The organism is Kitasatospora sp. NPDC057936 (genome assembly GCF_042887525.1).
In the GTDB taxonomy this organism is placed as follows: domain Bacteria; phylum Actinomycetota; class Actinomycetes; order Streptomycetales; family Streptomycetaceae; genus Kitasatospora.
On record NZ_JBHVPD010000002.1, the window covers coordinates 57108 to 111792 of the forward strand.

The window sequence follows — 54685 nt, forward strand, 5'->3', positions numbered from 1 at the left end:
TCGCGATGCAGGACATCGAGGGCAACGAGTTCTGCATCGACTGAGCGTCCTGCCGGACCGCACACCCCGGAGATCCCCGAGCCCACCGCTCGGGGATCTCCTTCGTTTCGGGGCTGATCAGGCGTCGACGGGCTGCCAGGCCGGACCGTCCCCTCCCGCCTCGACGCGCCCGAACACGACGTCGGCGAAGTGCACGCCGAAGCCGATCGTGTCCGGCTCGGCCAGCTCGGCGACCAGGCGGCGGCGGTTCTCGGCGGTCCGGGCGAGGTCGTGGTCGAAGCCCGAGGACCACTCGGGGTGGTCGATCTGGATCGGCGAGTGCACGGCGTCGCCGAAGGCGATCAGGCGCCGGCCACCGCCGGTGATGACGTACTCGGCGTGCCCGACGGTGTGGCCCGGGGTGATCCGCACCTGCACGCCGGGGAAGACCTCCTCGCCGTCCGAGACCGTCCGGACGTGCGGGGCGAGGGCCGCGGCCTGCTCGGCCGTCAGATCCCCGCGCCCCTCCCACTCCGGCCCGGAGATCAGGTAGTCGGCGCGGGCGAACGCCGGCCGGTCGCCCTCGGGGGTGCAGGCCCAGCCGAGGTGGTCGACGTGGAGGTGGGTGAAGGCCACCGCCTCGATGTCCTCGGGGGCGCGGCCGAGCCGGGCCAGGTTGTCCAGGAGCGCGCCGCCCCGGATCGAGTGGAGCGGGCCCTCCGGGAGCTCCAGCGTCCTCGGGCCGACGCCCGTGTCGATCAGCAGCGCCCGGCCGCCGTGCTCCACGAGCAGCGCGCCGACGCTCCCGACGAGGTTGCCCGTGGGGTCCAGGTACTCGGGGTGCGCCGCCCACACGTCCTCCGTGGTGTCCGGCAGCATCGCGAGCGGCCGGAGCCGCACGTCGCCGTCCGGCACGTACGACACCTTGGTGTCGCCGAGCCGTATCGAGCGGATGTCCGACGGCCGGCTCAGCCGTGCGGTGCCCTGCTTCGTGCTCAAGTCCACTGTGAGTCCTCTCCCCTGATGGCCGTTCATCGGCCCGGCGCCACGCTCTCCGCGGCGACGGAGATCACCATAAGCATCAAGTTCGAATCATTCAAGCTCGAAATATTCTGGCTTGACGGACTTGCTAGGGTGGGGGGCATGACGACGTCCCGGGCCCAGGAACCGCAGGCCATCGCCGAACGACAGCTGTGCGGCATGGTCAACGGACTCGCCCAGCGGATCGGCGAGCACGTGCGCGAGCACGCCGCCGCCCTCGGCCTCACCGAGGCCCAGGCGACGGCGCTGCGCGAGATGACCGGGCCGATGACCATGCGCGAGCTCGCCGAGCGCATGAGCTGCGAGCCGTCCAACGCGACCTTCGTCGTCGACAAGCTCGAAAAGCAGGGCCTGATCGAGCGCCACCCCCACCCCACCGACCGCCGCGCCAAGCACCTGGTGCTCACGTCCGAGGGCACCGCGATGCGCGACCGCCTCCTCGAACTCCTCGCCGTCGGCTCCCCGCTGGCGGCCCTCGGCCCGGAGGAGCAACGCGTCCTCCACGGCCTGCTGAAACAGGCCATCACCCGGTCGTAACGCGCAGGAGGGGCGAGGGAAACGCCCCCGCCCCTCGCCGTGCACTACGGGCGCCGGTCGAAGCCGACCTTCCACTGGACGAGACCCTGATAGAAGGTCGCGATGAGGAAGACGCTCCGGGCGGTCGCGGTCAGCCATGGGTTGTTCCGCATGCCGGCGTACGTGTTCTCGTGCTGGAACCCGCTCCAGCTGCGCTCGGTCCACTGCCCCAGGTAGGCCTGGTGGTAGCCGTTGCCGGAGTTGCCCAGGACGGCGATGACGCCGTCGCCCGTCTCCGTGGTGAACGCGATGCTCGGGGTGCCGAAGATCTGCAGGTTGTCGTCGAGGCGCTGCGGCTGGCCCCAGACGTCGGAGCGGCGATCCCGCGTCATGACGTACGCGCGCCCGTCCAGCCCGCGGTGGACGAGGGCGAACTGGTCCCAGTAGCTGCTGTAGGCAATGGAGTTGGCCGTGTCGCTCAGGACGCCGGGGACCTGCCGGGGAGCGGCCCAGTTCGCTCCGTCGAAGGAGGCGGTGTACTGGTTGTTGTCGGTCGCGCTCCCCCACGACAGGAGCATCTCGCCGTTGCGGACCGGGGTGACGGACGGCGACAGGTTGGGCCTGGTCACCACGTTCCCTTCGGGCGACCACCAGTTGGCGGGCTGGCTCTGCGAGAGGATCCCGCTCTGGGTGAACCGCGGCTGCGTGTAGTAGATCCGCCCGTCGACCCCGGTGTGGAAGACGTAGAAGCCGTTGGCCGTCCACACCACGCGGGGCGCGGCCTGCGTCTGGGTGCCAGGGAAGACCACCGGGGCGCCGCCGTTCCGCGATATCCAGACGCGGTTGTTGTCGTTCCCGCGCCACACCTGGATGAGGGTGTCGGGGCTGCGGGCCTCGGAGATCGTGTCCCCGGACTGCAGGTTCACCTCGTTCTCCGTCTCCTGGTACCACTGGCTGCCCTCGCCGAGGGCGGCCGACGCGGGCGAGGCCAGTCCGACGAGCAGGGCGAGGACGGCGGTGAGGACGGTCATCACCAGACCGCCGCCTCGTTGGATCTTGGACACGGGTGTCTCCGTTCGGGAGGTCGGCCGGGAAGAGAGGCCTTCCCGCGAGGGTTCCGCCCGGGCCCGACGAGATCGCCGGAGCCCCGAACCGCTCACGGAAAGGCTGTCGGTGAGCGAAGGAGCAGGACATCAGTCATCTGACTGTCCGTTCGCCCACGCTCCCGCCCGGCCGACCGACCCGTTGTCCTAAGAATTGGCCGGCGGGTCCTCCAGGTCGCTGATGACGAGGGTGTCCAGCCGCACCGAGTACCAGACGTCCTGCGACGTGCCCCCGCCCCACTTCTCCGTCAACACGATCGTGGCGTGCCCGGCGCCGCTGCCCTCGTAGCGGGTGGACCAGTCGAGAGGCACGTTCTGGGCGCGGAACACCGGGTCGGCGTCGTTCGCCTGCGCCCACGCGTCGAGCCGCCTGTTCAGGTCCGCCGTCAGGTAGTGGGCACGGACCTCGGCGGGCGACTGGTCCTTCGTGTCGAGGACGGCCCGGCGGTACTCCCGGAAGAAGGTGTTCACCCGGGCCTCGGGCGTGGAGGCCGCCGCGTGGGCCGGAACGGCGGGCACCACGACGGCGGCCCCGAGCACGGCGGCGGCGAGGGCGGTACGCAACTTCGACATGATTCCTCCATCAGGACAGGAACGTCTTCACCGGAGGAACGACCGGGTAGGCCCCCTGCTACGACGCCCGGCCGCTCACGAACGCCGGGTACCCCGGCAGCGGCTCGTCGTCCCAGTCGCCCGCGATCTTCCGCAGCAGCAGCCCCGCCGTCTCCGCGAGGGCCGGGAAGTCCGTCAGTCCGCTCGCCATCTCCCAGCGGTGGCGCAGCACTTGCCGCACGGTCGGGGACGGTCGCCGAGGGTGGAGGGGCTTGTTCTCCGCCGTGCGCGGGACCAGCCAGACGGTGGTGTAGACCGTCCAGGCCGCGATGGCCTGCTGCATCCCGGCCTGCCACACGGCGTCCTCGGCGAGTGCGGGATAGGCCGCGACGATCTCGGTGCGGTAGGCCTCCTCGATCGCCTCCGTCTGGCCGGGCGGGAGCCGGAAGACGCACCAGCAGGTGGAGAACGGCATCCGGCAGTAGGCGGCCGTCAGGAAAACCGACTGGTAGCAGGCCGCCTCGAAGTCGATCAGCCGCAGGCCGTCCGGGGTGAGCAGATTGTTGTCGGGGCAGGTGTCGCCCGGGGTGAACGCGGGGTACTCCTCCCCGCCGGCCGTGCCGATCCGCGCCAGCTCCCCGGCGAGTTCGGAGGGCACGGCGATCCCGGTCTCCTCAAGCCGCAGCAGCAGCTTGGTGACGGACTGCCGGATCCACGGCTCCTCCGGCGCCACCGCCGTACTGGACTCCGCCACCAGTCGCTCGAACTCCGCCTGCCGGTGCACCGATGCAGCGCCCAGCCGCCCGAGCCCGCGCGCCCAGGCCAGCAGGCCCTCCTCGGCGGCCTTCGGATCGTCCCCGAGCAGCACGTCCGCCAGCGTCGGCGCCGTGCCGAGGTCCGCCATCACGAACAGCGGCACGATCGGGTCGACGGCGAGCAACTGCGGGCCGCCCAGCCCGAGCGAGAGCGCGGCGGCCTCGCGCGCGAAACAGCGCACCGCCCCGTCCCCGCCCTTGAACGCCTTCACGACGACGCTGCCGCCGACCGCCGTCCGGCACCGCAGCACGGCGCTGCGGCTGCTGCCGCCCAGGTCCACCGGGTCCGTCAGCCCGGTGCCCAACACGTCGCCCGCCCTGCGCAAGATCTGCTCCATCCGGCCATCCTGTCAGCGCACGCAACCGGAATACGGAGAGTGGCGGCTTAGTCGCCCCCTTGCGGGCGGGGACCGGCGCCGTCACCCTTTGGTCGAGCGACGGCCCGAACACCCTTCCCCCGAAAGGGCCCCAGCATGCCCCAGGACACCGCGTTCACCCTCCCCTTCCGGACCTTGACCAGTCCGGACGCCGACGCCGCCCGGCACCGCAGCCTCCTCTGGTGCCGGCGACAGGGGCTCATCGCGGAGCCGGTCGACGAAGTGCGCTTCCTGCGCTGGGACATCGCCGGGCTCATGGCCGCCTGGAACCCCCGGGCGAGCGGTGCGCAGCTGGACCTGACCGTCGACGCGGTCGTGGTGGCGACTTTCCTGGACGACCACGTCGACGGCCCGCTCGCCGACCAGCCGGACCAAGTGGCGGCTGTCTGCTCGGACTTCGCCACCGTCATCGCCACGGGAGGGCGGCCGCCGGCGGGCGCCGGGCCACTGATCCGGGCGTTCGGCGACGTGTGGCAGCGCCTCGCCGACGGCGCCTCGCCCGCCTGGCTAGAGCGCACCGGGCAGCACTGGCAGTGGTACCTCGGCGCCTACGCCCAGGAGGCGCACAACCGCGCCCGCCGCCGCGTCCCGACCCGCGCCGAGTACGCGGAACTGCGCCGCCGGTCGGGCTTCGTGTACGCGATGATCGACCTCAGCCAGAAGGCGTACGGGTTCGAACTCCCGCGCCGACTCTACGCCGACGCCGTGGTGCGCCGGATGCTCGACATCACGGCGGACGTCGTCGACACCCTCAACGACGTGCACTCCGTCGAGAAGGAGGAATCGCGCGGCGACCTCCACAACCTCGTGCTCGTCATCGAGAACGAGCTGGGCAGCGACCGCGCCGACAGCGTCCGCGAGATCCAGGGCATGATCAGCGCCTGGTGCGAGGAGTTCCTCGCCCTGGAGCAGCGCCTGTTGAGCACGGTCGGGCTGCGGGACACCGCCACCGCCCTCCGGATCGCCGACTGCATGCGCACGGCGATGAGCGGCTACCTGGAGTGGAGCCGGACGACCCGCCGCTACTCCCACCTGGTGCCGGCCGGGGAGCCCGCCCTCGTCACCGACCTCGTCACCTCGCCACGGTCCACGCACGGCCACCCACACCTGTGGTGGGGACACACGCCGTCCTGAACGATCAGCCCAGCAGGGCACGGACGGTGGGCTCGGCGAGGTCGACGAGGTCCAGGTCCACCGGTTGCTCCCACGCCCACCTCAGGAGGCCGAGCACCACCCTGTCGTCCAACGGCTGCGGTAGCGCAGTCGCACATCCCACCGGATCCAGGCCCTCCAGCAGGCGCAGCACCAGGACGCCCTCCCCGAACTCGGCCTCCATGGGATGCGGCAGGCTGCCCAGCCACGTCAGCAGCGCGGCTGCCCGGTCGGCGGGATCCGGGTAGTCGGCGGCCAACTGCTCGCGGAACGCGCCCACTTGGGCCTCCGGCAACTGCCCGGCGTCGCGCCCGGGCACCTTCGCCAGCGCCGGCCGCAGCGAGACCGGGGCCTGCCGACGCACCAACTCCCCGGAGCCGTACCGCCCGTGGCCGGCCTGCCGGGTCTGGTGCGCCCCCTCACGGAGCCCCATGGCGTACGACAGCCGCGGAACGAGGTTCAGGAGAAGCCCCGGCGCACCGCGCCCGGCGAGGAACAGCGTCAGGCCGACCGGGTCCGCGACCGTCAGGTTGTCCCGGAACCTGGCCCGCTCCCAGGCGACGTCCGTGCTGTGGATGGTGCCGGACCCCACCGGCTCGCCGTCGGCGTCGTGGAGGCTCAGCGTCAGGCTGCCCAGGCACCGGCAGATGTCCCCGGTGAAGCCGCCCTCCGTCGTGAGCGACCGAAGCTGCGCGAGCTCGTCGGGGTTCTCGACCCACCCCAGCACATCGCGCCCGGCGAGCGGCCCTTCCCCCTCCCCGCCCACGATCACCTGCACGAGCCGGGTCCGCGCCCACGCGTCGTCCAGCCATTCCCGCACCGGATGCCCCATGCCGGACTCTCCCCCGTTCACACCCACCGACGATCGTCGCCCAGGATCCCACGGCCCCGGGGGGCGCCGTGCGCCTGGTCAGCCGATTCGCACCCGTGGATCACGTGAATGACCGCCCCCACGATGGGCATTGATGGTGTGCCGAGCCTGCCAAAGGAGCCGCCCGTGTCCGCGCCGTCGTACCTGCCCGCGATGACCCTCGACCAGTACCTCGGGCACCTCTCCGCCCGGCACCCGCAGTGGCACCGGGCGCTCGATCCGGGGCGGCTCGGGTCCGCCACGGCCATGCGCCGGCTCTTCTCGCCGTCGGACGAGTTCAGCCCCGTCTGCGCCGACTCCCCGCGCGCCCCCGGGAACCCGCTCGTGCACTGGACCGGCGGCCGCCAACTGCTCCGCCTGGCCACCGGCGGCGCGAGCGACGCACTCGTCCTGGACGTGCTCGGCGGCGACGGTCCGCTCGCGCGCGCCGCCGCCGTCCGCCCCGGACAGGTGCCGGACGGGCTGGCCCTGCTGACCGGGGACCTCTCCGGCCCCATGGTGGCCGCCGCCCTCGCCCACGGCCTGCCCGCCGTCCGGCAGTCCGCCGACCGGCTGCTCCTCGCCGACGGCACGGTGGACGCGGTGCTGCTGGCCTACGGCACGCACCACGTCCCGTCCGACGACCGGCCCGCCGTGGTCGCCGAGGCCGTGCGGGTGCTGCGGCCGGGCGGCCGGGTCGTGCTGCACGACTTCGAGCCGCACAGCCCGACGGCCGCGTTCTTCCGGACCGTCGTCGACCCCCACGCCGCCGTCCGCCACGACCACCCGCACTTCACCCGCACCGAGCTGCTCGACCTGTTCGCGCCGCACCCCGTCGCCGTGCGCCTGCTCGACGTCTACGACCCGTTCACCGTCCGAGCGGCCTCCCCGGAGGACGCGAAGGCCGCCATGGTCGACCACCTCGCCGAGACCTACGCCCTGACGGACCACTTCGCCGCGCTCGGCCCCGAGCGGGCCTGGGAGCTCCTGGTCGCCGCCTTCGACCACACCGACCACCTCGCCGGCCTCTGCACGCCCCTCAACGCCCCCGCCCGCCCCCTGGTCGGCCCGGTGCTCGACGGCTACGTCGCCGAGGTCCCGAGGGTGGCGCTCGTCGCGGTGGCCGAGCGCCGCACGAGGTAGGCCCCGGAGGTGGGCCCTGCCCGTCGGGCGGGGCCCTCACGGGAAGATGTGGTACCACTGGGACCGCTCCGGCCCGCTGTTCTCGTGCGCCCAGAACCCTCCGCCCAGCGGCCCCGAGGCACCGGGAGGACCCGGTGTGACCCCGTTCACCACCTGCCCCCGGGACTCGAAGAACCGCCGGAACGCCCCGGCCGGGTCCGCGGCGACCGCCCGGCGCGCCGCGTCGTCGAGTTCGATCGTCACCTCGAAGAGTTCGGCGGTCCCCACCCGCACCCGCTCGGCGCCGGCGCTCACCGCGTCGCCGTCGGCCAGGGGAAAGACCGGGGACCACTTCGACTCGTCCCCTCCGCTGGTGATGTGGATGTACCCCGGGTGGTACGGCAGGCCGGGCTGCGGCTCCGGCGCCGTGATCGCGTTGACCTTGAACCCCTGCGACTCCAGGAACCGCCTGACGGTCCCTGCCGGGTCCTTCTCCAGCTCCCGCCGCACCGCGTCGTCCGCGACGTCGATCGTGACGCGCACGACCTCGAACTCGACGTCCTCCACCTTCCGCAACGTTCCGCGCAGTTCCACTCCGTCGGACATGACGTACCTCCAGGGCGCCTCGTCGACGTCCCCCATCCCCCAGTCTGCGCCGCCCCCCGGTGCCCGCAACGCGGGACGAAGGCACAGCCTCCGCCGCTCGATACGCACAGTCACCATCCGCCGGGCAGCACCCAACACCCGGCCCTGGAAGGGGCAATACCGCCGGGTTCGTGCGGCGGCCGCGCTCGCGCCCGAAGCCGCTGCTCGGACGGGCGCCTGGCGACTCGCCGCATACGCTCGGTCCGTGGACGTTCTCAGCGATGTGATCACGGTGGCGCGGACCGGGCGTCCCCGCTCGGCGTGGGTTCGATGGCATGCGCCGTGGGGGCAGCGGTTCGCGGCCGTGCCCGGGGCGGTGGCGTTCCAGGTGGTGCTGGAGGGGAGTTGCTGGTTCCTGGCGCCGGGCGCCGAGCCCGTCCGACTGGGCGCGGGCGACGTGCTGTTCCTGCCGCACGGCAGCGGGCACGCGCTGGCCGACGACCCGGCGACCCCGCTCACGGCCCCGGTCTGTGGGCCGGACGAGCCCGGCGATGCCTACGTCGCGGACACCGTCGACCGCCTCGGCCTGAGCGGCCCGGCCACCGTCGTCCTGTGCGGGGCGTACGAGCTCGACCCGACCCGCACGCACCCCCTGCTCCTGACCCTCCCGGACTTCCTGCACCTCCCGGCGGATCCGGACCGTCACCCCGAACTCCACGCCGCCGTCACGCTCCTGGCCGCCGAGGTGGCATCGCCGCGCCCGGGCACCGGCGCGATCATCCCGGCGCTCCTCGACACCCTGCTGATGTACGTGCTGCGCAGCCGGCTCGCCGAGCGCCCCGCCGACGGTCCGGCGGCCGGCTGGGCCGCCGCGCTCGCCGACCCCGCCGTTGCCGCCGCCCTCCACACCGTGCACAACGCCCCGGCCGAGCCCTGGACCGTCGGCAAACTCGCCGCCGAAGTCGGCCTCTCCCGGGCCGCGTTCGCCCGCCGCTTCGCCTCGACGGTCGGCCGGCCACCGCTCGGCTACCTGACCTGGTGGCGGATGACCACCGCCGCCCGCCACCTCCGGGCGACGGACGCGCCCCTGCGCGTCGTCGCCGCCCGGGTCGGGTACGGCTCCGAGTTCGCCTTCGCCGCCGCGTTCAAACGGGCCCACGGCATGGCTCCCGGCACGTACCGCTCGTATGCTGCTCACCGTGATCAACTCGCTGACGAACATGGATGATTCCGAGGTCGCCATCGCCGCCGCGCGCGCCGGTGCCGACGTGGTGCGCGCGATGTACGGGCAGGACCTCGCCCGCATCGACAAGGGCGCCGGGGACTTCGCCACCGCGGCCGACGTGGCGGCGGAGCAGGCGATCCTCGACGTCATCCGCGCGGCCCGGCCGGACGACGCGCTGCTCGGCGAGGAGGGCGGGCGGCAGGGGGCCGTCGGCGCCGGGCGCGAGTGGCTGGTGGATCCCCTGTGCGGGACGCTCAACTACGCCGCGGGAACCCTGGTGGTGGCCGTCAACGTCGCGCTCCGCGACGGCGCCGCGGCGGTGGCGGATCCGTTCGGCGGCGAGGTCTTCTTCACCGACGGCACGACCGCCCGGGTGCGCCGCGACGGCACCGACGCGACGCTGACGCCCACCGCCGCCACGCAGTTGGTGGACGTCAACCTCGACCCGCCGTTCCCGGGCGCCCCCGGGTTCCGGGCCGTGGAACTGCTCGCCGACGCGCGGTTCGTCGAACGCTTCCGGCCGCGGGTCGTGTCGACGTCCCTGGCGCTGGCCTGGGTGGCCGCCGGCAAGCGCGCCGCGTACGTCACCGACGGCGGCGACCTGTCCGGGAGCGTCCACTTCGCCGCGGGCATCGCGCTGTGCCGGGCCGCCGGCTGCGTGGTCACCGGCATCGACGGCACCCCGATCGGCACCGGGGCGGGCGGCCGCGGGCTGCTCGTGGCGGCGGACGCCGAGACGCACGGGCTGCTGATGTCGATGATCACCGGTCAGGACTGACGAGGCCGGCACCGCGCCGTCGCTCCCCTCGTGGCGGCGGCGCGGTGCTCGGGGAACGGTCTCAGCGGGAGGTTCGGCACCTGGTGAGGGAGCCCTCGGCGTTGATCGAGCGGATGTTCTTGTACCAGTCCGCCGACGTGTTGCCCCACGTGCCGGGCTGGAGCGTCACGGAGTACCCGCTGCAGTGCGGATCGGTCCAGACCGTCCAGGCGGAGTCGCTGTGGTTCCACCAGGACAGCGCGTTGTAGCCGACCTTGGTGTTCCTGAGGTCGTTGTCGTAGCTCGCCCGCTGGAGGAGCCCGCCCGTGCGGTTCTGCTCCGTGTAGAGGCAGAAGTTGCCCGCCGAGCAGCCGGACTCCGCCGACGCGGGGTGGGCGGTGGCGGTCACGGGCGGGGCGCCCAGCGCGGTGGTGAGGGTGAGGGCGGCCGTGGCCAGCGCCGTGGCCAGGGAACGGTGGTGCGTCATCGCTGTGGTCCTCTCGGTGTACGGCGGGCGCCGGGGCTCCGGCCGCTCCGCCGTCACCAGGAGTGTTCGGCCTCCTGGCCACCGGCTGAACGGGTTGTCCGTTGCCGGCGCCGCCAGGCACCTGGCAACACCCTCCGACCTGGGACGACGCCACCCTCAGTGACAGGCCGCCGGCACCGGCTCCTGCGGCACCAGCCGCTGCCAGCGAGCGGGGTCGGGCCTCGGGGCGAGCCCGCAGACACGGGCCAGGACGCGCCCGGGGTCGAGGTCCCACCGGCGCAGCGTGCCGTCCCGCGAGCCGGTGACGAGCGTGCGGGCGTCCGTGAACACGCCGTCCTGGACAGCCGCCGCGTGACCGCGCAGCTCCGCCTCCAGGGTTCCGCCCGGCACCCGCCACACCCGGGCGGTCCGGTCGCGGGAGCCGCTGACCAGCCGGGTGCCGTCGGGGCTGAACCGGACGTTGACGATCGGGCCGGTGTGTCCGGGCAGGACGGTGACGCGCTGCGGGTCCGCGACCGGCCGCAGGTGCACCTCGCCGTCGCGCCCGGCGGTGGCGAGGAGGGTGCCGTCCGGGCTGGCGGCGACGCCGAAGACGGTGTCGTGGTGGTCGTGCAGGACGGTCGCGCGGCCGGTGCGGGTGTCCCAGAGGCGCACGGTCTCGTCCTGTCCGGCGGAGGCGAGCAGCGTGCCGTCGCCGATGAACGCGAGGCCGAACACCTCGTCGTCGTGGCCGGTCAGCTCGCCCGCCGGCTCCCTGGTGGCGACGTCCCACAGCCGCACGACGCCGTCGTTCCCGGCGGAGGCGAGGCGGCTGCCGTCCACGCTGAAGGCGAGCGCCTTGACGGGCCCGGTGTGGCCGGTGAGCTCGCCGGCCGGGGAGAGGTCTGCGGTGTGCCAGAGGCGGACGACGTGGTCGGCCCCGGCGGTGGCGAGCAGGCTGCCGTCCGGGCTGTGGACGATGCCCCAGACGGCGCCGGTGTGGGCCTGACGGGAGGTGACCTCGGTGTGGCGGGCGACGTCCCACAGGTGGAGCGTCCCGTCGACGGCACCGGCGACGACCTGGGGACCGGTCGGTCCTGACACTCCGTCGAGAGAGAGCACCGCGGCGGCCGGGTGCGCGACGAATACCGGGTCGCCCAGGCGCCACAGGCGGTTCACGGCGTCGTCGCCGACCGTCAGCAGCAGGGTGTCCGACACGAACCGCACGGCGTTCACCGGTCCGCTGTGCCCGGACAGCGTCGCCACCGGCTGCCCGGTCGCGGTGTCCCACACGCGGACGGCGTTGTCGCGGCCCCCGGTGGCGAGGGTGCGGCCGTCCGGGGCGAAGGCGACGGCGAGCACCGCGTCCGTGTGACCGGTCAGGGGCGCGGCGGCGGGCGCCCGGGTGTCGGTGTGCCAGATCCGCACGCCGTCCGGCTGGGCGACCGCGAGCAGCGACGCATCCGGGCTGAAGGCGAGGGCGCGGAGGTCCGGGCCGAGCTGCCAGGGCTCACCCGCGGTGCCCTTGGCCACGTCCCACAGCAGCACCGCACTGTCCGCGCGGGCCACGGCGAGCGTGCGGCCGTCCGGGGAGAACGCGAGGTCGAGCACTCCGCCGTGCCCGGGTTCGCCGATCACGACGGGCGGCCTGGCGGGCGCCGCGTCGTCGTAGAGACGCACCGTCCCGTCGTCGCCGCCCTCGGCGAGGAGTCGGCCCACCGGAGCGTACGCGAGGGCGCGTACCGAGCCACCGTGCGCCGCGTATTGGCGTACCGCAGGGGCGGGCGTGCTCGTGTCGTACACCCGCGTGATCCCGTCCGCGCCGGCGGTCGCAACCAGCGCCGCGTCCTGGGACAGCGTGACGGCGCGCAGCGACGACGGGCCCACGGACAGCGCGAAGCGGGCGCGGGAGGCGGACCCGTCCGGCTGGAGGTCCCACAGCCGCAGGACGCCGTCGTTGCCCGAGGTCGCCGCCGTCCGGCCGTCCGCCGAGACGGCCGCGGCGTTCACGGCGCGTCCGCCCGCGTCGCCGAACTGTCCCACCAGCGACTGCCCCTGTGCGCTCAGCAGGGCACTGCGGCTGCGCGGGGTGTCCGCCGCCCGGAACGCCTCGGCGGCCAGCAGCATCGCGACGTCCGGCTCGGTCGCCGCCACCGCCTGCGCCTGCGCCGCGTACTCGTCCGAGCGCGCCAGCCGGGCCGCCGTCACCGCCCGGCCGCGCTGCCCCCACGCCACCGCCCCGGCGCTCAGCGCGAGCGCCAGGCACCCGGCGAGGGCCGCCGTCAGCCGGCGCAGGCGGCGCGCCCTCGCCAGCGCCGCCCGCTGCGCCGCCTCCTCGGCCTCCTGCGAGCGGGTGAGGAACGCGAGCTCCGGCGGGCTGAGCGCACCCGCGCCGTCGCCCCGGGCCCATTCCCGGGCCAGGGCGAGGCGGGTGCCCTGGTAGAGGGCGGACGGGTCGCGCCCGGCGTCCTGCCACGCCTCGCACGCCTGGCCGAGCTGCCGGTGCACCCGCAGGCCCTCGCGGTCGGCGTCCAGCCACTCGCGCAGGCGGGGCCAGGCGGTGAGCAGGGCCTCGTGGGTGATCTCAACGCCGTCGCCGGTGAGCGTCAGCATGCGGGCCCGGCCGAGCGCCTCGACGGCGGCGCGGGTGTGGTCGCGCCGCTCGGCGGGCTCGTGCCACAGCAGGCGTTCGAGCGGGACGCGACGGCGGGCCTGGCGAACGCCGTCGTCGGCGTGGACGAGTCGGATCATCATCCTGCGGACGGCGGCCCGGCCGTCCTGGGGCTGGCGGAGGTACACCGCCTCCGCCGTCGTGGCGAGCGCCTCACGGACGCCGCCGGTGCGGCGGTAACCGGCCACGGTGAGCACCCGGCCCTCGCGCTGCTGCCAGGTGGCGAGCAGCGCGTGGGCGAGGAGGGGGAGAGTGCCCGCCTCGACGGGATCCGCCCCGAGGTCGGAGAGCAGGAGGTCGACCAGGCCGACTTCCAGCTCCAGCCCCTCCGCCGCAGCCGGCCCCTCGACGGCCCGGACGAGCTCCGCCCGGTTCATCGGGCCGAGCGGCAGGTGCCCGTTCTCCAGCGCGGCGAGCAGCTCCGGATAGGCCAGGCACCGCCCGTACAGGTCCGCGCGCACGCCGATCACGACGGGCACGGTACGCGGCCCCGGCCCGGACCACGCACACAGCGCCGCGACGAACGCCCGCCGCTCGTTCTCGTCCTGACACTCCGTGAACAGTTCCTCGAACTGGTCGACGACGATCAGGGCCTGTCCGCCGTCGTCGGCAACGGCATCAAGCCTGGCCAGCACCTGTCTCGGCCGGGCCGTCGGCGTGCACACCTCGACCCGCCAGCCCGCCGACCCCGGCAGGCACCCGCGCGCCAACGCCGGGACCAGCCCGGCCCGCAGCAGCGAGGACTTGCCCGTCCCCGACGGGGCGACCACCGCCAACGGGCCGCCGCCGTCCATCCGTTCGCCGACGCAGGCGACCAGCCGGGCGCTCGCGCGCTCGCGGCCGAAGAACCACCGGGCCTGGCCGGCCTGGAACGCGGCGAGCCCGGGGTACGGGCAGGCGTCGGCTGCTCCTTCGGAGACCATCGCCGCCAGATCGCCGTCACCCTCGAGCGCGGCGTCGCAGGCACGGGCGACGTCCAGCGACATCGGGCGCTCGCCGGTCTCGATGCGGCTCAGGTAGCCCTTGCTGAAGTGCGCCTGCCTCGCGAGCGCCGACAGGCTCATCCCGCGCTCGCCCCGCATCCGGCGCAGCACCGCACCCGGCGCCTCGTCCCGGTCCTGCTCGTTCGACACGCGCGCTCCCTCGGCCGGCACCAGCACGTGCCCCGATTGTCGGCGGACGATCGACCCGTCCGGACGGCCTGCCGCCCGGCCTCATCCGAAAGTGCGAACGCCGGGCCGGGAGTTCACGAACGACCGGGCGGCCGTCTCGGCGCCTTGGCCGCCTGCAAGGCCGCCCGGGCACGCTCGGCACCCCGCGCATCGACGGCCGCGCCGGCTCTCCCCTCCCCCTCACAAGCCCGGCAACGCCCGGGCCGTGGCACAGGATCACGGCATTCCCAGCACTCCGCATACCGCTTCGGCGCCACCGTGTGAACCGGCGGCATCTTCCGCACCAGCCGATCGCGCAGCACCCCCACCGGCGAGTGCACGGGCGACGGCAACCCGGGCAGCAACGCCTGCGCCAGATCGGCCGGACCGCTCCCCCGCTCCAGCCACTCCTCGACGAGCGGCGCCAGCGCCGCCGCCTCCCGCTCCCCGAGCCGCAGCCGCGGCTCCGGGCGAACCACCTGGAGCAGCGTCCGCGCCGCCGCGCCCGGGCCCGAGTCCGAGTCGCCCGGGAGGGTGGGTTCTTGCTCACGTTCCTTTACTTCAGGAACGACACGGGGACCGCCCACCGGCCGACCGGCCGCCGGACCCTTGGCACCCGGCACCACCTGCGGCGTGTCGTAGACGTGCGCCTCACTGCGCAACGTCCCGTCCGGCAACCGGACCACCTCGACGCGGTAGAACCCGGCGTCCGTCAGCTCTTTGAGGGCCTTCTGCACGGCACAGCGCCCCTGCGGACTGGTGTCGGCCATGCGCCGCCCGTCCTCCCGCCACCCGTCGGGCCGGGAGAGGAGATCGGCGAGCAGACCGCGCGCAGTGTAGCTGAGCCGACGATTCTGCAGTGCGGCGTTGGGAAGTACGGTGAACGAGCGCGTGTGCGCGCTACGATGTACACGCATCGGAGGTCCTGCTCCTGTGCCAGACCCCGGGGTGTTGGTAGCACCGCCGGGGTCAACGTTTTTCTCTTGATGGCACGGAACGTAGCACACGCACGACCGAGAGTTGCAGCCGTTTAACTTTCTTTCCCGGAAGCCAAATTGACGATCAATATCGGCCCTCCGGTGTGCAATTTCGGATCAGCCGACTTCCAGTACGCCTTCGAGAACGAAGATGATTTCGGTGGCCTGGGCTCGCATGGAGCTCCTCGTGCCGCGCCCGGACTCGGACTCCGTCGCCGGATGGAACAGACCGCCCACCGACTCGCCCACGCCGACCTCCGTGACGTTGGTCCCGCCCACGATGGTGCGGGTCTCGTTGACCGTGGTGCTCTGACCGGTGTTCCAAGTGGTGATGTCCGTACTGGTGACGAGGGTCGCCCCGTTGAGGAGCGTGGTGGCGTGGCCGCTGATCGAGACGGTCGCGGAAGTGATGCCCGGATTGATCGGCGAGGCGCAGTTCGTCAGGGTGGCGCTGCCGTTCACGGTGCCGTCTTCGGCGATGTTCAGGGTGAGGTTCCCGCTCTTGCACGCCACGTCGGTGGTACTGGCCTGCGTCGCGTGAGCGGGAGCGGCACCCCCGAGGAAAACGACGCCGGTCGCAAGAGAGACAAGGGAGACAAGGGAAGCAAGGGTGGACGGGAACACCCGCCCCCGCGCGGTGCGGATCATGGACATGAAACAGCTCCTCCGAGCGCAGCACAAGGCGTCCAGGACCGTCCCGGACAGGATCCGTGCGCCCGCGGAACAGTTCCCGCACCACAGGGACATGACATGTCACCTTCGAGTGTTTCACCCGTTCGATCCGCAGCCCGCCGACGGCCAAGGCTGTGCCTTCCCACACCAGGGGTTCTCATGCTCATCGCCCCACTCTGATCAGCATCCACGCGATGACTGGGTTCGCCCGAACCGCCGCCACCACGAGCCGTCCCGCTCCAGCCCGTCCAGGACTTCCAACCGCCGCTCGATGTGCTCAATGAATTCGGCCGGCAGCCTCACGGCGTGGTCGACGACGTAGTGGCCGAGCCCCTCCGGCCAGAGGTAGACGCCGTCGGTGAGATCGCGCGAGCCATTGGCCCGCCCGCACAACCTACAGCGGGAAGTCCCCATCCACTCCCCGGCGACCTGGCCCCGGTCGAGATAGTCCGCGACCCACAGCCGCTCCGACTCGTCCCACCCGGCGTCTACGAAGTCACGGGGATCCGGCAGCGTCCCGTCTCCCCCGGGCATCGCCCAGAACCCGAGCAGCCTCACCCTGCCGCTCGGGTGTCCCCCCAATTCCGCCATGCACCCGAGGATTTCACGCCCTCACCCCCGCGTGGAAAGTCGGCCGGCCCGACTTCCTACGTCTCGGACCTATTGATCATTTCAGAATGAGATCGGAGTGTCGGCTGGCGTCTGACGCCGCGTCTGGGCAGGGTCTGGTGGGTGACTGATGATCTTGTTCCCGACGGCCTCTGGGAACGCATAGCCCCGCTGCTTCCGAAACGACCTCCTCGCCACCACCGCCATCCCGGACGTCTGGCTGCTCGAACTCGCCTGCAGCATCATCTGCTTGCGTCGACTCCGCAAAGGTTTCCTGAAGCGATCAGCCCGGCCGTATCGGACTCGCGAGGAGCCCCAGAACAGAGAACTCGGCGGTCAGGAACTCAGCCTCTGCGGGCGTGACCCGCAGGCCTGGGCCAAGTAGGTCACGCAGCATTCCGGCGGTCTCGGCAACCGTCCCACCGTAGGTCCGGCGGAGGATACGAAGGACATGGACCCGGGCGGGTCGCTCGGCGACAACCCTAACCACAGCACCTCCCGTGGCCTGCAGGACAGCATCCCGAAGCCATGTCGGCCCTATTCCCTCAGAGTCCTCGTCCGGGCACTCGGAGCAAGTCCGGCTGTCACTCCAGTAGAACCGCCCGTCCCGGACGACCTGCTCGGGCACGCTCGCGGAGGGGCGTCCGCAGTACCAGCAACAGCCTGGATCGACCCTACTCATGCCCCGTACCTCTGGGCGTGACGGCGTAAGGCCTTGAGAGAGTTCGGTCCAACGTCACGAGTATCGCGTTAAAACCCGGGTTTACGGTCACCACCACATTCTGACGAAGCAGCCTGGGCAGTCGCTACCCGTTTGCCGAGGCGGCCCCGACCAGCTCTGAAACGATCAGCCAAGCGTCGGGTAGACGTCCTGCCACCGGTAGCGCGGCACGCAGAAGTGCCAGTGGACAAAGCCGGTCACGAAACGGTCGATGTACGGATACTGCTCCGCACTGGCCAGGTCCCGCAGGCGCCGGTGGGTCGCCCTCGCCGCGACGAGGACGTCGCGGAACGCATCAAGATATGGGACGCCGCGCGTCATCGCGTGCCGGTAGATCCTGCTGGCCAGGAAGTCGTCCCCGTCGACCGCTTCCTTGTAGAAGGACAGCAGGTCGTTGAAGTCGTTGAGGAAGCCCACGGTCGGGCTCAGCGCCGCCGCCCAGAAGCGCCGGTCGGCGCCGATCTCCAGGGAGGGGGCGGCGAACTGGAGCGCGGCCGACCAGATCTCGCAGTACCCCGACCGAGCCCGGACGAACTCGGTGTCGATGCCATCCGACGCCTCCGCCGTGAACTCGCCCTCCATCAGGACGCCCGTCATGGCGTTGTAGAAGAAGGTCTTGTAGACGGCGAGGAACGTTGCGTCGCAGAAGCGGCCCAACTCGCCGAACATGTGCCGGACGTACCGTGCGTTGGACGACACCGACACCCGCTCCGGCAGCATCCCGGCCTGCAGAACGGCCTCGAACTCCGCACGGTCGCGCGCGCACACGTCGTCGACGTAGACGGCGAACACCCACACCCGGCTCACCGCCAGCGCGACCTCGTCATCGAGGTCCGGCAGCATCAGGGCGCGCATGAGGGTCACGTCACGGATCACCCCCGCCGGACAGGAGATGTCGAACGCGGCCAACTCCGCGGCCAGGGCCATGGCGATGGCCCGGGCCCCGGCACCATCGTAGGAATGCGTGACGGCACCGAACTCGGTACGAATCTCCTCGACGACCCCCGTGGTGATCACCTCGGCGGCCATGCCCCGGAGCCTCGGGTCCGCGATGGCATCGAGGCCGCGCCGGGGCGTGAACCGGAGCGAGTCGACGCCGGGCGGTGCTGGATTCCTGATCGTGCGACAGTTCGACGACGAGCCCATGCCTCTGCGCCTCCTCGGACCGGCCACGTGGCCTTCATCCACTTAACGGCTGCCCGAGGCGATCGGCACGACGGCTCTCGAAGGCTCCTCCTACTCCTTCACCGGGCCGTCGTCCTCCTCCTCGTCCCCGTAGGGCTCCTCGGGCGGCGGTGCCAGGACGAGCGGCCAGTCCTCTCCTGGTGAGGTGAAGACCGCCGTGCCTTCCCAGACCTGGCCGGCCATCGCCGGATCGACGGTCGTCTCGGCGTGCAGGACCAGGACGTAGTTCGCATCGAAGCTCGACCGGACCGGGAAGTCGGCCGGGTCGACTCCCAGCCGCTCCAGGCCGCCCGGGTGGAGCGCGATGTCGACCGCCAGCCGCTCCCCCGTGTACGAGTGCTCGGCCCAGCCGTCGGTCTGCAGCAGGTAGGACACCTGGTCGCCCTCGTGGCCGAACGCGCTGTAGCTGCTCAGCGCGCGCTCGCCGGGCGTGCCGTCGGAGTCGATGACCAGCACGGCGACCGGCACCTCCGGATCGCCGGGCCCCAGGCCGGAGCGGACGTTCAAACGAGCCATGGGCACCTCCGGGTCGCAACAGGGATCGGACAGGACACCACTACACCTGACCCCACTGACAATTCACCCCACGGGCTCCAGCCGCAGCCGCCGGACCGGCCAGGGCGCCGGTTCGGCCGGGCCGAACCAGAGCCGGACGTCGAGCCCGGTGCGGACGGGCAGGGCGGGGTAGTCGTTCTCGGCGTGCTCGGTGCGGTGCAGCGCGTGGTGCGGGCCCAGGTACCGGGCCGCGTACTCATCGAAGGCCGCCGCGTCCGACGGCTCGCAGACCGTCGCGGCCACCTCGCGGGTGCCCCGCTCCGGGGCGAAGCCCGGGCCGCGCAGCAGCAGGACGTCGTCGCTGTCGACCATGGTGGCGTTGGCCGCGTCGCGGTGCGCCCGCCAGACCGGGCCGGTGTAGAACGCCTCCAGCGCGCGCCGGCGGTGCGCCATGTCGGGGAACGCGCGTACCCAGACGAACCGGTCCGGGTCGTCGAGGTCGCGGAACCGGCCGCCGAGGGTGATGCCGACGGCCTCCTGCCCGGTCACGAACTCGCGCTCGAACAGCTCGATCAGCGTCTCGCGCGTGCCGGGGTGCAGGGTGTACTGGCGGAATTCGACGATGTTCAGGCTCATGCGCCGCAGGCTACGGCCGCTCCACTGACACCTCCTGTCAGCGAACCTCCCATGGCGTTCAGTCCGCCGAGCCGCTGCCGGCCGCCGCGGAGCGGCAGTCGTTGCGCGCGGCGGGCGACAGCTGCGGGCACAACCGGGCCTTGGCAGACTTGTCGTGGTAGTTGACGTTCCAGTAGCTCGTCATGCCGCTGACGCACAGCGGCCGCTGCCACGCCTCCGGGGCCGCCTCGCACTGGTCGCCGACCCACGCCGGGCGGTCGATGTTGTACTTCATCAGCCGGGAGCCGGTCCCCCGGGTGCAGGCCTGCCGGCCGTCCGACGTGGGTGCGGCGAGGCACCAGCGCAGGGCCTCGGCGAAGCTCTCGGGGTGGTCGGCGTAGTCGTGCTTCTGGAGGAAGTAGACCGGCGCGTAGAAATAGCAGGCCCCCTGGAAGACGTCCGGCTGCTCGGGGCAGGGGTACAGCGGGTCGGCGGCCAGCCTGTCCGCGGGGAGCTGGGCGGTGGCGGCCGGGTCGGTCTCGTCCGGCTCGAAGAGCTGCATGAACACGCCCTCCGAGCAGGCCACCACCTGGTACGTCTGCGAGAACTTGCGGCACAGCTGCTCGGCGTCGGGCAGCTTCAGCCGCGACACGAACATCGCGCCGTGCCCGATACCGTGGATGCACGAGGCCGACTCGTCGGGCGCGCAGAGCTTCGTGACGGCCGAGGCGGGGTCGGGGCTCTGGGAGAGCTTCTCCTCGACGATGCCGTGCAGGTAGCCCGAGCCGCAGACGTCGTTGCGGAAGGACGCGGCCTTGGCGAAGTCGTCGACGTACTTCTGCAGGGCCGCGTGCCCGAGGTCGTGGGCGACCGGGTGGCAGATCCGGCTGACGTACGGCTGGCTGTCGGTGATCCTGGCCAGGTCGGCGAGCGCCTGGGCGGGGTCGGAGGCGTTCAACTCCGCCACCAGGTGGTCGCGCAGCTTGCTCTGGGTCCACACGGCGGGCGTGGCGGAGGCCGCACTGGGCTGGGGAGAGCCTGAAGCGGCGACGGGAGTGGGACCCGTGACCGCCGCGACGGGCTGATCGGCGGCAGCAGCCGCAGGCGTCCACTGCGTGTGCAACACCGCCCACACGCCCATCGCGAACAGCAGCAGTGACGTGATCAGCATGAATCGCCGAGCCATCTTCCCCCCGTTCCCAAGCCGTCAATCCTGGGTGCGGCCAACGGTTCTGACCATGCGCTATCGGCCGCAGTCCCGTCTCCCCTACGGACAGCGAAACCTGGCCCGGCGGTTCCCCGCCTGCGACTCGACGCGGAGCGGCGGGCCGAAACGGGCAAGGCAGTGCCAGACCTTCTTGAGGTCCTGCGGGTCATGGCGCCCACTCCGGACGGCATCGCCGACGATCCTCGGATCGAGCCGGCCGTCGACCGCGATCTCGGCCCCCAGGTCGACGTACTCCTGCCCGCGGTAGCCCGGGTGTCGCCGCAACTCCCCGACGGAGAGCCGAAATCCGGGGTGCCACTCGACCCGGCACGGGAGCCTGCGCGCCGCGCGCTCCACCGGCGTGCCGCGATAGCTGGGATCGAGGACCAGCGCCTCGACGTCCCGGTCGAACCGGACCGGCCCGTGGATCTGCGCCTCGATGTGGCCGTCCACGGCATCGAGACCGTCCACCTCGGCCAGCTCGACGAGGGCGCAGCGCGAGGCGACGCCGAAGGCCGACGGGTCCGTGGAGCTGTCCGGATAGCAGAACGTGGCACGGGCGAGGGTGGCGGCGGAGAGCCTGAAGTACGAGGACCCGAACCGCGGCGCGCCGCCTGCCGGATCGCACCGGAAGTCCAGAGCGCCGTAGACGGGGCGCTCCTGCGGCGGCGCATCGTCGTAGGCCCCCGCGAAGATCCGGCTCTCCCAGTGCCACCGGTCCCCACCCGGCCGGGCCGTCAGGCCGCCGTTGCTGGTGCCCGTCACGAACTGCGAGTGGTAACGCCCGTCCGACGCCATCCTGACGAGGACCGGCTCGCCACCCGCGATCCGGTCCGGATGGAAGTTCATGGTCAGCCGCAGCCGCGGATCGAGCGGCCCGCCCCGAGCCAGCCCGGCCACATGCGCCAGCGCCCGCCGCCGCGGCGACCACACTGCATCGTCCACCCCCATGACGCGCAGTGTGGACGAACGCCGCCTCCCACCGCACCTCGATTTCGCCACGACCTGGTGCGCAGGAAGTCGACGTGGCCGACTTCCTGCGCACCGCACAAGTCGTGGCAGACCCGCATGCGATCGTCCACGGAAACGGACGCCCGCGCCCACCCGGGCAGAAGGAGGAGAGCTGGCGAAACCACTGCGGGATCCGCGCACGACTCGACGCTGGCACCGACCCGAACGTCTGGGGCGGCAGGCTCCCACTGCACCACGCAGCAGACTTCGGCTCTCCGAAGGTGGTGGCCGAACCGGCCGGCCGCCTCTCGGACGTGGACGCGTTTGAGGACCGGACGACGGCACTGTGGGAGGCCGTCATGACCAACCGGCCGGACTACGCCCGGGCCCTCGTGGCCGCCGGTGCCGATCCCTGGCGCCCCCAGCTCGGCGGTTCCCCTGAGGAGGTCCTGGTCGGCTACCTCTACCGCCACCACCACGAGCGCCCGCGCCGTCACCGGCCCCGCCGACATCTGGGTCCGGCTGCCCGACATCGACTACTGGGAGCGCTGAAAATCCGGTCGTGGAAGCCACCGCCGGACTGTCATCCTCGCTGCATGCTGCTGAAACTGACCGGCTCCAGCTGTTCCGGGAAGTCCACGCTCGCCTTCGCCGTGGCCGGCCGGCTCCGGCAGGTCGCCGTGCACGACTTCGACGAGGTCGGGGTGCCGGAGAACGCCGACCGCCAGTGGCGGCACCGGATGACCGAGCTGTGGGTGCGTCGCGCCCTGACGTACCAGGACCGCGGCGCCGACCTCCTGTTGACCGGCCAGTCCCCGCTGGGCGAGGTCCTGGCGGCGCCCTCGGCCCCGCTGCTGGACGGGATCGCAGTGTGCCTGGTCGATGTCGCCGACGACGTCCGCCGGGAGAGGCTCACCGCACGGGACGCAGGGCGGTGGGACTCCTCCGCCGTGGACGCCTTCCTCGGCTGGGCGGCCTGGCACCGCGGTCACGCACGCGATCCCCGCCACCGGCCGGACGTCATCACCGGCGGCAGCGGCCCGGAGATGGCCTGGCACCGCTGGACGACCTGGACCGCCGCGGACCCCCGGTGGCACACCCACCGGCTCGACACGACGGGCCGACCTGCCACGGACTCCGTCGACCAACTGGAGCAATGGGTCTCCGACCAACGCGAAGCACACCGCACCGGCCACCTGCCCCTGGCCCCCGGCTGGACGGCCATCACCGACCACACCACCTGACCCACTGACCCGCACAGGAAGTCGGCCGCTCCGACTTCTCGATCGCCAAGCACCCTTCCTCGCCGACCAGCCCGCACCGAGCGCCCACCGCCAGGCTCAGTGGGTCCGGCGCGGGGATCGGTCGGATGCCCAGTGGACCGGGTTGGCACCGCCGGTGGGACACGGTGTGCCGGGTTCGCGTGCCACACCGGCCGTGAGCGTCGGCGGCGGGCGGCCCTGGGTGGGCGGGCGCCTCGGCGGCAGCCCGCCCACCCTTGTGGCTACTCGGCCGTGACGATCTCGTTCACGATCCACGCGCCGAGTTCTTCGGTCATCGTGGTGTGCCCCTCGTTGCGACTGGCGCACGCGAAGGCGTCGAGTGCACTGCCGTCCGGGGTGATCGGCTGGTAGAGGGCCTTCGGGTCGCTGATGTCCCCGGCGGCGACGGCGCTGATGGCCGGGATGAAGCAGGACGTCGTGATGACGTCCGGGTCCACGGTGTTGCCGAGAAGACCCATCAGCACGGCGGCCAGGCCGAAACTGCCGGTGTCGCCCACCGGGGACGGCGCAGTGAACAGGCCCCCGGGGGCGCCGTCGATGTCGGGCAGCCCGCTGGTGCGGACCCGCACCGGCTCGCCGCCGGTCTTCTGCAGGCGGGCGACTTCCTGGTCACCCTGCGCCTGGGTCTTGAGCCACGTGTCGTGCAGCGTCTCACCGTCGCACTTCACCGCGGTCTCGTCGGCCTTGACGCCGTTGCCGTCGCCGGAGTGCACACCATTGGCGACACCGATCTTGCGGACGTTCCGCGGCCAGCCACCGACCGCGTCGAGCGCCCGGAGGAACGCCGCCCGCTCCTCTGCCTGCTCCGCGGTGCCGTCAGCCTTCGCGATGTGCCACCGCGCCATCTGCTTCGCGGCCGTGCTGTTGAGCAGCCCGGAGAACTGGCGCAGGACGGGCCCCAGGGTGGGCTCGTCTCCCCAGTTGTCCGTCGCGAAGTGCGTGAACGCCTGGAGGGCGATGGGGAACCATGCGCCCTGGTGGGGGGTGTCGTAGGAGAGGTAGAGGGCCGTCTCGTGGTCGGGAAGGGCGGGGTCCTGCTCCATCTTCGCCAGCGCGTAGCGGGTGACCAGTCCGCCCATGCTGAATCCGCCCACGGTCAGCTTCGCCCTGCCGACCCGCTCCATGATGGTCCTGCGGATACAGTCGATGACGGTGTCGGCGTTGGCCGTGATCGACGCCGTCCGGTCCTCGTAGCCGAGGATGATGACGTCGCGCCCGGTCGCGTGGAGTTCGGAGATGAAGCGGAAGTCGCCGTTCTCCTCCAGGCCGTTCCAGAGCTGGTCGAGGTTGCTCGCCCCGCTCGAGAAGCCGTCGGAGAGGATGACGGGACGGACGAGCTGCCTGCGGTTCAGCGGGCTGTAGTAGACCCAGGCGGTTCCGCCGGCGAGGGCCCACTCCTCATGCGGTTCCGGAGCGGGGGGAAGCGAGGACCGGGCCCCAGGGGCAACCTGACCCCAGACATCAACGACGGGTGCAGACATAGCAGTTGACTCCTTACGTACTTCCCGGGCTCGCCGAACGGCTGACCTCAAACGGCACCCTAAGGAGGGAAGCAGCACTACCGAGGACAGTGGACACGTGGTTCACCCGAAGGTGGCCGCCTTCGCCCCGAAGGGTGTGCGCGTCCGCGAGATGGGCATAGTGCTCCGACCACCCGCTGCCCTCAGCCCACTCAGGGAAGGAAAAGGCACCGCCCGGCGATGCGCTCGACACCGAGCGAAGCACCGACCGCCAGGCTCACCCCGCCGCGAACGTGCGCCGCAGATGCCCGACCAAACGCCCCGGGTCGCCGACCGAAAGGCGCGCGCCCAGGTAGCCGTCCGGCCGGATCACGAAGGCCTCGCCGTCCGTCGCCGCGTACGCCTCCCGGAAGGCACCGCCCGCGTCCCGGAGGCTCGGGAGAAACAGCCCGGCCGACGGCTCGGCCCCGCACGCGAAGACGACATACGTGTTCAGCAGCCCGTGCGCCGCCGCCCCCGCCACCTCGGCGCAGGCCTGCAGGCTGCGCAGCTCCGTCTCCGGCCCCGCGTACAGCAGCAGCGTGTGGTGCGGGCTGCGCAGCAGGTCGAAGAGCCGCACGGGGTGCGACACCAGCGGGCGCTCCAACTGCCCGCAGTCCGGCGCCCGGTCGCCGGGAACGGGCACCTCGGCACCCTCCAGCGCACCCTCCAACTCGCCCTCCAACTCGCCCTCCGGCTCGCTCAGCGGCCCGCCCCGGTAGTTCACCAGCAGCTGTGCCTCGCGCCGCAGCTCCAGCCCCTCCCCGGTGAAGCCGGACCGGGCGTGCCGGACGGTGCGCCCCACGACCTCCTCACCCACCGGGTGGCGCTCGGTGTGGTAGGTGCCGAGGAGCCCGTCGGCGGCCAGGCCGCGCACGGCGAGTGCCAGCTTCCAGGCCAGGTTGTACGCGTCCTGGATGCCGGTGTTCATGCCCTGGCCGCCGGTCGGCGGGTGGATGTGGGCGGCGTCGCCGGCGAGGAAGACCCGGCCGTCGGCGTAGCGGTCCGCGAGGCGGTGGCTGATCCGGAAGGAGGAGGACCAGCGCAGGTCACCGATCGTGGCCGGGCGCGGCGACAGCCGGTCGACGACCGCCTGGAGGTCGGCGAGCGAGGGCCGCCAGCCGTCCTCCAGCCCGTGCGCGACGCCGCCGTCCGCCTCCGCCGGCTGCTCGGCGGGCGCGAGCATCGACAGGCGGTAACGACCCTCGGGCAGCGGGACGCAGATCAGCGCGTCGCCATCGGTCCCCATGGACCGCACGGCCCAACCCTCGGGGAGGTCCCAGTCGACGGCGACGTCGCCCAGCATGTAGCGCGAGGGGAAGGCGTCCCCCTCGAAGCCGATCCCGAGCGACCGCCGCACCCGGCTGTGCGCGCCGTCGCAGCCGATGACGTACTGCGCCGACACCTCCTCGTCACCCTCCGGAGTCGCCAGCGAGGCCCGGACGCGCCCGTCCTCCTGCACCAGGCCCGTCAGCTCGCAGCGCCGCTCGACCGCGGCTCCGAAACCCGCCAGGTGCTCCGTGAGCAGGCGTTCCGTCCTGTACTGCGGCAGCGCGGCGAACCCGTACGGCACGTCCGGCGGCAGGCGCAGGTCGAGGCGCGGCCCGGGCTCGCCGTTCAGGTACGTCAGCTGCCCCTTGAGCGGCACGGCCTCGTCGAGCACGCGCGGGAGCAGCCCCATCGCGTCCCACAGCTCCAGCGTGCGCGGCTGGATCCCGACGGCCTTGGCGTACGGCTGCGCCGCCGCCAGGCGGTCGACGATCCGGCACGCGACGCCCCGGCGGCGCAGCTCGGCGGCGGCCGTCAGCCCGACCGGTCCGGCTCCCACGACCAGTACGTCCGTCTCGCCCATGCGTGCTCGCTCCTCGCGGCCCCGGCCCCCTCTCCTCCAGCCTCCGCCTGCTCCCGACGGCCCGCCAGCCCGCCAACCCGCCAGCCCGCCAGCCCACCAACCCGCCAACCCGCCAACCCACAGAAAGCTCACAGAGCACTTGTTAGACATTTAGCCAAGATGCTAAATAGAAGGCATGACAGAAGCCCAGGACGAGGCGGGAGCCTTCCGCGCCCTCGCCGATCCGACGCGGCGCCAGATCCTCGAAGACCTGCGGGGCGGCGAGCTCGCGGCCGGCGAGATCGCCGCCAGGTTCGCGATCAGCGCACCGTCCATCTCACGCCACCTCGGCGTGCTCAAGGGCGCCGGACTCGTCACCGAGCGGCGGGAGGGCAACCGGATCATCTACGCCCTCGCCGAGGAACGCCTGGCCATGTGCGTCGGCCGGTTCCTCAGCGCCGTCTGCCCCGAACAGATCGTGCTCCGCCACACCAAGTGGCGGCCCAAAACCGAGGGCGAGGGATCATGAGGCAGCCGAAGCTGTCCAGCGTCGTCGAACGACGCCTCCTGGTGAACTACCGCGTCGACCCGGACGTCGCCGCACGACTGCTCCCCGGCCCGCTGCGCCCCCACCTGGCGAACGGCCACGCGGTCGCGGGCATCTGCCTGCTGCGCCTCGGCGAGGTCCGGCCCGCCTGGGCGCCCAGGGTGTTCGGGCTGCGGAGCGAGAACGCCGCGCACCGCATCGCCGTCGAGTGGGACGGCCCCGACGGCGTCGAGAGCGGCGTCTACATCCCCCGGCGCGACACGGCTTCGCCGCTCAACGCCTGGGCCGGCGGCCGCCTCTTCCCCGGCGAACACGGCCGCGCGGACTTCGAGGTCCACGAGACCCCCGACCGGGTGCGCGTCGCACTGGCCGCCCGGGACGGCGGCACGCGCGTGGACGTCACCGTCGACCTGGCCGACGACCTGCGGGGCAGCGAACTCTTCGCCGACCTCACCGAAGCCTCCCGCTTCTTCCGGCTCGGCGCGAAGGGCTTCTCCCCCACGAGGGCCGGCCACCACCTGGACGGCATGGAACTGGGAACCGACGCCTGGCACGTGGACGCCGGCCGGGTCCGCTCCGCCGCATCGTCCTTCTTCGACGACCCGGACCGCTTCCCCCCGGGCAGCGCGATGCTCGACTGCGCCCTCGTCATGCGCGACGTCCCCGTCAGGTGGCAGCCGCTCCCGCCCATGGCATGCGAACAGGAGGCCTGGATCGCCGGCTGACGATCGACCGGCGGTGGAGCATCCTGACCGGGCCCGGCCGCCGCCCAGGCCCACTCGTCCGCCGCGAACCTGCTCTTGCTGACGAAATGTCAGCAACTGCCGCCCACTGCCTTGACGGTGCACTGCCACAGGCCTAGAACGTAGGCAGCCGCCCGGATCCCCACCCTCCGGGCGCAGCGAAAGTTCGTCTTCTCGATCCCCCTCACCGAGGAAGAGGCTTTCCCATGCGCCTTCGCCGCCACCTCGCCGCCACCGCCGCCGTCGCCGCGGTCGTCCTGGGCGCGATTCCCGCGTCCGCCGCCCAGGCACCGGATCAAATAGCCGACGCGGCAGCCGTGTTGACCACCGACAGTGCCGGAACCACCGCCGTCGCCGTGGGCGACGCGCTCGTCGCGCCGCTCGCCGCCAACACCAGCGCCACCTTCTACTCGACCGCCACCAGCACCACCGGCGTCACCTGTGCGACGTCCCAGCTCTCGGCCACCGTCCTGACCAACCCCGCCGCACCCGGCACGGCGACGGAGTCCTTCACCGGGCTCACCTTCGACTCGTGCACGGCCAATGTCACCGGCGTCACGAACGTCGAGAGCCTGACCGTCGGCAACCTGCCCTTCACCCTGTCCGTCGACGACGGCGCGGGCCTCCCGCTCACCCTCGTCGGCGGCGCGGCCGGGCCGATCCAGGCCAGCGCCGTGCTCGACACCTGGTTCGGCACGATCACCTGCACCTACCAGCTCAGCGGCAGCTTCACCGGCAACGCCGACAACGGCGCCCACAGCCTGACCTTCACCAACGAGCACTTCGCCAAGAGCGACGGCTCCTCGCTCTGCCCGGGCGACGGCTACTTCTCCGCCACCTTCGGGCCCGTCACCGACACCACCGCCACCGGCAGCCCGGCGGTCACCGTCAACTGACGCGAAACCCGGGTCCGCGGACGGTCCCGCCGTCCGCGGACCCGGCACGTCACGCGCCGCGATGGCGCTGGAACAACGCCAGGGCGGCGATGGACGCCGCGTCCTTGAAGGAGCCCTCGGCGATGAGTCGCCACACCTCAGCCTCGGAGAACCAGCGGCTGACCAGCCCCGCCTCCGTCTCCTCCAGATTCGGATCCCCGGCGGTGAGGTCCGTGGCCAGGAGGACGTGGAAACCCTGGTCGCAGTACCCGTACGCCTCGTACAGGTGCCCCAGCGGCGTCATGGTGCCGGCCCTCAGCCCCGTCTCCTCGGCGAGTTCACCGCGGGCGAGGGCGAGCGGGTCCGCGTGCGGCTCGTCCTCCCAAGAGCCTTGCGGGAACTCCCAGTAACGGCCCTTCACGGTGTACCGGTACTGCTCGACGAGGTGGAAGCCGCCGTCGGCGTACGGGACGACGAGCGCGAAGTCCGGCTTCTCCACGACCCCGTAGAGGCCCTCGGCACCGTCGTGGCGCAGGGTCCTGTCCTCGCGGACGGTCATCCAGCGGTTCCGGTAGACGACGGTGCTGCTGGTGGCCACCAACTCGTGCTCGGGCAGCGCCTGGTGCGGGGTCTCCATGTCCATGGGCCGACGCTAGCCGATCGCCTTCCGCCGGTCGGATCCCGAACGGTGCCCGAAGGGCCCGACGGCCACACGTACCGGCCGGGCCGCACCGGGCCCAGCCGGTCGGCCGGTCAGCCGGTCAGCCGGTCGGCTCGTCAAAGGCGACCTGGATGGTGAACGGCTCCGAGCTGTTCACGCTCGGGTCGTCGGGGCTCGTGACCGACACCCGCCCACCGGTCAGCGGCTCCGAGGCGTCATTCGGGATCCGCACCGGCACGAGCGCGGTCGCCGTCCGCTCCGACTCCAGGCCTGCCTCGAACGTGCAGGTCACCGTCCAGATCTTGTCGCTCTTGTGCCGCTTGCACGTCCTCGGGAAGAAGGGCTCCTCCGGGACTGCCCCGGGCGGCATCGTGATTTTGACGACGAGCGCCGGCGCGGCCTTCGCCGTCTCGTTGGCGACGATCCCGTGCACCGTCGTCATGCCCCCCGGTGCCGCCGCGTCGGGGTCCTCCTGGATCACCACAATGGACCCCGGGGCGAGCCTCGGCCGTTCCACCGGGCCCGCCGCACCGAGCATCCCGGCCACCGCACCGCACACCACCGCCGCAACTGCCAACCTACGCAGCATCAACCGCACCTCTCGCGCTCCATGGATCCCCCGGTCACCGGTCACGCTAGGGGCCACCGTCCGCCCCCGAGTCCACGACGCGAGCCGAACGGCACCCGTCACCCTCACGGCTGAACCGGAGGGCAACGACAGGGGCCCCGGACGCCGTCCTCGCACCCGGGGCCCCACCGCACCGCCGTCAGTCCTGGGTCACGCCGATCGCCCGGGCCAGGGCTTCCAGGCCGTAGCGGCTGACGTGCTCCGAGTTGGCCAGGTCGATCGTCCGGACGCCCTCAGTGGCGAGGCGCTCGTTGATCTCCTCCAGGTGCTCCTGGACGACCTGCTTCTCGGCGTCGGTCGTACGGCCCTTGTGCGGGCGGCCGGCGTTCTCCAGGCTCGCGTAGTTGACCTTCTCCTTGACGGCGAGCGACGCCGCGCTCTGGCTCGGGACGGACCGGGCGACCGGCTTGGCGCCGCGCAGCACCTCGGCCATCGGCGCCGCCGAGGCCAGCCGGTCGAACGCCCCGGCCTCCATGACGACCGTCCGGGGCTCGTCCGAGCCCGGGAGGTGGAGCTCGATCGTCACCAGGTCGAGCGCCAGCTCCTCCACCGCCACCAGCTCACCTGCGAGCGCCTCGATCTCGACCGGCCCGTCCGTCAGACCGGGGTGCCGGTGGACCACGATGCGCACCAGGTCGTCGTCGTTCTCCACGTGCTCGCCGGTCAGGTCCGAGAACCGGATGATCTTCTGGCCCATGTCTGCCTCTCTTGCCTTGTCGTCCGCGAAGAGCCTACGCCCGGATGATCTTCGTCCGGTCCAGCCTCGGTCCGGCCCCGGCCCGGCGTCAGGAGCGACGGCTGCCGGGGGCCTTCCACCAGAGGAGCCAGCCGGCGGTGGCGACGATCAGCGCGTTCAGCAGGAGCATGTCCGGGGCCCGGCTGTAGCCGAGCATGCCCCGGAACCCCTGGGATTCGATGTACGTGTTCCCGTAGAACAGCGCCACGTCGAGGACGAGGAAGAGGGCCCACACCAGCCCGGGGTGGAAGCGAGGCCGGGGCAGCGCGTGCACGAGCGAGAACACGGCCGTGGCCACGATCAAGGGCAGGTAGTAGGAGGGCGAGAACTGCCCCACGAAGTTCCACGGCGCCGCCAGGCCGAGGGCCCAGAGCACCGCCATGGTGCCGCCGAACTGCACCAGCCGGGCCACGACCGGATTGCCCCGGGGAGCAGCGAGGACCCCGTCGGCACCTGGCGAATGGGGCGCGGTCTGCTGGTGCGGCGCGAAGCCGCCGTCGGGCGTCGGCGTTTGGTGCGGGAACGTGCCGAGCACCGACCGCAGCGGCTCCCCGGACGGCGGCGGGTAGCCCAGGGCCGGCCCGAAGCCCGGCGGCTGCGGCGGCTGCGGCGGCGCGTCGACCCGGGTCGGCGGCGGGACGACCGGGGCCGGCTCACCCCGGATCACCGACTCCAGCGCCGCGATGGCCTGTTCGGCCGTCAGCCGCTGCGCCGGGTCCTTGGTGAGCAGCCCGGCGAGCACCGGCGCGAGGGCACCGGCCCGCTGGGTCGGACGCGGCGGCTGGGTGACGACGGCGATGCACAGCGCGCTGAACGTGTCGGCGTGGAACGGCGCTTGGCCCTCCACGGCCGCGTACAGCGTCGCGCCGAGCGACCACAGGTCGTTGGCGGGCGTCGGCGGTTTGCCCTCCAACTGCTCGGGGGCCATGTAGGCGGGAGTGCCGATGACGGCGCCGGTCCGGGTGAGCGCGGTCGTCGCGTCGGCCATGTGCGCGATGCCGAAGTCGGTGAGGATGACGCGCTCGTCCATCAGCAGGACGTTGTCCGGCTTGAGATCGCGGTGGACGATCCCCGCCGCGTGCGCCTGCTGGAGCGCCTTGAGCATCGCGACGCCGATCTCGGCCACCCGCCGCGTCGGCAGCGCGCCGTCCCGGCCGAGCAGCGCGGCGAGCGAGGCGCCGGTCACGTACTCCATGACGATCACGGGCGCGCCCTCGTGCTCGACCACGTCGTGCACGGTGATGATGCCCGGGTGGTTGAGCCGCGCGGCGGCGAGCGCTTCGCGCAGCGTGCGCTGGAGGAGCTGCTCGCGGTGCTCGTCGTCGACGCCGGCCGGCAGGAGCACCTCCTTCACGGCGACGTCCCGCCCGAGGGTCTCGTCGCGCCCCCGCCACACGCGGCCCATGCCGCCCTGCCCGATGAGGTCGTGGAGCCGGTACCGACCCCCGACGACTGCCCCGTTCGATGCTGTCACGGGCCCATACCTTAGTGGCGTGCCGCTGTCCCCGGACACGCCGCGGTACAGACCCGTCGGTCCGGGCCTATCCGTCCGGGCCCGCCGGCACGGCCCGGTCCGCGGGAAGCCGCTTGGTCATAAATTGGGTATCGCGCACCAGTTCGGGACTGCTAGCGTCCTCGACGTGGCAAAGCTGAACCAGATCATCGCCGTCGAAAAAGGCGTCAAGTCCAAGTCCTTCCAGGAGCTGACCCAGGCCCACCAGGACCTGCAGAAGCCCGCGCTGCTGGCCGGGATCTCCCGCACCTACCAGCCCAAGGACGAGGAGGGCGAGCAGCTGCCGCCGGAGTCGACCCGGGTGCAGCTCAAGGCCGAGGACATCCTGCGGTCCACCTCGACGACCCTCACCCGGCTGTTCGACGTGACGGCCACCAAGGACTGGGCCAACCTCGGTGCCCGCGCCGACGTGGTGGTGGACGGCCAGGTGCTGCTCGCCCAGGTGCCCGTCCCGTACCTGCTCTTCCTGGAGAAGCAGCTCACCGACCTGTTCACCTTCGTGCGCAAGCTCCCGGTGCTGGACGCCTCCGAGTCGTGGAACCTCGACCCGTCCACCGACTCGTGGAAGACCGAACCGGTGCGCACCATCCGGACCAAGAAGGTGCCGCGCAACCACGTCAAGGCCGAGGCCACCGAGAAGCACCCGGCCCAGGTCGAGGTCTACTACGAGGACGTCCCGGTCGGGTACTGGACGACCGTCAAGTTCTCCGGCGCCCTGCCCGCCCGGCGCGTGAACGAGCTCGCCGAACGGGTGGAGAAGCTCCAGCAGGCGGTCAAGTTCGCCCGCGAGGAGGCCAACGCCGTGGAGGTCACCGACCAGCGCGTGGGCGACGCCGTCTTCGGCTACCTGTTCAGGTAGCCTCCTGATCACCCGTCCGGGGAGCCGGGCGGGTGCACCGAACGGCGCCGAGAACCCTCCGGGAGACCGGATGGGGGCGCTCGCGCGGTGCGAAAAAGCTGACACTGATGTTGAAGCTGACCCAGGGGTCACAGTGGAGGTTCAAATCCTCCCCCCGGCACCACCGGCCGGGGTAGCCCAAGCCAGGCAGAGGCGGGCCCCGTCAAACTCAGACTCTCGCTCCAGTCTCAGCATTCGCCGCCGAACACCGGATCGACCGGGTGCGGACGAACATCGACGAATGCAGGTTCAAGTCCTGCCTGTGCCGCTCCGTGGCACGGTAGTTCAACGGCAGAACGCGTCGGTTTCAATCTGATCCGCGGCCCTTAAACGTGCCGGTGTGAGCAATTGGGCGGCACACAGGGGCCCGGGAGCAGGCTACGCTCCCGGGTCCTCTCGCCTTCCCGGCCCCCGCGTACGCCTCCGCTCGCGCGCGCCCCGACGCGCGCCCGGCGGCTCCCCCGCTGGTCGGGGCGGGGTCAAGCTCAGGTCAAGGGTTATGCCGGAGGGATGGCAAGGCCCTATCCTGTCAAGGATTCGAAAAGACACCTCGTTCGGTGAGGCGTCTTCACGGACACAGGCCACTGATCCCACCCGTCGAGAGACGCTCCGGATCAGGACAGGTCTCCCCGGCCCAAGGGGTGACCCCAAGTGGCTTCCCCGCCCGAACCGGCCGGGGACACGCCGTGGAGTGCCAAAGCTCTGACGAGTTGGGGTGCATCGGGCGGTGACGTCCGTCCGCCCTGCCATGCCGCCGCGGCGCCGGATCGCGGCCGAGATCGGGAGGGGGCGTGATGGACGGAAGTCCTGGCCATAGTCGGCCCTTCACCGTTTCGTTCCCGCCGTCCTTCTTCCGCTGCTCCAGGCGGCTCCTCCTTCCCTGACCTGCCGGGTCCGCTCCGCTTCCCCCCTCGCGTCCACGTGACGCGGGAGGCCCCTGCGCGCGCCCGGTGAGCCCTGCGGTCAAGGTTGGCAGCGCCATGCCACCGGGCGGCCCGATGTCCCGTCCTGCCGGGGCAAGGGGGGTTTCTCCATGGCCACCACCACGCTGTTCTCGTCCGCCACGGCGCGCCTTCGCGACCGCACGGTCGAAGCCGAGCGCCGCACCACCGTCACCAAGGCCGTCCGCTCGTCGCTCGTCTCGCTCGCCGGGCTGGTCGGCGGCCCGGTCACCAACCAGGCCGGCGAGGAGGTGGGCCGCGTCGTCGACGTCGTCGCCCGCCTCTACGGGCCGGAGCCCTACCCGCCCGTCACCGGCCTGATCATCCGCATAGGCCGGCGCCGCGCGTTCATCGCGGCGACCGCCGTCGAGCGGATCCACACCTGCGGAGTGCGGCTGCGCACCTCCCGCGTCGACCTGCGCGAGTTCAACCGCAGGCCCGGCGAGGTGCTGCTCGCCCGTGACGTGATGGACCACCAGCTCGTCGACGTCGACGGCGTCCAGGTCACCCGCGCCGCCGACCTCTACCTCGCCCCGCTCGCCGCCCGCACCGTCCTGGTCGGCGTCGACGTCTCGCTGCCCACCCTCCTGCGCCGCCTCGGCCCGCGCCGCTGGCAGATCCGCCCCACCCCGGACGGCGTCCTGGACTGGCAGTCCGTCGCCCCCTTCGGCGAGCAGGCCACCCACGGCCCCGCCGAGGTGCGGCTGCGCGCCTCCCGCTCCGCGCTGCACCGGCTGCGCCCGGCCGACCTCGCCGACATCCTGGAGGACCTCGGCCGCCACGAGCGCCAGCAGCTGCTCGGCTGGCTGGAGCCGGAGCACGCGGCGGACGCCCTGGAGGAGATGGAGCCCGCCGAGCTGGAGAACCTCCTGCGCGAGGCGCCGCCCGAGCACGCCGCCCGGCTGGTCGACGAGATGGAGCCGGACGAAGCCGCCGACGCCCTGCGCGACCTCAACCCGGGCGAGCGCGAGAACCTGCTGGCCCGGATGCCCGAGCCCGAGGCCGCCGAGCTGCGCTCCCTGCTCACCCACCGCGAGGGCACGGCCGGCGGCGCGATGACCACCCTGCTCGTCACCGCCGAGTCCGCCCAGACCGTCGGCGAGGTGCGGGCCGAACTCGCCGCGCAGGCCGAACACCGCACCGACATCGACGCGGTGACCGTCCTCGACGACGACGGCGTCCTGGTCGGCGACATCCCGCTGTTCGACCTCGCCGTCGCCGAGGACACCACCGTGATCGCCGACCTGGTCGCCTGGCGGGCCCAGTTCGGCCCGCCGGTGACCGTCCGCCCCGACACCCGCCTCGCCGAGGCAGCCCACCACCTGGTCGCGGCCCGCGCCACCTCCCTGCTCGTGGTCGACGACACCGACCGCCCCCTCGGCCGGGTCCTGGCCGACGACATCCTCGACTCGCTGCTCCCCGAGCGCGGGCGCCTGCACTTCCGGAGGCTCCTCAAGTGACCCGCGACCTCGACACCCGCCCCGGCGCCGACGCGTCCGCGGCCGCGCCGGCCGAGCCGCGGTCGTCCGCGCCCTCGCCCGGACGCCGAAGAGGCTTCCGCCGGATCGCCGCCGTCGCGATGGTGGCCGGTCCCGGGCTGGTCGCGGCCAACGCCGGCAACGACGCCGCCGGCATCGCCACCTACGCCAGCGCCGGCTCCCAGTTCACCTACGGGACGCTGTTCTTCATGGTGCTCGTCACCATCGCCCTGGTGATGGTGCAGGAGATGGCCGTCCGGCTCGGCGCGCACACCGGCAAGGGCCTGGGCGCGCTCATCCGCGAGCAGTTCAGCCTGCGGCTCACCGCGCTCGCCGTGTTCTGCCTGCTGCTGGCCAACACCGGGCTGGTCGTCAGCGAGTTCGCCGGGATCGGCGCGGCCTTCGAACTGCTCGGGGTGCCCAAGTGGGCGGTCATCCCGCCGGCCGCCGTCCTGCTCTGGTCGCTGGTGCTGTTCGGCTCGTACAAGTGGGCCGAGCGCATCTTCCTGGTGATGTCGCTGGCGTTCTTCGCCTACCCCGTCGCCATGGTCATGGGCCACCCGGACTGGGGGCAGGTCGGCGAGCACCTGGTCGTCCCGCACCTGGAGCCCAGCAAGGACTTCATCCTGCTGGCCGTCGCGCTGATCGGCACGACCGTCAGCCCGTACATGCAGTTCTACGCGGCGGCCGGCGTCGTCGACCGCGGTGCCAAGCCGGCCGACTACAAGCTGATCCGGGCGGACGCCGTGCTCGGCGCGGTGTTCGCGTGCGTGATCAGCCTGACGATCATCATCGCGACCGCCTCGGCGATCGGCGGCACCGGCCCGCTGGAGTCCGCCTCCGAGGCCGCCGAGGCGCTCAAGCCGGTCGCCGGGCACGGCGCCGAGCTGCTGTTCGCCTTCGGGCTGATGGGCGCCTCCGCCCTGGCCGGCGCCGTGGTGCCGCTCTCCGCCAGCTACGCGATCGGCGAGGCCGCGGGCGTCGAGCGCTCCGTGTCGCGCAGCTTCCGCGACGCGCCGCTGTTCCTCGGGCTGTTCACCGCCCAGATCGCGCTCGGCGCCATCGTGGCGCTGACCCCGGTGGACCTCATCCAGCTGCTGATCGGCACCCAGGTGCTCCAGGGCCTGATCAGCCCGATCGTGCTGGTCTACCTCCTGGTGCTCACCAACCGCCGGTCCGTCCTCGGCGACGCGGCCAACAGCCCCCGCTACCGCGTCGTGGCCACCGTCGCGGTCGTCGGCGTCGCACTCATGTCGACGATCCTGCTGGGCCAGACCGTCCTCGGCTGGTTCGGCATCGGCTGACCGACCGGGAACCGCCACCGGGCCTGTCGTCCACGGACGGCAGGCCCGGTGGCGTTCGGGGCCCCCGCGCGCGCCGCACGACCAGCCGAACGAGTGAATCCGGCATCGGGTCCGCGGCGCCGTCCGACCTCCCCCGCCGACGTCTCCGCGCCTTGCGCGCCCGGCTTCCCGCCGCTCCACGGGCCTCCCGCCGGGTGCTCGAAAACACCCCGTTCGACCCGGGCTCGCCCGGGAGCAAATCGCTTGAACGACGGGCTCGAACAGCACCATCATCGGACCTCCGCCGCCCGCCGTGCAGCCTCAACTCCGTTGTCCCTTTGCCCATTTGGGCTCTACTTGGGCTGCCCGGCGACGGCTCCGCACGTCCGTTCACGCGCCTGGAGGAGCTGTGGTGAATCCCCCTACCCCGGTGTTCAACGACCCCCGCGAGGTGGGAGCATGAGCGCCCCGACCCAGCGGTCCGCCGACGGCGTCAACGCCCCCGACGACGCCGACGAGGAACTCACGTGGCTGGCCGACCGCCGCCGCATCGAGACCATCGAGGCGATCAGCGTCGGCGCGATGGCCCGCCGCCTGCCCACGCTCGTCGTCCGCGCCTTCCGCCTCGGCTGGCGCATCGACCGGTTCTCCGTCGCCCTGCTCCTCGCCTGCCAGGTCCTCTCCGCCGTGCTCGGCGCGACCGGCCTGCTCGCCACGACCGGCACCATCGCCGCCCTGTTCGGCCCCGGCCGGGTGGGTGACAAGCTCGCGCACGCCGCGCCGTCGATCCTGGTGATCGCGGCCGCGGCCGGCGCCCGCTCGCTGCTCGGCATCACGATCCGCACCATCACCATCCACCTCTCCCCGCGCATCTCCCGCGAGGCCGAGGCGGCCGTCCTGCGCGCCACCGTCGCCGCCGAGCTCACCGCCTACGACACCGCCGGCTACAACGACGAACTGGACGCCGCCGACCGCGGCGCCGACGTGTGCGTCGACATCGTCGGCGAGGCGCAGAACCTGATCGCCTCCGTCGCCTCGCTCATCGGCGCCGCCGGCGTCCTCACCGTCCTCCACCCCCTCCTGCTCCCGCTGCTGGTGCTCGCCGCGCTGCCGCAGGGCTTCGCGTCGGTGCGCGCCGCCCGGGTCCAGTTCCTCGCGAACCGGGCCACCATCGGCGACCGCCGGATCATGGCCAACCTGCGCTGGTACATCCACGTCAAACGCAACGCCGACCAGATCCGCTCCGACACCATGGGCGACTTCCTGCTCGAGAAGTACGAGCACGTCGGCCGCCGCCTCGACGCCACCTCCCGCCGGGCCGCACTGCAGAGCGCCCGCGTCTCGGTGCTCGGCGCCGCCGCCACCGGGCTCGGCACCGCCCTCGTGTGGGCGGCGATGCTCTGGCTCGTCAGCACCGGCCGCATGGGCCTCCCCCAGGGCGGCGCGGCGGTGTTCGCGCTCGGCGCGGTCGGCACCAGCCTGCACGGCATCGTCGGCTACGGCGCCGACCTGTTCCGCACCGGCATGTACCTCGACGACTGGTCCACCTTCCTCGACACCGCCGGCGGCCACCGCCCCCGGCGCGGCGACCGGGTGCCGGAGCCCCCGCGCCGCATCGCCGTCGAGGACCTCCGCTACGCCTACCCCTCCTCCGAACGCACGGCGCTCGACGGCGTGAACCTGCACGTCGAACGCGGCGAGATCCTGGCCCTCGTCGGCGAGAACGGCTCCGGCAAGACCACCCTCGCCAAACTCCTGTCCGGCCTCTACCTGCCCACCGCCGGATCCGTGCGGTGGGACGGCCACGACACTCGCGACCTCGACCCGCACGCCCTGTGGCACCAGGTCGCCGTCGTCCCCCAGGACTACGCCCGGTGGCCGCTCACCTGCCGCGACAACATCACCCTCGGCCAGCCCGCCGCCGACGGCGACGCCGCCGTGCTGCGCGCCGCCGAGGCCTCCGGCGCGGCCGAGGTCGTCGCCAAGCTCCGCCGGGGCCTGTCCACGCTCCTGGCCGTCGAGTGGATGGGCGGCGAGGAACTCTCCGGCGGCCAGTGGCAGCGCCTCGCGATCGCCCGCGCCTTCCACCGCGAGGCCGGCCTCCTGGTCCTCGACGAACCCACCGCCGCCCTCGACCCGCGCGCCGAGCACCGCATCTTCCGCAACCTGCGCGCCGTCGCGCAGGAGCGGGCGGTCGTCCTCGTCACGCACCGGCTCACGAACGTGGCCGTCGCCGACCGCATCGTCGTCCTGGAGGACGGCAAGGTCCTCCAGGAGGGCACCTTCACCCAGCTGGTGGCCGAGAAGGGCGGCCGCTTCCGCGAATTGTGGGACCTCCAGAACGAACGCAGCGGCCTGCCCGCCCAACGCCCGGGATCCACGATTAGCTAGCTTCCGGCTGCCGTCGGACTCCTGCGGTCTTCCCCGCCCGGACAGTACGGGTGTTCCGTACCGTCCGGGCACCGCGGTACGGTCGGTGGTCACCGACCGGGAGGCATCCGACGACCGTCCCCGATCAGTGGATCGGCAGCGCCCGGCGCACTAGGGTTGTCGGCGATGACTACCGGGACGGCCTTGCGCCACACACGGATTGCTGCCCCGGCGCTCCGCTGAGCGCCGGACGGGCCGGTACGGGCCCACAGTTCGATCGAAGGCCCGGCTCTTGCGCGCGGGCCCCTCCTCCGTCGTGTTCGACCTCGGGTTCGAAGCACCGACCACGACAGGAGACTCCATGCCCACCCGTACCGCGACACCGCTGATCCCCACCCCCGACGGCCGGGCCGACGCCTTCGCCGCCTTCCCCGAGCAGGACGGGCCGCATCCCGGGGTGCTCATGTACCCGGACGCCTTCGGCATCCGCCCGGTGATCCAGGAGATGGCCCGCGAGCTGGCCGGGCACGGCTACTACGTGCTCGTGCCCAACTTCTTCTACCGGCAGGGCCCGTCGCCCGTCGTCGAGCTCCCCGAGTACATCGACGACGACGCCCGGGACGGAATCGTCGGGCAGTTGATGCCCCTGGTCCGGGCGCACACGACGGAACTGACGCTCCGTGACGCCGACGCCTTCGTCCGCTTCCTCACCGCCCGGCCCGAGGTCGCCGCCGGACCGGTCGCCGTGACCGGCTACTGCTTCGGCGGCCTCCTCGCGCTGCGCACCGCCTCGGCCCACCCCGGGCAGGTCGCCGCCGTCGCCGGATTCCACGGCCCGGTGGTCGCCGAGGGGCCGGACGGCCTGCACCGCCTCCTGTCGGCCATCACCGCCGAGGTCCACCTCGGCCACGCCGCGAGCGACCTGACCCCCGAGGCCCTCGCCGAGCTCAACCGGGCCCTGGACGCGGCCGGCCTCACGTACACCTCCGAGATCTACCCCGGCACCGTCCACGGCTTCACGATGTCCGACACCTCGGCCTTCGATCCGGACGGCCTGAAGCGCCACTGGGAGCAGCTGCTCCCCCTCCTGGACCGCGCGTTGACGTAGGTCACTCCCCACCGTGCAGGTGGGCGTCGATCAGGGCGAAGGTCGCCTCCGGCTGTTCGATCTGCGGGAGGTGGCCCGCCCCGGCGATGAGCTCGAAGCGCCCGTCGCCGAAGGCGTCCGCGTACGCCGCGCCGTAGGCCGGGGTGACGACGCGGTCGCTCTCGCCCCACAGCACGAGGGCGGGCACCTCGACGCGCGGGAGGCGGTGGAGCAGCTTGGGGTCGTGCATGTAGGGGTCGGCGGCGAGGACGCGCATGGTGGCGATGTTGGCCTGGTGGGCGGCGACCTGGTCGGCGGAGAGGCCGGCCGGGTCGACGAAGAAGCGGTCGGGGTCGTGCCAGGAGTGTTCGGCGGCGGCGCGGGCGTCGAGGGCGAAGAAGTCGGTGATCGGCTCGCCCTCGATCCGCACGCCGACGGCGTTGATCAGGACGACGCCGGTGACGATCCCGGTGGTGTCGAGCGCGGCCATCTCTGCCGCCGTCCAGCCGCCCAGTGAGGAGCCGACGACCAGGACGTCCTCCAGCCCCCGCTCGTGCAGCATGCGGAGGTAGAAGAGGGCGAGGTCGTCGACGCCGGCCAGCCAGTCGGGGCGGGGGGTGCCGTTCCAGCCGGGGTGCGTCGGCGCGATGGTGTGCGCGCTGCGGGAGAGGTGCTCGGCGAGGCCCGCCACCGTGTGCGGGCCTCCGCCGCCGTGCAGCAGCAGGACCGGCCTGCCGCGGCCGGCCTCGGAGAGGGTGAGGGGAAGGTCGCCGTACATGACGGTGGTGTGGAAGAGGGTCATGGCCCCAGGGTAACTAAATATCTTTATATAAGCTAGCTTGGTTATCGGGCGGACCCGGCCTAGACTCGCCCCATGCATGGTGAGCTGCAGGTTCTCGGACGAGCGGTCAAGCAGGCGCAGTACCGGCAGCACCGGGCGCTCGACACCGCCCTGGCCACCGTCGGTACGACGCTGGCCCAGTGGGACGCCCTGCGGGCGATCGGCCGCTCGCCCGGGGCGTCCGCCCGCGCGCTCGCCGCGGCGACCTTCCAGAGCGAGCAGGCCTTCGGCACGCTCGCCGGCCGCCTGACGGCCCAGGGCCTGGTGGAGCGCCGGCCGGGGCACGGGCGGCGCATCGAGCACCACCTCACCCCGGCCGGCGAGCAGGTCCTCGCCGCCGGGCACCGGGTCGCCGACGAGGTGCTCGCCGAGTGCTTCGCCCCCCTGCCGCCCGGGGACCGCGCCACCCTGCTCGACCTGCTCCAGCGCCTCGGCGGGGAAGCGGACGGTTAATCAGCCTGGCGGTCGCGGTACGCCGCCGCGGCACGCTGGTACTCCTGGTGCTCGGCGGCGTGGTCCGGGATGTAGGAGCCCGAGGCGAAGAACCGCTCCAGCGCCTCGTTGGCGCCGACGGCGAGCGGGCCGGAGCGGGCGAACATGGCCGTCTCGTACCGGATGACGGCGGCGTCGAGCGTGGGCTCCTCGGCTATCGCGCGGGCCAGTTCGGCCGCGTCGAGCATGGCGAGGTTCGCACCGTGGCCGCCGAAGGGCGACATGAGGTGGGCCGCGTCGCCGACGAGCGTCACGCCGGGGACGTGCTCCCAGGCGAGCGGGGCGGGCAGGGCGTGGAGCGGCCGGTTGACGCAGCCGCCGTCGCCGTCCGTCACGAGGAGCAGCAACTCCTCGGCCCAGTCGTTGAATTCCGCCCGCAGGAAGCCCCGGACGGCTTCGGCGTCGGCCGGGTCGACACCGGCGGCGACGTGCCAGTCGAGGGCGGCGCGGATGCCGACGTAGCCGCGGACGCGGTCGCCGCCGTTGCGCTGGACGATGATCGCCTGACCGTTGCCGTTGTTCGCGAACACGTGCCCGTCACCGACGAGTTCGGCGACCCGGGGGTGGCGGCGCTCGACGTCGTCGAAGCGGACTTCGAGGAACGTCACCCCGCTGTACCGGGGCACCGCGTCGCTGACGAGCGGCCGCACCCGGGACCACGCGCCGTCGGCCCCGATCACCAGGTCCGCCTCGGCCGAGGCGCCGTCCGCGAACTCCAGCCGGTGCCGCCCCTCCCCCAGCGGCACCGCCGCGACGAGCTTGTGGCCCCAGCGCACGGTCCCGGGCTCGACGTGGGCGGCGAGCATCGCGCGCAGCTCGCCGCGGTCGATCTCGGGCGCCGCGACGTCCCCCTCGTCGGGGACGAACGAGGCGAGCACGGCGCCGCGGTGGTCGAGCCGGAGCTTGGCCTGCCCCTCGGGCCGGGCGAGTTCGGCGAACGCCTCCATCAGCCCGGCGTCCTCCAGCGCGATCTGCCCGGAGTCGGCGTGCAGGTCGAGGGTGCCGCCGGGGTCGCGGGCGTCGACGGACGCGTCGGCGTCGTACACCGTGACCTCGATGCCGCGCAGTTGCAGCACCCGGGCGCAGGTCAGTCCGGCGGGCCCCGCGCCGATGACGGCGATGCGGGGCCTGCTCGTCGGGGCCTTCGTGGTCTCCATGGGGATCTCCTTCGCTCATGGCGGACGGCCACCCGTTCAGCCACTTACTGAACGGGCGCTCGGTAAGTGACGGTAGCCGAGCGGGCGCTCGGTAAGCAAGAGCCGAGCGGGCGCTCGGTAAGTGGATAGGATGGGACCGCTGCGACGAAGGAGAGGAAGACCATGGCCCCCACCAGCGGAACCGAGCGGCGCTCCGGCGCCGAGACGCGCGCCGAGATCCTGCGCGTCGCGCTACGGCTGTTCACCGAGAAGGGCTACGAGGCCACCACCACCCGGGACCTCACCGAGGCCCTCGGGCTCACGCGGTCGTCGCTGTACTACCACTTCCGCAGCAAGGAGGACATCGTCGCGAGCCTGATGTCCGAGCGCCGCCGCGACCTGGACGAACTCGTCGAGTGGATCACCGCCCAGCCGCGCACGCCCGACCTCCCGCGACGGGCCGCGCTGCGCTGGCTGGACGGCACCACCCCGCAGCACCTCCAGGCGATGCTCCTCGCGCACGCCAACCAGCCCCTGATGCGGCGCCTGGCTCAGAAGGGCGAGGACGTCCGCGCGGCATTCGACCGCGTCATCGACCTCCTCGCCCCCGAGGACGCCGGCCCCCAGGACCGACTCCTGCTGGTGATGGCCTTCGACACCGCCGGCGCGGCCCTGCTCGCCGCCAAGCCCACCGCCACGGACCCGAGCGACGTCCTCGCCGCCGCCCGCCGGGCCACGCGCGCGCTCACGGAGCCCGCCGCAGGCGCCTGAGGCGCGGGATCACCGCCCTCACGTCAACTCCCGTTCGGCGACGGTCCGGAAGCCGGTCGGCGGGCGGCCGGTCAGGCGCCGCACGGTGTCGGTCGTGCGGTCCTCCGCTCCCCCGGCGATCGCGCCGTCCATGCCGGCGAGCAGCTCGGCGAACTCGCGAGGCATCCCGGCGGCCAGGTGGTCCCGGAACTCGTCGTGCGTCAGGTGGTCGTGGACCACCGGACGTCCGGTGACCTCGGCGACGATCGCGGCGACATCGTCGTAGCTCAGCGCCTCCGGGCCGGTCAGGACGAGGTCGCCGTCGGGCGCGCGGTCGTCGGTGAGGGCGTGGACCGCCACGGCGGCGATGTCGTCCGCGTCGACGAATCCGACCCGCCCGTCCCCGGCCGCCGTACGGATGACGCCGTCCTCGCGGATGCTGTGGGCGTGGAGGTGCTCGCCCGTGAAGTTCTGCATGAACCACGAGGGCCGCAGCACCGCCCACTCCTCGAACAGGCCGGGCAGTGCCCGGTGCACCTCCCCCACCGCCGGACCGCCTTCCGGAACGGCCGACGAGCCGAGCAGCACGGCCCGCCGCACACCCGCAGCGCGGGCCCGGCGGAGGAACGGCAGCATGACGGACGCCGGGTCGGGCTCGCCGACGGGCGGCACGAGGTAGACGCGGTCCGCCCCGGCGAGGGCGTCCTCGAACGTGGCGGGCTCGTACCAGTCGAAGCGCACCGGCTCCGCGCCGGGCAGCGGAGTCGCGCGGCGGGACGCGGCCCTGACGCGGTGTCCGGCGGCGAGCAGTCGCGCGACCGTCCGGCTGCCGGTGGTGCCGGTCGCGCCGGTGACGAGGGTGGTGGCGGTCATCGGGCGACGCTCCCGGCGAAGTCCAGGCCCGGCTGTCGCAGGGCGAGCGGGTTCCAGTAGTCGCGGTAGACGGCCAACCGTCCGTCCCTGACGGTCACGATGGCGATGTACGTCATCTCGAAGGGGCCGCCGCCCTGCACGACGCGGCCCACCGCCCGCATCTCCACGACAATGGTCTCCGGGTCGGCGGTCTCGTGGATCCGCAGGTCGGGGAAGCCGCGCAGGTCGATGTGGTCCGGGTAGCCGCGCATGTAGTCCGCGACGGCCTCCTTCCCCTCCAGTCGTCGCGGCCAGCCCGGTGGCGCGAAGGGGAACTCCATCACGCCGTCCTCGGCCCACAGGCCGACCCAGGCGTCGATGTCCTTGTCCAGCAGCAGGCGCAGGCCGTGGCGGTACAGCTCCGCCGGCCGGGTGTTCGCGGGCATGGGTCTCGTCCCTCCGTCGCGTACGATACGGACCAGCGGTCCGCTTCACCGAAAGATACGGACCGTCGGTCCGCTTCGCAACCGACCCCTGCCACCCACCGGAGGACGACCGTGCCCGAGCGCAAGCCCCGCAAGGACGCGACCCGCAACCGGGCCGCCGCCCTCGCCGCCGCCGACACCCTCTTCGCCGACTGCCTGAGCCCCGAGGACGTCACCATGGCCGACATCGCCGACGCGGCCGGCGTCGGCAAGGGCACGCTCTTCCGCGCCTTCGGCGACCGCACCGGCCTCATCCGGGCCCTCTACGGCGCGCGCCTCGAACCCCTCGCGGCCGCCGTCGAATCCGGCCCGCCGCCACTGGGCCCCGCCACCCCGCCCGCCGAGCGCGTCCCCGCCCTCCTCGACGCACTGCTGTGCTTCAAGCTCGACAACCGGCACCTCGCGCTGGCCCTGGAGGGCACCGGCGCCGACAGCCCGTACCGGACGGACCACTACGAGCAGTGGCACACCCTCCTCCGCGACCTGCTGCACCGGCTCCCGGGCCTGGCCGACCCCGGCTTCACCGCCCACGCCCTGCTCGCCGCCACCCGCGCGGACCTCGTCGAACACCTGGCGGGCGAGCGGCAGACCCCCCGGAAAGACCTGCGGGCACAGCTGGCGGCCTTCACCGCCCGTGTCCTCGGCACACCCGGCGCGACGACTCCCTGATCGGGCTGAACACGCGTGTGCAGTAAGTCCGTTGCCCGATCGGCACCGGGCGGTGGAGACTGACCTCGTTCATGATCGACCGCGGAAACGAGGACCGCCCGTGCGAACCCCCTCCCCCGGCGCCCGCATCGATGACCGGGACGTCCTGCCACACCTCGACGGCACGGAACGCGGCCTGGTCGTGATGATGTGCGGCCTCCCGGGCTCCGGCAAGACCACGTACGCGCGAGTCCTCGAACGCCGCGGGTTCACCCGCCTGTCGATCGACGAGGTGGTGTGGACCCGCACCGGAGGCCGCGACGCCGCCGACCTCGACCCGGCGGGGTACGACCGGCTCAAGTCCGCCGCCGAGAAGGGACTTTGGGACGAGCTGATCCGTCTCATGGAGGCGAGGCGCCCCGTCGTCATCGACTACAGCTTCTGGAACCGCGCCACGCGCGAGCGCTACAAGGCCGCGATCGAGAGCCACGGCTGCCGGTGGGAGCTCGTCCGTCTCCGGGCCGACCTCGAAACCCTCCGCCGCCGCCTCTCGCACCGCAACCGGCGCAGCGACGCCAACAGCGTCACCGTCCCCGACGAGCTCCTCGAACGCTACTACGCCGCCTTCGAAGAACCCGTCGGCGAAGGCGAGTTCGTCATCGTCCAGACGTAGGCGCGCGACGGAACGGCGACGCCCGCCCCCGGCGCGGTGGCCGGGGGCGGGCGTGTCGGGGTGATCGGCGGAGCCGGGGAAATCAGGAGGTACGGCGGACGTACGGCTCCCAGGCCACCTTGATCGAGCGCCGCTCGGCAGATCCGGAGCGGAGCCGTGCCTCGGCGCCGAACGGCGGGGCACCGGAGCGCAGCCTGGCGGGCTGGTCGGAGATCGCCGTCCACGTGCCGGTAAGGGGATGACAGTTCACGGGGGTGGCACCGCTTGCGGTCGCGAAGTCGCAGAAGGTCCTGTACACCGTCCCGTTGGTGGTGATGGTCTCCACGGCGATGGTGTTGCCGTGGTCGGCCACAGCCACACCGCAGGCGGGGGCGGCGCCCACGGGGAGTGCCGGCGTGGCCGACCAGGTGGTGTGGTCGGCGTTCGGACCGTTGAGCGGCGCGCTGCCGACCTGGACGGCGCCGTTCTTGACCACGCCGGTGTAGAGCACCATCCCGTGGATCGTCGAGTCGATCGACATGCACGGGCCGGCGGGGCCCGTGTTGCCGGTCGCACCGGCCGGGCCGGTGTTGCCCGCAGGGCCCGTGTTGCCCGCAGGACCGGTGTTGCCATTGCTGCCCGCAGGACCGGTCGGGCCCCCAGGACCCGTCGGGCCCGCCGCGCCGGTGTTGCCGTTGCTGCCCGCAGGACCAGTGTTACCCGCAGGACCCGTCGGGCCCGTAACACCGGTGCTCGGACCCGCAGGACCCGTCGGGCCCGCCGCGCCGGTGTTGCCGTTGCTGCCCGCAGGACCGGTGTTGCCCGCAGGGCCTGTGTTTCCGGCCGGCCCGGTGTTGCCGTTGTTGCCCGCGGGGCCCGTCGGACCCGTAACGCCGGTGCTCGGACCGGCAGGACCCGTCGGACCGGCCGCACCCGTGTTGCCGGTGGCGCCGGTGTTGCCGGCAGGACCGGCCGGGCCGGTGTTGCCGTTGTTGCCGGCGGGGCCCGTCGGGCCCGTGACCCCGGTGCCCTCACCCGGAGGACCAGTCGGGCCGGTCGGGCCCGTGACGCCCTCGCCGGCGGGGCCGGTCGGGCCCGTGGGACCCGTCGGGCCGACGCACTCGATCACATGGCCGTGGTCGCCGTGGTGACCGTCGTGGGCGTGCTCGCCGTGGTCGCCGTGCTCTCCGTGGTCTTCGCCGCCGTCACGGAACGACCGGCCCGGGGCGCCCGACTGGAGCATCGACCCGGCGAGCTGGTGCACCATGTCGTGGACACCGTCGGCCGACGGCAGACCGCCGTCCGGCCCCTGCTCACTGCCACCCGGCCCCTGCTCGCCGCCGTCAGGGGACTGCTCGCCGCCCCACGAGTCGTGCTCGTCCGGCGGACAGCCCTCCTCGCCGTGGTTCCCGTACATCTGGTGGCTCGGGTGCGGGAAGTGGAAGTGCATCCCGCCGGCGAAGGCCGTGCCGCTGGTCGACACGACGGCCGCGATGAGAAGCGCCGCACCTGCGGCGCGCTGTTTGCGGCGGTTCGGCACCGCGGCCTTCCGGATCTGCGTTTGGTGTGAGGACACCCAGTACTCCTCGTCCATCGGAGATCGGCAGGATGAAGTGACCCCGCCTGATGACCGCCATTGACCTCGGGGAACGGCACTTCCTGGCGGCGACGGACCGGAGTGTCACCGGCCCGGCCCACAGCGACCACACGAATGGCCCGGCCCCGTTGGCCTGACACCGTGTTGGACCGCGGAACCGGAGCGGGCCCGAAATAGCATCGCCAGCGCGATGCGCGGGCCGGGCCGGCACGATCGGTCGCACCCGGTCCGCGCTCGGCTCCGCAGCCCGCCGCCCCCCATCCCGAGAGGCCGTTGTGGCACGACCTGACAGCTCCCCGCCCAGTGCACCCGTCCCCGGTCCGTCCCGCTCCGGCGACCGGAAGCCCACCATCTGCCTGTGCATGATCGTCAAGGACGAGGCGGCGGTCATCGAACGCTGCCTCGCGTCGGTGCGCGGCCTCGTCGACACCTGGGTGATCTCCGACACCGGATCCACCGACGGGACCCAGGAGCTGATCCGCCGTGCGCTGGCCGGGATCCCCGGCGAGCTGCACGAGGAGGCCTGGACGGACTTCGGCCACAACCGGACGCTCAACATCCGCCACGCCCGCGGCAAGGCCGACTACCTGCTGCTGATCGACGCCGACATGGTCGTGCGGCAGGACGGCCCGCTGCCCGAGCTCACGGCCGACTCCTACATGCTGCGCCACCCCGCCGATCTGGAGTACCGGATCAAGCGGCTGGTGAGCGGCACCGTCGAGTGGCGCTACGAGGGCTCGACCCACGAGTACCTGACGACGGACCAGCACGACCGCACCGCCGACCTCGACGCGCTGGTCATCGAGCACTTCGCCGACGGCGGCTCGCGCGCCGACAAGTTCGAACGGGACGCCCGCCTGCTCCGGCAGGACCTGGAGCGCGATCCCGGCAACGCCCGCGCGGTCTTCTACCTCGCCCAGACGATGCGCGACCTCGGGCGCACCGCCGAGGCGATCGAGCTGTACCGGCGGCGCGCGCGGATGGGCGGCTGGGCGGAGGAGGTCTACTACGCGCTGCTCCAGGTCGGCGTGCTGACCGCGGACGCCGGCGACTGGCCCTCGGCTATGGACGCCCTGCTCCAGGCCTGGGAAAGCCGGCCTCAACGACTGGAGGCCTGCTACCAGCTCTCGTCCCGGCTGCGCCTGATGGGGCGGTACCAGGCCGCGCACGCGTTCGCCCGGGCCGGCCTGGACCGTGGCGAACCGAACGACTGGCTGTTCACGGAGCCCTGGGTCTACCGCTGGGGGCTGCTCTTCGAGTACTCGATCACGGCGTACTGGGTCGGGGATGCGCGCGCGTCCCTGGACGCCTGCGACCGCCTGCTCGCCACCGCCGACCTGCCCCGGCTCTACCGTGAACAGACCCTGGCCAACCGGAAGTTCGCCGAACAGGCCGCACCCGCCACCGTCTGAACCGACACCGGCCGCCACACCGGCCACCGCACCGGCCCCGAGGCTCCCCGACCGTCCGGAGTCCTCGGGGCCGGCGGTCGCCCGCCGCTCAGCCGGTCCGGGTCAGCAGCACGTAGCCGTCCTCGTGGGCGACGTCGCGGTACCCGTGCGCGCGGTGCCAGTTCAGGCGGTTCTGCTCGATCTCGACCGTCAGCGGCCAGCGTTTGTTCCACGGCATCCAGGTGTCCACAAGGATCCACTGGGAGTCTGGCCGGCTGGGTTCCCAGCCGAAGAGGCCGACGGTGGTGCGGTTGGTGAGCTGCGGCACGAGGAGCGTGGAGGCCTGGACGGTGGCGCCGTCCGGGATCCGGTCCATCAGCCGCCGGGCGACGGCGAGCCGCGGGTCGGTCCGCCAGGTGACCGGCTGGACCAACTGCCAGAACGGGAACTGCGGCAGCAGCAACAGACAGACCGCCGCCGCTCCCAGGAGGTGGCGCCGCACGCTGCCCTCCCGTGCGCGCCGGGCGGCCAGGGCCTCGACGAAGGCGGCGAAGACGATCGGCATCAGCACCAGCGAGTAGTGGTAGCCGGTGCCCCAGTGGAAGGCGTTGGCCGAGAAGAACCGCCACACCACCGTCGGGAGCGCGACCCACACGAGCGAGGAGCGCAGCGCCAGGAACAGCGTGATGGCCAGCAGGAGCACCAGCGTCGTCGCCTTGGCCTCGGGGGTGATCAGGCCGATCGTCGCCTTGTACAGCAGGCCCGCCACGACGGTGTCCGTGTCGGGTCCGCCGCCCGGGCCGCCGTGCGGCCCCTCGCCCGAGCCGTCGACGTACGACCAGTAGGCGAAGTCGCCGCTCGGATTGAAGGCCGGCAGGACCACCAGGACGGCGAACAGCGACCCGGCCACTCCGGCCGCGGCCGTGACGAACCCCAGCCTCCGGCTCCCCCGCCGGGCGATCAGCAGGCCGATCACCGCCACCGTGAGTCCGAGGTCCTCCTTCACCAGCAGCAGCGGCAGCGCCCAACACGCCGCCGCACGCGGCCTGTTGTCGCCGAGCGCGGCCAGCGAGAAGGCCAGCAGGGGGACGGCGAAGGCCACCTCGTGGAAGTCGAAGCCGATCGCGCTGGCGACCCCCCAGGACAGGCCGTAGCAGACGCCGATCACCGCGGCGGGCCCCGATCCGAGCGCGCGTCGGGCCCAGAAGGCCAGTGGCACCATGCCGACGGCGACGAGTGCGGCCTGCACCACGAGCAGTGTCTCCGGGGTGCGCCAGACCCAGTAGAACGGGGCCACCAGCGCCAGGACCGGGGAGAAGTGGTCGCCCAGGATGGGGAAGCCGGGCGCCTTCAGCTCGGAGACGGGCAGGTGCCCGTCCGCGTAGGAGCGGACCACCTGCTCGAAGATGCCCAGGTCGTAGCTGTTGGAGAGCATCCGCTCGTGGATCCGCACGGACAGCGTCGTGTAGACGGCGAAGAGCGCCCCCGCCAGGCCCCAGATCCACCACGCACTGCCCACGACGGGCGGCAGCAGGTACGGCTGCGTGACCCGTCTCCCGGGGCCGGACTGCTGCGGTGGACGCGCGATGGTGCTGTCGGTGGGGGGTGCCTGCATGGTCACACCTTCCGGGAGCCGCTGTGGAGGCCGTCGTCGAGGCCGATACAGCACGGCGTTGCACCGGGATCGACGCCCAACAAGATGTCAGGAACGCCTCGGCTCACCGGGGGAAGGAATAACGCGGGCGGCACAGGTTCAACCGATTGGCCGCACCAGCCGGCCGCCACGGCGGGCTGTCAGGCGCTTCACCCACGCCGGCTACTTCAGCTACTTCAGCTCGAACAGCAGCGAGCGGACCTCGGTGGTTCCGCTGTTGTGCGTGGAGTGGTTCACCGCCGGGGACCACATCGTCCCGCCGGCCGTGAGCGAAGCCGCGGTGGTGCCGCCGGACTCGTCGGTGAAGACCACCTCCCCGTCCGCGAGGTTGTAGACGAGGTTGGCACGGTGGTGGTGCATGCCGGTCGTGACGCCGGGCCCGAGCCGGGCCTCCAGCAACCGGACCCGGTCGTTCTCGAAGAGGACCTTGTACACCTCGGGTGCCACCTGCACGGCGTCGGCTGTCACGGGAACCTCCTGGGCGCGGGACGGGAGCGTCGTTGACCTGCTCTTGACCGTAACGTCCGGTACACGGCCGCGCACGGCGGGTGCGCCAGGGGCAGACTCGACCGGGGATCCACGAAGCGGCGATCTACGATGAGAGGCGAGGTTCCATCTCCGGGTCCGCGTCGCAGCGGCGGGGAGGCCGACATGGCGTTCGACACCAATGGCTTCGAGCAGGCGGGCAGCCACCGCTACATACCGATCTCCGAACACGGCCTGATCGGCGATCTCCGCACGGCCGCCCTGGTCGGCACGAACGGCACCATCGACTGGTACTGCTGCCCGCGCTTCGACGCGCCCAGTGTGTTCGGGGCCATCCTCGACGCCGACCGCGGCGGGTCGTTCCAGCTGGCCGCCGACGTGCCCACGCGCACCCGGCAGTTCTACTTCCCGGACACGAACGTGCTGATCACGCGCTTCTTCGCCACCGACGGCGTCGCGGAGATCCAGGACTTCATGCCCGTCGTCGACGAGTCGCCCGAGACGGCCCGGCACCGGCTGATCCGGCGGGTGATCTGTGTCCGGGGAGTCCTGCCCTTCACCGCGCGCATCGCCCCGCGCTTCGGCTACGGCGCCGAGAAGCACACCGTGCACCTCGACGGCCACGAGGCGGTGTTCCGCTCGCCGTCGCTGACGCTCGCGCTGACCGCCACCGCGCCGCTGGAGAGCGACGGCCTCGACGTGTGGTCGCACTTCAAGCTCCTCGAAGGCGAGTCCGTCGTGTTCGCCCTCGACCGGATCGGCGACGAGGTCCCGACCCGGTCGTGCGCGTGCGCCGAGGCGCAGGAGCAGTTCGAGGCGACCGTCCGGTTCTGGCGCCGCTGGCTGGCCGGGTCGCGCTACCACGGGCGGTGGCGGGAGATGGTGCACCGCTCCGCCCTGGTACTGAAGCTCCTCACCTACGCGCCGACCGGCGCGATCGTCGCCGCGCCGACCACCAGCCTGCCCGAGCGGATCGGCGGCGAACGCAACTGGGACTACCGGTACGTGTGGGTCCGCGACGCCGCCTTCTGCGTCTACGCCATGCTGCGCCTCGGGTTCACCACGGAGGCCGAGGCGTTCATGGGCTTCCTCTGCGACCGCATGTCCGGCACTGCCGGCGCGGGCGGCCCGCTACAGATCATGTACGGCGTCGACGGGCGCGGCGAACTGCCCGAGTACGAGCTGGCGCACCTGGAGGGCCACCTCGGCTCGGCGCCCGTCCGGGTCGGCAACGCCGCGACCGGCCAGCTCCAGCTCGACATCTACGGCGCCATGATCGACTCCGTCTACCTGTCCGACAAGTGGGGGCAGCCGATCAGCAGCGCCGGGTGGGAGGACGTCGGCGCGGTGGCGGACTGGCTCTGCGAGCACTGGGACCAGCCCGACGAGGGCATCTGGGAGACCCGCGCGGGCCGCCGGGACTTCGTGTACTCGCGGCTGATGTGCTGGGTGGCGCTGGAGCGGGCGATCCGGATGGCGAACCGCCGCGGCCTGCCGGCCGACCTGCCCCGCTGGCGGCAGTCCCGGGACGCCATCTACCGGCAGATCATGCGGCGCGGCTGGTCGGCCGAACGGGGGGCGTTCGTCCAGTCCCTCGACGGCGGCGAGCTGGACGCCTCGCTGTTGATGATGCCGATGGCCAAGTTCGTCTCGCCCACCGACCCCCAGTGGCTCTCCACCCTGGACGCGCTCACGGCGGACCTGGTCTCCGACTCCCTGGTGTACCGCTACAACCCCGACACCAGCCCGGACGGCCTGAGCGGCTCCGAGGGCACGTTCTCGATCTGCTCCTTCTGGTACGTGGAGGCGCTGGCCCGCGCCGGCCGGCTGGAGGAGGCCAGGCTCGCGTTCGAGAAGATGCTCACCTACGCCAACCACCTCGGTCTGTTCGCCGAGGAGATCGGCCCGACCGGCGAGCAACTGGGCAACTTCCCGCAGGCGTTCACCCACCTGTCGCTGATCAGCGCCGCCTTCAACCTCGACCGGGCCCTGGGCTGACGCGACGCCGAAGGTGCGGGATCCCAGGGAAGGAACCGGCCGGCCCCGGGCGCTCGCCGAAGGCCCGGCCGACGCAGGGGCGGCGAAAAGGTTGGTGTGCAGGGCCGACGGAACCGGGTAATGTCTTTCTCATGTTCTTCCAGACGCCGATTTACGAGTGAGCGCGCGACGGGCCCCTGCTGACGTCCTTCGACGTCACCGCCCGTCCCCCACCGATGAATCCGTAGACCACTTCACTTCACCACCGGGAGAACCCACAACCGTGAGCAAGAACATCAACAACCCCGTGGGCATGGGCGGCGGCCAGCGCAAGAGGCAGTCCCGCGCCGAACGGCAGAACAACGGTCCGCACCGCAACCTCGACCGCCAGAGTGCAGCCGACCAGAAGGCAGAGCTGGTGCGCAAGATGCGCGAGAAGGCAGAAAAGGCTGAGGGCGCCGGGCAGGCGGACGGCGACACCGTACAGGGCTGACGCACCGCCGCCGCAGCGCGGCACCGCACGGGGCAGGGCTCGGACCGCGACGCGCGGTCCGAGCCCTGCTGCCGTTCCTGCGGGGGCTGTTCCTCAGCGACGGCCCCGACATGGAACGACGGCTGCGCGCGGCGACCCGGGCCATGTGAGCGGTCCGCTCCGGCTCGAACGGCGGCGGTACGGCGAGGGATTCCGCCGACCGGTGGGACCCCTGCGCGTGGGTGGTCAGCCCGCCGCCGCCGCCGTCGGCCGGACGGCGACCGCGTCGATCTCGAAGAGCATCCCCGGCAGGGCGAGCGAGGCGACCCCGCTGAGCGTCTGCGCGGGCAGCCGGTCGCCCCAGGCCCCGGCCAGGGCCTTGCCGAGGACGGCCAGCTTCTCCGGGTCGTGGTCGACGATGTACGAGCCGAGCCGGACCACGTGCTCGAAGCCGAGGCCGACCCCGGCGAGCGCGGTGCGCAGGTTGGCGAGGGCGAGCTCCGCCTGGGCGGCGAAGTCGCCGGGCACGACCTGACCGTCGGCGTCGGAGGCGTACTGGCCGGCGATGAACACCGGTTCGCCGGGCGCGGAGGCGGCGTGGCTGTAGCCGAACGGCGTCGGGTCGTGCAGGCCGCGCGGGTTGGTGATGGTGCGGGTGTCGGTCACGGGTTTCCTCCCCAGGTGTCGGGCCGGGCTCGGTGCCGGGCGGTCTACGGCTCGGACCGGGCGGCTTCCTCCCGGGCGTCGCGCCAACTCGGCGACTCCAGGAAGTGGTTGTCGAAGAGGTCCTGCTTGGCGAGCAGTTCCTCGACCGTCGCCTCGCCCGCGCGGATCCGCTCCAGCAGGCGGAAGTAGTCGAAGCGCTCCACCCCGGGGGTGATCACGATCAGCAGGTCCGCCCCGGAGTCCGGCGCCGCCGCGAAGGCATGCGGCAGATGGGGCGGCACCACCACGAGGTCGCCGCTCCGGGCGGTGACCACCTCGTTCCCGACCAGCACCTGGGCCGAGCCGTCGACGACGAAGAACAGCTCCGAGGAGCCCCCGTGGTAGTGCGGAGTGGCGCCGTCCCTGCCGCGCCCCAGCGT

54 protein-coding genes, 1 pseudogene and 1 riboswitch (2 of these 56 only partly in view) are annotated in these 54685 nt (G+C 72.5%); of the genes and pseudogenes, 24 read left to right on the forward strand and 31 right to left on the reverse strand.

Translation table 11 applies throughout. From position 1 onward, the window contains the following. Positions 1-44 carry the 3' portion of a VOC family protein gene (locus ACFVU9_RS01380; protein WP_380445034.1) on the forward strand. The gene continues 385 nt to the left of window position 1, outside the view, so the window shows 44 of its 429 coding nt (coding positions 386-429); its start codon lies beyond the left edge, outside the window; it ends in the stop codon at positions 42-44. A 73-nt stretch (positions 45-117) separates the two neighbouring features. Here the strand turns inward: ACFVU9_RS01380 and ACFVU9_RS01385 are convergent, their stop codons facing one another. Continuing rightward, positions 118-1014: an MBL fold metallo-hydrolase gene (locus tag ACFVU9_RS01385; protein WP_387588797.1), complete on the reverse strand. Its 897-nt coding sequence runs from the start codon at positions 1012-1014 to the stop codon at positions 118-120. A 108-nt stretch (positions 1015-1122) separates the two neighbouring features. Here ACFVU9_RS01385 and ACFVU9_RS01390 point away from each other — a divergent pair, with 108 nt between their 5' ends. Then, positions 1123-1557, forward strand: coding sequence for a MarR family winged helix-turn-helix transcriptional regulator (locus tag ACFVU9_RS01390; protein ID WP_380445032.1), 435 nt, complete (start codon positions 1123-1125; stop codon positions 1555-1557). A gap of 44 nt (positions 1558-1601) precedes the next feature. Here the strand turns inward: ACFVU9_RS01390 and ACFVU9_RS01395 are convergent, their stop codons facing one another. The 3 genes from ACFVU9_RS01395 to ACFVU9_RS01405 form a co-directional block, all read right to left on the reverse strand. Beyond that, a complete protein-coding gene (locus tag ACFVU9_RS01395) occupies positions 1602-2600 on the reverse strand; it encodes a hypothetical protein (RefSeq protein ID WP_387588800.1) in 999 nt (332 codons plus the stop codon). A gap of 186 nt (positions 2601-2786) precedes the next feature. Next, positions 2787-3212: a hypothetical protein gene (locus ACFVU9_RS01400; protein WP_387588802.1), complete on the reverse strand. Its 426-nt coding sequence runs from the start codon at positions 3210-3212 to the stop codon at positions 2787-2789. A gap of 58 nt (positions 3213-3270) precedes the next feature. Then, positions 3271-4344, reverse strand: coding sequence for a hypothetical protein (locus ACFVU9_RS01405; RefSeq protein ID WP_387588804.1), 1074 nt, complete (start codon positions 4342-4344; stop codon positions 3271-3273). A 135-nt stretch (positions 4345-4479) separates the two neighbouring features. Between ACFVU9_RS01405 and ACFVU9_RS01410 the strand changes: the two genes are divergently transcribed. Beyond that, positions 4480-5517, forward strand: a complete 1038-nt coding sequence (locus ACFVU9_RS01410) for a hypothetical protein (protein WP_387588806.1) — start codon at positions 4480-4482, stop codon at positions 5515-5517. A gap of 4 nt (positions 5518-5521) precedes the next feature. Here the strand turns inward: ACFVU9_RS01410 and ACFVU9_RS01415 are convergent, their stop codons facing one another. Continuing rightward, positions 5522-6367 carry a hypothetical protein gene (locus ACFVU9_RS01415; RefSeq protein ID WP_387588808.1) on the reverse strand — a complete coding sequence of 282 codons (846 nt, stop codon included), beginning with the start codon at positions 6365-6367 and terminating at the stop codon, positions 5522-5524. A gap of 165 nt (positions 6368-6532) precedes the next feature. Between ACFVU9_RS01415 and ACFVU9_RS01420 the strand changes: the two genes are divergently transcribed. Further along, positions 6533-7528 (forward strand): class I SAM-dependent methyltransferase, encoded by a 996-nt coding sequence (locus ACFVU9_RS01420; RefSeq protein ID WP_380445024.1) that lies wholly within the window; start codon positions 6533-6535, stop codon positions 7526-7528. Positions 7529-7564: 36 nt separating this feature from the next. Here the strand turns inward: ACFVU9_RS01420 and ACFVU9_RS01425 are convergent, their stop codons facing one another. After that, the gene (locus tag ACFVU9_RS01425) at positions 7565-8113 is read right to left on the reverse strand and encodes a hypothetical protein (RefSeq protein ID WP_380445023.1); all 549 of its coding nucleotides are present in this window, start codon (positions 8111-8113) and stop codon (positions 7565-7567) included. A gap of 244 nt (positions 8114-8357) precedes the next feature. On the opposite strand from ACFVU9_RS01425, the gene ACFVU9_RS01430 reads away from it, so the two are divergent. Further along, entirely contained in the window at positions 8358-9320 is a 963-nt protein-coding gene (locus ACFVU9_RS01430; protein ID WP_387588811.1) for an AraC family transcriptional regulator, read from the forward strand. Next, positions 9292-10095 (forward strand): inositol monophosphatase family protein, encoded by an 804-nt coding sequence (locus ACFVU9_RS01435; protein WP_387588813.1) that lies wholly within the window; start codon positions 9292-9294, stop codon positions 10093-10095. Before ACFVU9_RS01430 ends, ACFVU9_RS01435 begins: the two co-directional genes overlap by 29 nt. A gap of 61 nt (positions 10096-10156) precedes the next feature. On the opposite strand, the gene ACFVU9_RS01440 is transcribed toward ACFVU9_RS01435, so the two are convergent. The 5 genes from ACFVU9_RS01440 to ACFVU9_RS01460 all read right to left on the reverse strand — a co-directional run bounded on the left by ACFVU9_RS01440 (position 10157) and on the right by ACFVU9_RS01460 (position 16602). Further along, entirely contained in the window at positions 10157-10561 is a 405-nt protein-coding gene (locus ACFVU9_RS01440) for a peptidase inhibitor family I36 protein (RefSeq protein WP_387588814.1), read from the reverse strand. 156 nt (positions 10562-10717) lie between these two features. After that, entirely contained in the window at positions 10718-14344 is a 3627-nt protein-coding gene (locus tag ACFVU9_RS01445) for a helix-turn-helix domain-containing protein (protein ID WP_387588816.1), read from the reverse strand. Positions 14345-14457: 113 nt separating this feature from the next. Next, positions 14458-15132: a hypothetical protein gene (locus ACFVU9_RS01450; protein ID WP_387588817.1), complete on the reverse strand. Its 675-nt coding sequence runs from the start codon at positions 15130-15132 to the stop codon at positions 14458-14460. Positions 15133-15456: 324 nt separating this feature from the next. Next, the gene (locus ACFVU9_RS01455; protein WP_387588819.1) at positions 15457-15993 is read right to left on the reverse strand and encodes a hypothetical protein; all 537 of its coding nucleotides are present in this window, start codon (positions 15991-15993) and stop codon (positions 15457-15459) included. A gap of 198 nt (positions 15994-16191) precedes the next feature. Further along, positions 16192-16602: a hypothetical protein gene (locus ACFVU9_RS01460; RefSeq protein ID WP_387588821.1), complete on the reverse strand. Its 411-nt coding sequence runs from the start codon at positions 16600-16602 to the stop codon at positions 16192-16194. A gap of 141 nt (positions 16603-16743) precedes the next feature. On the opposite strand from ACFVU9_RS01460, the pseudogene ACFVU9_RS01465 reads away from it, so the two are divergent. Beyond that, positions 16744-16836 (forward strand): annotated as a pseudogene (locus tag ACFVU9_RS01465) (IS5/IS1182 family transposase); the annotation flags it as partial. Positions 16837-17467: 631 nt separating this feature from the next. Here ACFVU9_RS01465 and ACFVU9_RS01470 read toward each other — a convergent pair. The 5 genes from ACFVU9_RS01470 to ACFVU9_RS01490 form a co-directional block, all read right to left on the reverse strand. Continuing rightward, positions 17468-18370 carry a hypothetical protein gene (locus ACFVU9_RS01470; protein WP_387588822.1) on the reverse strand — a complete coding sequence of 301 codons (903 nt, stop codon included), beginning with the start codon at positions 18368-18370 and terminating at the stop codon, positions 17468-17470. Positions 18371-18577: 207 nt separating this feature from the next. Next, entirely contained in the window at positions 18578-19042 is a 465-nt protein-coding gene (locus ACFVU9_RS01475; RefSeq protein ID WP_387588824.1) for a hypothetical protein, read from the reverse strand. 63 nt (positions 19043-19105) lie between these two features. Next, positions 19106-19657, reverse strand: a complete 552-nt coding sequence (locus ACFVU9_RS01480; RefSeq protein WP_387588826.1) for an NIPSNAP family protein — start codon at positions 19655-19657, stop codon at positions 19106-19108. A gap of 58 nt (positions 19658-19715) precedes the next feature. Beyond that, a complete protein-coding gene (locus ACFVU9_RS01485; RefSeq protein WP_387588828.1) occupies positions 19716-20807 on the reverse strand; it encodes a hypothetical protein in 1092 nt (363 codons plus the stop codon). 96 nt (positions 20808-20903) lie between these two features. Next, positions 20904-21794 (reverse strand): DUF3626 domain-containing protein, encoded by an 891-nt coding sequence (locus tag ACFVU9_RS01490; protein ID WP_387588830.1) that lies wholly within the window; start codon positions 21792-21794, stop codon positions 20904-20906. Positions 21795-22196: 402 nt separating this feature from the next. Between ACFVU9_RS01490 and ACFVU9_RS01495 the strand changes: the two genes are divergently transcribed. Next, positions 22197-22346, forward strand: a complete 150-nt coding sequence (locus tag ACFVU9_RS01495) for a hypothetical protein (protein ID WP_380448147.1) — start codon at positions 22197-22199, stop codon at positions 22344-22346. A 44-nt stretch (positions 22347-22390) separates the two neighbouring features. Further along, entirely contained in the window at positions 22391-23038 is a 648-nt protein-coding gene (locus ACFVU9_RS01500) for a hypothetical protein (RefSeq protein WP_387588832.1), read from the forward strand. A gap of 260 nt (positions 23039-23298) precedes the next feature. Here the strand turns inward: ACFVU9_RS01500 and ACFVU9_RS01505 are convergent, their stop codons facing one another. Then, positions 23299-24558, reverse strand: a complete 1260-nt coding sequence (locus tag ACFVU9_RS01505; protein WP_387588834.1) for an esterase/lipase family protein — start codon at positions 24556-24558, stop codon at positions 23299-23301. Positions 24559-24814: 256 nt separating this feature from the next. Further along, positions 24815-26428: an FAD-dependent monooxygenase gene (locus ACFVU9_RS01510; protein WP_387588836.1), complete on the reverse strand. Its 1614-nt coding sequence runs from the start codon at positions 26426-26428 to the stop codon at positions 24815-24817. A gap of 175 nt (positions 26429-26603) precedes the next feature. Between ACFVU9_RS01510 and ACFVU9_RS01515 the strand changes: the two genes are divergently transcribed. From ACFVU9_RS01515 to ACFVU9_RS01525, 3 genes are all read left to right on the forward strand, one after another. After that, positions 26604-26936: a metalloregulator ArsR/SmtB family transcription factor gene (locus tag ACFVU9_RS01515; RefSeq protein WP_380495174.1), complete on the forward strand. Its 333-nt coding sequence runs from the start codon at positions 26604-26606 to the stop codon at positions 26934-26936. Beyond that, entirely contained in the window at positions 26933-27679 is a 747-nt protein-coding gene (locus ACFVU9_RS01520) for a DUF2071 domain-containing protein (protein ID WP_387588837.1), read from the forward strand. Before ACFVU9_RS01515 ends, ACFVU9_RS01520 begins: the two co-directional genes overlap by 4 nt. 224 nt (positions 27680-27903) lie before the next feature. Next, on the forward strand, positions 27904-28593 hold the full coding sequence (locus tag ACFVU9_RS01525) for a Tat pathway signal sequence domain protein (protein ID WP_380448135.1): 690 nt from the start codon (positions 27904-27906) through the stop codon (positions 28591-28593). A gap of 49 nt (positions 28594-28642) precedes the next feature. Here ACFVU9_RS01525 and ACFVU9_RS01530 read toward each other — a convergent pair whose 3' ends face one another. From ACFVU9_RS01530 to ACFVU9_RS01545, 4 genes are all read right to left on the reverse strand, one after another. Then, positions 28643-29215 carry an NUDIX domain-containing protein gene (locus ACFVU9_RS01530; protein ID WP_380501391.1) on the reverse strand — a complete coding sequence of 191 codons (573 nt, stop codon included), beginning with the start codon at positions 29213-29215 and terminating at the stop codon, positions 28643-28645. 118 nt (positions 29216-29333) lie between these two features. Further along, complete coding sequence (locus ACFVU9_RS01535; protein WP_387588840.1) at positions 29334-29867, reverse strand: hypothetical protein; 534 nt, start codon at positions 29865-29867, stop codon at positions 29334-29336. 133 nt (positions 29868-30000) lie between these two features. Next, positions 30001-30558 (reverse strand): hypothetical protein, encoded by a 558-nt coding sequence (locus ACFVU9_RS01540; RefSeq protein ID WP_387588842.1) that lies wholly within the window; start codon positions 30556-30558, stop codon positions 30001-30003. Positions 30559-30646: 88 nt separating this feature from the next. Then, entirely contained in the window at positions 30647-32071 is a 1425-nt protein-coding gene (locus ACFVU9_RS01545) for a serine/threonine-protein kinase (protein ID WP_387588844.1), read from the reverse strand. 166 nt (positions 32072-32237) lie between these two features. Here ACFVU9_RS01545 and ACFVU9_RS01550 point away from each other — a divergent pair, with 166 nt between their 5' ends. The 5 genes from ACFVU9_RS01550 (at position 32238) to ACFVU9_RS01570 (ending at position 40188) form a co-directional block, all read left to right on the forward strand. Beyond that, positions 32238-32969, forward strand: coding sequence for a hypothetical protein (locus ACFVU9_RS01550; protein WP_380448125.1), 732 nt, complete (start codon positions 32238-32240; stop codon positions 32967-32969). A 581-nt stretch (positions 32970-33550) separates the two neighbouring features. Continuing rightward, a riboswitch (M-box (ykoK) riboswitch) is annotated at positions 33551-33730 on the forward strand. 311 nt (positions 33731-34041) lie between these two features. Beyond that, complete coding sequence (locus ACFVU9_RS01555; RefSeq protein ID WP_380495190.1) at positions 34042-35409, forward strand: magnesium transporter MgtE N-terminal domain-containing protein; 1368 nt, start codon at positions 34042-34044, stop codon at positions 35407-35409. Further along, on the forward strand, positions 35406-36731 hold the full coding sequence (locus ACFVU9_RS01560; RefSeq protein ID WP_380501385.1) for an NRAMP family divalent metal transporter: 1326 nt from the start codon (positions 35406-35408) through the stop codon (positions 36729-36731). The genes ACFVU9_RS01555 and ACFVU9_RS01560 overlap by 4 nt, the downstream gene beginning before the upstream one ends. A 438-nt stretch (positions 36732-37169) precedes the next feature. After that, positions 37170-39101: an ABC transporter ATP-binding protein gene (locus ACFVU9_RS01565; protein WP_387588847.1), complete on the forward strand. Its 1932-nt coding sequence runs from the start codon at positions 37170-37172 to the stop codon at positions 39099-39101. Positions 39102-39441: 340 nt separating this feature from the next. Beyond that, on the forward strand, positions 39442-40188 hold the full coding sequence (locus tag ACFVU9_RS01570; protein ID WP_387588849.1) for a dienelactone hydrolase family protein: 747 nt from the start codon (positions 39442-39444) through the stop codon (positions 40186-40188). Between the two features lies 1 nt (position 40189). Here ACFVU9_RS01570 and ACFVU9_RS01575 read toward each other — a convergent pair whose 3' ends face one another. Next, the gene (locus ACFVU9_RS01575; RefSeq protein WP_387588851.1) at positions 40190-40969 is read right to left on the reverse strand and encodes an alpha/beta fold hydrolase; all 780 of its coding nucleotides are present in this window, start codon (positions 40967-40969) and stop codon (positions 40190-40192) included. A 72-nt stretch (positions 40970-41041) separates the two neighbouring features. On the opposite strand from ACFVU9_RS01575, the gene ACFVU9_RS01580 reads away from it, so the two are divergent. Next, positions 41042-41461 (forward strand): MarR family winged helix-turn-helix transcriptional regulator, encoded by a 420-nt coding sequence (locus tag ACFVU9_RS01580; RefSeq protein WP_387588853.1) that lies wholly within the window; start codon positions 41042-41044, stop codon positions 41459-41461. On the opposite strand, the gene ACFVU9_RS01585 is transcribed toward ACFVU9_RS01580, so the two are convergent. Continuing rightward, positions 41458-42657: an FAD-dependent oxidoreductase gene (locus tag ACFVU9_RS01585; protein ID WP_387588855.1), complete on the reverse strand. Its 1200-nt coding sequence runs from the start codon at positions 42655-42657 to the stop codon at positions 41458-41460. The genes ACFVU9_RS01580 and ACFVU9_RS01585 overlap by 4 nt on opposite strands. 162 nt (positions 42658-42819) lie before the next feature. On the opposite strand from ACFVU9_RS01585, the gene ACFVU9_RS01590 reads away from it, so the two are divergent. Beyond that, positions 42820-43407 carry a TetR/AcrR family transcriptional regulator gene (locus ACFVU9_RS01590; protein ID WP_380447507.1) on the forward strand — a complete coding sequence of 196 codons (588 nt, stop codon included), beginning with the start codon at positions 42820-42822 and terminating at the stop codon, positions 43405-43407. An 18-nt stretch (positions 43408-43425) separates the two neighbouring features. Here the strand turns inward: ACFVU9_RS01590 and ACFVU9_RS01595 are convergent, their stop codons facing one another. Together ACFVU9_RS01595 and ACFVU9_RS01600 are read right to left on the reverse strand one after the other, a co-directional pair. Beyond that, positions 43426-44259 (reverse strand): NAD(P)H-binding protein, encoded by an 834-nt coding sequence (locus ACFVU9_RS01595; protein WP_387588857.1) that lies wholly within the window; start codon positions 44257-44259, stop codon positions 43426-43428. After that, positions 44256-44684, reverse strand: a complete 429-nt coding sequence (locus tag ACFVU9_RS01600; RefSeq protein WP_387588859.1) for a nuclear transport factor 2 family protein — start codon at positions 44682-44684, stop codon at positions 44256-44258. Before ACFVU9_RS01600 ends, ACFVU9_RS01595 begins: the two co-directional genes overlap by 4 nt. Positions 44685-44795: 111 nt before the next feature. Here ACFVU9_RS01600 and ACFVU9_RS01605 point away from each other — a divergent pair, with 111 nt between their 5' ends. Continuing rightward, complete coding sequence (locus tag ACFVU9_RS01605; RefSeq protein WP_387588861.1) at positions 44796-45392, forward strand: TetR/AcrR family transcriptional regulator; 597 nt, start codon at positions 44796-44798, stop codon at positions 45390-45392. Between the two features lie 100 nt (positions 45393-45492). Further along, a complete protein-coding gene (locus ACFVU9_RS01610) occupies positions 45493-46044 on the forward strand; it encodes an AAA family ATPase (RefSeq protein WP_380501369.1) in 552 nt (183 codons plus the stop codon). A gap of 82 nt (positions 46045-46126) precedes the next feature. Here ACFVU9_RS01610 and ACFVU9_RS01615 read toward each other — a convergent pair whose 3' ends face one another. Continuing rightward, entirely contained in the window at positions 46127-47599 is a 1473-nt protein-coding gene (locus ACFVU9_RS01615) for a hypothetical protein (RefSeq protein WP_387588863.1), read from the reverse strand. 383 nt (positions 47600-47982) lie between these two features. On the opposite strand from ACFVU9_RS01615, the gene ACFVU9_RS01620 reads away from it, so the two are divergent. Further along, complete coding sequence (locus ACFVU9_RS01620) at positions 47983-49032, forward strand: glycosyltransferase (protein ID WP_387588865.1); 1050 nt, start codon at positions 47983-47985, stop codon at positions 49030-49032. Between the two features lie 88 nt (positions 49033-49120). Here the strand turns inward: ACFVU9_RS01620 and ACFVU9_RS01625 are convergent, their stop codons facing one another. After that, the gene (locus ACFVU9_RS01625; protein ID WP_380501363.1) at positions 49121-50626 is read right to left on the reverse strand and encodes a DUF2079 domain-containing protein; all 1506 of its coding nucleotides are present in this window, start codon (positions 50624-50626) and stop codon (positions 49121-49123) included. A 210-nt stretch (positions 50627-50836) separates the two neighbouring features. Continuing rightward, complete coding sequence (locus tag ACFVU9_RS01630) at positions 50837-51133, reverse strand: hypothetical protein (RefSeq protein ID WP_380447522.1); 297 nt, start codon at positions 51131-51133, stop codon at positions 50837-50839. A 183-nt stretch (positions 51134-51316) separates the two neighbouring features. Between ACFVU9_RS01630 and ACFVU9_RS01635 the strand changes: the two genes are divergently transcribed. Further along, a complete protein-coding gene (locus ACFVU9_RS01635; RefSeq protein ID WP_387588868.1) occupies positions 51317-53149 on the forward strand; it encodes a glycoside hydrolase family 15 protein in 1833 nt (610 codons plus the stop codon). 262 nt (positions 53150-53411) lie between these two features. After that, on the forward strand, positions 53412-53621 hold the full coding sequence (locus tag ACFVU9_RS01640) for a DUF6243 family protein (protein WP_380447524.1): 210 nt from the start codon (positions 53412-53414) through the stop codon (positions 53619-53621). A 225-nt stretch (positions 53622-53846) separates the two neighbouring features. Here ACFVU9_RS01640 and ACFVU9_RS01645 read toward each other — a convergent pair whose 3' ends face one another. Then, a complete protein-coding gene (locus ACFVU9_RS01645) occupies positions 53847-54266 on the reverse strand; it encodes a RidA family protein (protein WP_387588870.1) in 420 nt (139 codons plus the stop codon). A gap of 44 nt (positions 54267-54310) precedes the next feature. After that, on the reverse strand, positions 54311-54685 hold the 3' portion of the coding sequence (locus ACFVU9_RS01650; RefSeq protein ID WP_380447326.1) for a cupin domain-containing protein. Its footprint extends 132 nt past the window's final position; the window shows 375 of its 507 coding nt (coding positions 133-507); the start codon falls outside the window, past its right edge; its stop codon occupies positions 54311-54313.

What these genes read in the sequence shown, in the direction of transcription:
- ACFVU9_RS01525 (WP_380448135.1), top strand. Translation starts at nt 27,904, where the DNA reads ATGCGCCTTCGCCGCCACCTCGCCGCCACCGCCGCCGTCGCCGCGGTC.
- ACFVU9_RS01555 (WP_380495190.1), top strand. Translation starts at nt 34,042, where the DNA reads ATGGCCACCACCACGCTGTTCTCGTCCGCCACGGCGCGCCTTCGCGAC.
- ACFVU9_RS01490 (WP_387588830.1), bottom strand. Translation starts at nt 21,794, where the DNA reads ATGGGGGTGGACGATGCAGTGTGGTCGCCGCGGCGGCGGGCGCTGGCG.
- ACFVU9_RS01570 (WP_387588849.1), top strand. Translation starts at nt 39,442, where the DNA reads ATGCCCACCCGTACCGCGACACCGCTGATCCCCACCCCCGACGGCCGG.
- ACFVU9_RS01480 (WP_387588826.1), bottom strand. Translation starts at nt 19,657, where the DNA reads ATGAGCCTGAACATCGTCGAATTCCGCCAGTACACCCTGCACCCCGGC.
- ACFVU9_RS01510 (WP_387588836.1), bottom strand. Translation starts at nt 26,428, where the DNA reads ATGGGCGAGACGGACGTACTGGTCGTGGGAGCCGGACCGGTCGGGCTG.
- ACFVU9_RS01470 (WP_387588822.1), bottom strand. Translation starts at nt 18,370, where the DNA reads ATGGCCGCCGAGGTGATCACCACGGGGGTCGTCGAGGAGATTCGTACC.
- ACFVU9_RS01475 (WP_387588824.1), bottom strand. Translation starts at nt 19,042, where the DNA reads ATGGCTCGTTTGAACGTCCGCTCCGGCCTGGGGCCCGGCGATCCGGAG.
- ACFVU9_RS01405 (WP_387588804.1), bottom strand. Translation starts at nt 4,344, where the DNA reads ATGGAGCAGATCTTGCGCAGGGCGGGCGACGTGTTGGGCACCGGGCTG.
- ACFVU9_RS01625 (WP_380501363.1), bottom strand. Translation starts at nt 50,626, where the DNA reads ATGCAGGCACCCCCCACCGACAGCACCATCGCGCGTCCACCGCAGCAG.
- ACFVU9_RS01505 (WP_387588834.1), bottom strand. Translation starts at nt 24,558, where the DNA reads ATGTCTGCACCCGTCGTTGATGTCTGGGGTCAGGTTGCCCCTGGGGCC.
- ACFVU9_RS01520 (WP_387588837.1), top strand. Translation starts at nt 26,933, where the DNA reads ATGAGGCAGCCGAAGCTGTCCAGCGTCGTCGAACGACGCCTCCTGGTG.
- ACFVU9_RS01620 (WP_387588865.1), top strand. Translation starts at nt 47,983, where the DNA reads ATGATCGTCAAGGACGAGGCGGCGGTCATCGAACGCTGCCTCGCGTCG.
- ACFVU9_RS01450 (WP_387588817.1), bottom strand. Translation starts at nt 15,132, where the DNA reads ATGGCCGACACCAGTCCGCAGGGGCGCTGTGCCGTGCAGAAGGCCCTC.
- ACFVU9_RS01400 (WP_387588802.1), bottom strand. Translation starts at nt 3,212, where the DNA reads ATGTCGAAGTTGCGTACCGCCCTCGCCGCCGCCGTGCTCGGGGCCGCC.
- ACFVU9_RS01485 (WP_387588828.1), bottom strand. Translation starts at nt 20,807, where the DNA reads ATGCTGATCACGTCACTGCTGCTGTTCGCGATGGGCGTGTGGGCGGTG.
- ACFVU9_RS01515 (WP_380495174.1), top strand. Translation starts at nt 26,604, where the DNA reads ATGACAGAAGCCCAGGACGAGGCGGGAGCCTTCCGCGCCCTCGCCGAT.
- ACFVU9_RS01595 (WP_387588857.1), bottom strand. Translation starts at nt 44,259, where the DNA reads ATGACCGCCACCACCCTCGTCACCGGCGCGACCGGCACCACCGGCAGC.
- ACFVU9_RS01390 (WP_380445032.1), top strand. Translation starts at nt 1,123, where the DNA reads ATGACGACGTCCCGGGCCCAGGAACCGCAGGCCATCGCCGAACGACAG.
- ACFVU9_RS01425 (WP_380445023.1), bottom strand. Translation starts at nt 8,113, where the DNA reads ATGTCCGACGGAGTGGAACTGCGCGGAACGTTGCGGAAGGTGGAGGAC.
- ACFVU9_RS01590 (WP_380447507.1), top strand. Translation starts at nt 42,820, where the DNA reads ATGGCCCCCACCAGCGGAACCGAGCGGCGCTCCGGCGCCGAGACGCGC.
- ACFVU9_RS01385 (WP_387588797.1), bottom strand. Translation starts at nt 1,014, where the DNA reads ATGAACGGCCATCAGGGGAGAGGACTCACAGTGGACTTGAGCACGAAG.
- ACFVU9_RS01500 (WP_387588832.1), top strand. Translation starts at nt 22,391, where the DNA reads ATGCTGCTGAAACTGACCGGCTCCAGCTGTTCCGGGAAGTCCACGCTC.
- ACFVU9_RS01565 (WP_387588847.1), top strand. Translation starts at nt 37,170, where the DNA reads ATGAGCGCCCCGACCCAGCGGTCCGCCGACGGCGTCAACGCCCCCGAC.
- ACFVU9_RS01530 (WP_380501391.1), bottom strand. Translation starts at nt 29,215, where the DNA reads ATGGACATGGAGACCCCGCACCAGGCGCTGCCCGAGCACGAGTTGGTG.
- ACFVU9_RS01415 (WP_387588808.1), bottom strand. Translation starts at nt 6,367, where the DNA reads ATGGGGCATCCGGTGCGGGAATGGCTGGACGACGCGTGGGCGCGGACC.
- ACFVU9_RS01585 (WP_387588855.1), bottom strand. Translation starts at nt 42,657, where the DNA reads ATGGAGACCACGAAGGCCCCGACGAGCAGGCCCCGCATCGCCGTCATC.
- ACFVU9_RS01575 (WP_387588851.1), bottom strand. Translation starts at nt 40,969, where the DNA reads ATGACCCTCTTCCACACCACCGTCATGTACGGCGACCTTCCCCTCACC.
- ACFVU9_RS01540 (WP_387588842.1), bottom strand. Translation starts at nt 30,558, where the DNA reads ATGGGCCAGAAGATCATCCGGTTCTCGGACCTGACCGGCGAGCACGTG.
- ACFVU9_RS01455 (WP_387588819.1), bottom strand. Translation starts at nt 15,993, where the DNA reads ATGTCCATGATCCGCACCGCGCGGGGGCGGGTGTTCCCGTCCACCCTT.
- ACFVU9_RS01440 (WP_387588814.1), bottom strand. Translation starts at nt 10,561, where the DNA reads ATGACGCACCACCGTTCCCTGGCCACGGCGCTGGCCACGGCCGCCCTC.
- ACFVU9_RS01580 (WP_387588853.1), top strand. Translation starts at nt 41,042, where the DNA reads ATGCATGGTGAGCTGCAGGTTCTCGGACGAGCGGTCAAGCAGGCGCAG.
- ACFVU9_RS01600 (WP_387588859.1), bottom strand. Translation starts at nt 44,684, where the DNA reads ATGCCCGCGAACACCCGGCCGGCGGAGCTGTACCGCCACGGCCTGCGC.
- ACFVU9_RS01635 (WP_387588868.1), top strand. Translation starts at nt 51,317, where the DNA reads ATGGCGTTCGACACCAATGGCTTCGAGCAGGCGGGCAGCCACCGCTAC.
- ACFVU9_RS01460 (WP_387588821.1), bottom strand. Translation starts at nt 16,602, where the DNA reads ATGGCGGAATTGGGGGGACACCCGAGCGGCAGGGTGAGGCTGCTCGGG.
- ACFVU9_RS01410 (WP_387588806.1), top strand. Translation starts at nt 4,480, where the DNA reads ATGCCCCAGGACACCGCGTTCACCCTCCCCTTCCGGACCTTGACCAGT.